Origin of the sequence: Pseudomonas sp. L-22-4S-12, assembly GCF_009799935.1 — a bacterium.
GTDB lineage: Bacteria > Pseudomonadota > Gammaproteobacteria > Pseudomonadales > Pseudomonadaceae > Aquipseudomonas.
In genome coordinates this window covers 1,226,175-1,283,845 of the sequence record NZ_WELL01000001.1, presented here as the reverse complement: position 1 = coordinate 1,283,845, position 57,671 = coordinate 1,226,175, and the positions used below count along the sequence as shown (strand labels likewise).

Below are 57,671 nucleotides of genomic sequence, written 5' to 3'. Positions count from 1 at the left end.
AAGCGGCCCTGGGTGCCGGCCTTGCTGTCGAGCGCCAGGTCGAGGTTGTGCAGCACGCTGCCGGTGGCATCCAGCACGCTGAGCTTGAGCGGCGCGGCCTGGGCGGCCACCGAGTCGCGGGCGTTCTTGAACTCGCGGCCGACTATCTTCACCTCCACCCAGTCGCCGGGGCGGTACAGCGGCCGGTCGGTGAAGGCGTACAGCTTGGTGTCGTAGATCTCGCTGTCGTAATAGAAGTTCTCGGAGACGAACACCCCGCCTTCACCGTCCTCGCCGAGCACGTAGGAACGCTCCGGGCTGGCGTGCTGCAGGCGCAGCAGGCCCTGGGCATCGGTGCTGCCGCTGCTCATCACGCCCAGGCCGTCGCTCCACAGCACCTTGGCCCCGGCCACCGCACTGCCTTCGTGCTTGCGCGCGGTCCACACCAGCAGCTCGCCGCCGGCGATCTTGCTCACGGCCACGGTATTGGAGACGAACACCAGGGTGGTCGCGCGGAACTTGCCGACCAGCGCCTCGACCAGGTACAGCCCCGGCTTGAGCTTGCCCAGGGGGATATAGACGTTGCCCGGATTGACGCTGACGAAGGAACTGGAGGAACCGGCCAGCTCCACGCCCTTGGGCGGCTGGATCGGCTTGGCATCCCACAGCGGGTAGCGGAACTGCGCGATCAGCGGCAGACCCTTGATCGGGGCGAACTGCGGCTGGGCCTCGAACGGCGTGGGCGCCCTGATCGCGTCGCCCATCTTCAGCTCCGGCGCCTCCGCGGTGACCTGCTTGCGCGACTCGTAGGAGAACGCGCGCTGCATCACCCGCCGCGACTTGCGGTACCAGCTGTCCCACAGGTAGCTCAGGGTATTGGACAGGCCCTCGCCCTTGAACTCGCCCTCGGCCACCACCCGGTGCAGGTTCTTCTGCCGCTTGAGGAACTCCAGCGGCTGCTCGATGCGGTACACGCGCATGTCCACCCCGCCGTAGGGCTCCATGGTGTAACGGCGGTAGTCGCGCCCGGGCGCCTCCAGGCGTACCTGGGCCACTTCGTCGGTGGCGAAGCTGGAATCGGCGAGGAGGAAGAACGACTGCCCGGCCACCGGCGAGTAACCGCTGGGCTCCACGCTGTCGTCGGCCTGGGCGAGGCCCAGCGGCAACAGGCTGGCGAGCACGGCCAGCAGGGCCAGACGGGGCAGGCCCAACGCACGCGTCTTCATCGACTGAGAAAGTGCAGCCGATAGACGCCGATAAAATTGGGGTTGGATTCGTCGGGTATCCATCGGGTGTCCTTCCATGTCATGAGTTGTTGCAGGCTCACCGAGCGCATGCCGTTGTCTGTCGGGGTGGTGGTGCCAGTGTGATAGGCGATGTTGCGGCCCATCCAGATCATCAGGTGCTGGTCGTCACCCTGGTCGAAGAAGATCAGGTCGCCGGGGCGCGCCTGGTTGAGGTCGCGGCCGAGGAACTGGCTGTTGTACTGGATCAGCTTGATCGCGTTGACGTAGGGACCGACCTGGCCGCCGCCCTGCTGCCACTGCTGGGCCAGCTGGCGCTGCTCCGCGCTCAGCGCCAGTTCCGGCGGCAGGTAGCGGTTGGACAGGCCGTTGGCATGCAGCCACTTGGCGTCGTGCACCTTGAGCGCCTCGTTGGCGGCGAAGCGCACCAGGCCGGCGCAGTCCTGCTGCTGCCAGCGCGGACTGGGGCCCTGGCGCAACTGCTCCTGGGCGATACGCACGAACCAGGCACGGAACACCTGGGACTGCTGCGGATCGAGCCCCGCCGGCGCAGCCTGCAGCAACGGGCTGCACAGCAGCAGCCCGGCCAAGGCGCCGCGCAGCAGGGTTCTCACAGGGCGCGCCACTGCAGCGGAAGCCATTGCCAGGCGCTATCCGGCTCGCTGCCGGCCGGCAGGGTCAGGGCGTACTTGCCGTGCTGAGCCAGGGCGCGCAGCTTGGGCAGCAGGTTGCTCTGCGCGGCGTTGCGGAACACCGGCTCCAGGTCTTCCGGCAGGCTGTCGAGGGTTTCCCGCTCCAGCAGCGCGGCCAGCGGCTCCGGCGCCAGGTAGGCCGGCACCAGGGCGTCCCTGGGCAGCACGTCGGCCAGCGGCGGGAAGCGCTGGTCCAGGGTCTGCAGGCCCTTGTCGACCAGGCGGTCGTCCAGCGAGAACAGCAGGTGGTTGCCGTGCCGCGCCAGGCTGACGCGGAAGAAGCCTCGGCTGGCCAGCGCCTCGGGCTTGCCGGCCTGGCTGGCACGGTACTGGCCGAAGTTGGAGCCGACCTCGCGCTGCCACTGGCGCAGGGCGCCCTGCTCGCTGCTGGTGACCGGGAAGGCGCCATCCTCGGCATAGGGCTCCCAGGCGCCGATCAGCGTGCCGAACAGGCGGCCGAGCTCGGCGTCGGTCGCGGCGCTGGCCGGCGCCTTGAGCGTGCCGACCAGCAGCGGCGAGTGCAGGCGCGACTCGGCGTACCAGCACAGCCCGGCCGTGCCGCTGAGCTGGCCACTCAACTGGGCAGCCGCCTTGGCCTCGGCACCGACCTTGCCCAGCAGGCGCTCGGCCATGCCCGGCGCCACCGGCAGCGCCACACAAGCGCTGGCGCCCATGGGCATAGCCTGCCACACCGGGCTGAAATCGAAGGCGGCCGGCTGCTCCACCTCGTCCAGGGCCAGGAAGCTCTGCCAGCCCTGCGCGCCCATCTCGAAGCGCAGCCCGGCGAAGGCCGGAATGAAGCGCTGGTAGCCGAGGGAGAGGAAGTCCGCACCGAGGGTGATGCGCTGGCTCAACTGCTCGCGCGGCTCCAGGCCGAAACTGTCGGGGAACGGATGCTGGCCGGCGAGCAGGGCTTCCACGGTCTGCGCGGAAACCTGCGCCAGCAGCGGACCGCTCGGCTCGGCGACAGCTTCGTCAGCAGGCGTCGCCGTTTCCGGGTCCACGGCGGCCACCTCGGCGTCGTCATCCGCACTCACCGCCGCGGCCTGGGCCACAGCCGGCGGCTCGGGAGCGAACAGCATGTCGGCGCTGGACAGCAGCAACAGCTGATCGCCATGGGAAGCGAGCAGCACGGAGCGGTCGCTGTTGTAGCGCAGGCGGTAGAAGGGCACCGCGGCGCCATCGACGCTGAACTCGCCGGCCTGGCTCAGCTGGCTATCGTCCAGCGCCACCTTGGCCAGCGGCTCCAGGGCCTTGGCCAGGCCGCCGCGCTCGATCACCACCAGGAAGTGCCTGAGACGGCCGCCGGCATCGCGCCACAGGGCGACCTCGGCCGGCTGGTCGAGCAACTCGTCGAGCAGGTTGTCGCGCAGCTGCAGCTCGTGCTCGTAGATGATCCGCCGCAGGCTGCCGGTCAGGCCGAGGCGGTCGGCGTTGGCCTCGTAGTAGAACACCAGGTCCTCGGTCAGGCTGTCGCGCAGCAGCGGCACGCTGAGCAGGTCCTTGGGCAGGCGGCTCAGCGAGGCGCTCTCGATCAGCACGTCGGGGCGTGCCAGATCCAGGCCCAGCAGGTTCTCCTCGCCCAGCTCGCGCGCCGGCTGCTGCCCCTGCCACAGCCAGCCGAAGAGCCCGGCTGCCGCCACCGGCACGGCCACGCCCAGGGCGATCAGCAGCGGACGCAGGCGCCGGGCGGGTGGCGGGCTGGCACTGGCGACGGGTGCGGTGTTCTCGCTCATGTATGGAAACCCCGATTCATCCCTGCACAGGGAACATTCAATAGTTGAAGGACTTGATCAGCAGCAGATCGCCGATGGTGCGCAGCGGCACCACGAACGTCTCGCGCTTCTCGTTGACGGTGTTCTCGTTGAACACCAGGCTGATTTGCGAGGTGATTACCTCGTTCTGGTTGCTGCCGGCCTGGAAGTTGTAGCCCTGGCTGTTCAGGTTGCCCCAGTAGTTCACGTAGATCAGGTAGGTGCCGTGCAGCGGCGCGGTCATGCTGAACATCTCGGGGCCGGGGCCGTCGACGCTGTCGACATCCAGGCCGCCGCCATTGCTCATCACCGGATCGGCCCAGAAGGCATGCTGGCCGTCGGGGGTGACCACGTGCAGGTCGAGCTCGGCCTTGGGGTCGTCCCAGCCGAGGACGATGCGCACCCGCGCCGGGGTCTTCTGGGTATTGGCTTCATAGAACTGCACGCGGCGCAGCGGCTGACCATCGGCGCGCAGCTCGACGCTGTTGGAACCGGCGCCGAAGTTGTAGGGCCGGGCGAACCGCCCTTCGGCGTCGGTGTAGAGAGGCAGCGGGTTGCCATTGACCGCCAGCACATGGGGCTGGCGCAGGCCCTGGGTACCGGCGAGCCGGCCTTCGATCATGCTGCGATTGCGCTGCGCGCCGCGATCGATCGGCGGCGTCGGGTAGGCCACGCGCGCCTGCTCCGTACGGTCGAGCAGGCCGGAATAACGCCAGCCCGCCGCCGGCCCTTCGAGGCTGGCGGAAGGTTCTGCCAAAACCGCCGACGCCGGCAGCGTCAGGCATAGCAGCAACAACGGGGGGCGCATGATTAATCCTTTAATGGCGCTGAATCGCCAAGGCTAGCGACTGGCAAGGCGACTGACAATCGGTAGCTGCCGCAACAGTCAGGAGTTTGGTAGCCAGTCACATTCGGACGGCACCCGCAGCCCGCCTCCTGTCACGGCGCACGCTGGCGCCGCAGGGGCCTGGAACGAGCGTGACGCACCTCTCAATTCAATCGAATTCAGTTTCCCTGCCCGGCGCTGCCACAGGGCCGGCAAGCGCATAATCCGCACCGCGATTGCCACCGGCCTCACCCCCCGCGGACGCAAGGTCCGCACCTTCATGTTGCAGGGATGCATATGCTCGCTTCGCTCAAATCGGCTTGCCGCCGCATTTTCGCCGTTTTCGCCTTCGTCATCCTCGGCATCCTGCGCCTGGCGCGCTGGCTGCTGGGCGCCCTGGTGGGCAGCTGGCAGCCGCCGTTGTGGCTGCGCAAGCTGTGGCAGGGCCTGTGCGCCTGCGGCCGCTGGCTGCGCGCGCGACCCAGGCAGACGGCCGCAGCCCTGGCGCTGCTGGCCCTGCTCGGCGGTGCCGGCGCCTATGCCTGGCACTGGTACCAGAACCTGCCGGTGCCGCATACGGTGGCCTACTCGGTGAAGAAGCCGGTGCTGACCAACTACCAGCACGAGCCGATCATTATCGACAGCCTGTGGATCAACTTCGCTGAATCCGCCGCGCCGCTGGAGGCCATCGGCAAGGAGGTCAAACAAGGCATTCGTCTGCAACCGGAAGCCAAAGGCACCTGGCGCTGGGCCAGCGACCGCAGCCTGATGTTCACCCCGGCCAGCGACTGGCTGATCGACCAGGACTACAAGGTGGCCCTGGAGCCGGAAGGCCTGCTCGCCGACGGCGTGCTGCTCGGTCAGTACGAGTTCGACTTCCGTACCCAGCCGTTCAGCGCCAGCCTGGCCAGCCGCGAGCTGTACCAGGACCCGGTGGTGCCGAGCCTGAAGAAGCTGGTGGCCACCTTCAACTTCTCCCACCCGGTGGACGAAGAGTCCTTCCGCCAGGGCGTCGCGATCAACCTGGATCGTGGCCTGGAATACCGCGACAAGGATGTACCGCCGACCCCGGAAATCCGCTTCAGCAAGAACAAGCTCAGCGCCTACGTACACTCCGCACCGCTGGCCACCCCGCTGGAAAGCAGCAGCGTGAGCCTGGTCGTGGACAAGGGCATCCGGGCCCGCGACGGCGGCAACGCCAGCGACCAGCCGCTGCAGACCACCGTCAGCGTGCCGGGGCGCTATCGCCTGAGCTTCAGCGCCGGCAATGTCCAGTTCGTCGACAACGACCGTGGCGAGCTGGAACCGGTACTGATGTTCAGCAGCTCCAGCGCCGTGGCCGACGAGGCCATCGCCAGGCAGGTGCAGGCCTGGCTGCTGCCCGAGCGCGACCCGCAAGGCAACGCATACTGGGACGAGTCAGAGGTCGACGAAAAGACCCTGGCCAAGGCCGAACGCCTGCAACTGACCCACATCCCCAGCATCGAGCCACTGAACAGCCTGCACGCCTTCAAGTTCAAGGCCGCGCCGGGGCGCTTCCTTTATGTGAAGGTGGCGGCCAAGGTCGAGGCGGTCGGTGGTTACCTGGCCAAGGACCCGACCTACAGCCTGCTGCAGATGCCCAAGTACCCGCGCGCCCTGGCCTTCCTTTCCGAAGGCGCCCTGCTCAGCCTGAATGGCGAGAAGCAGCTGGGCATCCTCGGTCGCGGCGTGCCCGGCGCCCAGGTGGAAATCTCGCGCCTGCTGCCCAACCAGTTGCACCATCTGGTCGACCAGAACTATGGCAGCTTCACCCGCCCGGAGATCAGCAACGGTTACTTCGATCGCATGGTCGAACGCATGGCGGTCAAGCTGCCACTGGACGCCGGCGACCCGGCCAAGACCCAGTACAGCCATGTCGACCTGGCGCCCTACCTGAATGCCGACGGCGGCCGTCGCGGCATCTTCGTGATCAAGCTCAGCTCCGAGGATGATCCGAGCCAGGACACCTTCGACTATTACTACGACGACAACCCGACCCGCGACCTGCGCTTCGTGGTGGTCACCGACCTGGGCATCATCGCCAAACGCAGCAGCGATGGCAGCCACGACCTCTTCGTCCAGTCGCTCAGCCAGGGCGGCGCGGTGGCCGGTGCCGAAGTCGAGATCATCGGCCGCAACGGCCTGCCGGTGGCCACCGCCTACACCGACCTCAACGGCCAGGCGCATTTCGCCAAGCTCGACGAGTTGCGCCGCGAGAAGACCCCGCTGATGTACGTGGTCAACCATGGCAACGACCAGTCGTTCCTGCCGGTAGCGCGCAGCCAGCACCGCCTCGACCTGTCGCGCTTCGATATCGGCGGCCAGTACGAGGCCGGCGCGCCGGATCGTCTCGGCGCCTACCTGTTCAGCGACCGCGGCCTGTACCGCCCGGGCGAGACCGCGCACCTGGGCATGATCGTCCGCACCGCCAACTGGAGCGGCCAGCTGCAAGGCCTGCCGGTCGAGCTGGACGTGCGCGACCCGCGCGGGCAGAGCGTGCTGCGTCAGCAGCTGAAACTGTCCAGCAGCGGCTTCGAGAGCCTCGACTTCCACAGCAGCGAAGCGGCGCCGGCCGGCACCTACACCGCCAGCCTCAGCCTGATCGACGAGGAAAATCGGCGCACCGAACTGGGCAGCGTCGACTTCAAGGTGCGTGACTTCGAGCCGGACCGCATGAAGGTCAGCGCCACCCTGGCCAAGACGCCGGTCAAGGGCTGGATCGCCCCCGCGCAGGTCGAGGCCAAGGTCAAGGCCATGCACCTGTTCGGCGCGCCGGCCTCGGCGCGCCGGGTCACCGCCGAGATGACCCTGTCGCCGGCCTATGCCGCCTTCGACGGCTATGCCGACTACCGTTTCCGTCTGAACAACTCGCTCAGCGAAAGCAGCACGGAGGAACTGCCGGAAGCGCAGACCGACGACAACGGCGAAACCCTGCACGACCTCAAGCTGGATCGCTACACCGCCAGCACCTACCGCCTCAGCCTGCTGGCGCGGGTGTTCGAGGCCGAGGGCGGACGCAATGTCGCCGCCCAGAGCAGCCTGATGGTGTCGTCCGCGCCCTGGCTGGTCGGGGTCAAGAGCGTCGACGCGCTGAGCTACGTGAGCAAGGCCGCCCAGCGCGAGATCGAGTGGCTGGCCATCGGCCCGGACCTCAAGCCGCTGGCGGTGGACGGCCTGTCCACCGAGCTGGTCGAGCACCGCTACGTCTCGGTACTGGTCAAGCAGTCCAACGGCACCTACAAGTACCAGTCGCGAATCAAGAACATCCCGCTCGGTAGCCAGCCGCTGGCGATTGCCGCCGCCGGCAGCAAGCAGCGGCTCAACACCAGCGAGCCCGGCGACTACACCCTGACCCTCAAGGCCGCCGACGGCACGCCGCTGAACCAGGTCGACTACAGCGTCGCCGGCCAGGGCAACGCCAGCCGCTCGCTGGAACGCAACGCCGAACTGCAGCTGCGCCTGGACCAGGACAGCTACGCCCAGGGCGGCGAGATCGAGATCAGCATCCGCGCGCCCTACACCGGCGCCGGGTTGATCACCATCGAGCGCGACAAGGTCTACGCCCACCAGTGGTTCAAGGCCGACAGCACCAGCAGCGTGCAGCGCATCCGTCTGCCCGCCGAGCTGGAAGGCAACGCCTACGTCAACGTGCAGTTCGTCCGCGACAGCGCCTCGCCCGAGGTCTACATGAGCCCGCTGTCCTATGGCGCCGCGGCCTTGCGCATCGACCTCGACGCGCGGCGCATCCCGCTGCAACTGCAGGCCGCCGAGCATATCGAGCCGGGGCAGACACTCGACATCAACGTGCGCAGCGACCGCCCAGGCCGCGCGGTGATCTACGCGGTGGACGAAGGCATCCTGCAGGTGGCGCGCTACAAGGCGCCCGACCCGCTGGCGCAGTTCTTCCAGAAACGCGCCCTGGAAGTGGAAACCAGCCAGATCCTCGACCTGCTGCTGCCCGAGTTCAGCCGCCTGCTGCAGGCCGCAGCGGTCGGTGGTGACGGCGAAGACCTGCTCGGCGCCCACCTCAACCCGTTCAAGCGCAAGCGCAAGCCGCCGGTGGCCTACTGGTCCGGCCTGGTCGACCTGCAGCCCGGCGACAACCACTTCAGCTACCCGGTGCCGGACTACTTCAACGGCAAGCTGCACCTGTTCGCCGTAGCCGTGGACGATGCCCGCATCGGCGTGGTCGAGGGCGCTACCGAGGTACGTGGGCCGCTGGTGATCACCCCCAACGTGCCGGCCTTCGTCGCCCCGGGCGATGTGTTCAAGGTCAGCGCCGGGGTATTCAGCAACCTGGAGCAGCCGGCCACGGTCAAGGTCAGCGTGGAGACCAGCGCCGGCCTCAAGGTGCAGGCCATCAGCCAGGCCGAGCTGCAATTGGCGCCGCGCAAGGAAGGCGTGGTGGAGATCGACCTGCTGGCCCTGGAAGCCCTCGGCTCGGCCGATCTCAACTTCGTCGCCACCCTGCCCGACGGCAAGCGCGTGCAAATCGGCGAAACCACCTCGGTGCGCCCACTGGTGGAACGCCGCGTGGCGCTGACCCTGGGCCGCAGCGAGGACTCCAGCGGCGAAGTGCAGATCAGCCGCGACCTCTACCCGCAGCTGCGCAACGTGCGCTTCGGCGCCGCCGGCTCGCCGCTGGTGTGGGCCGACGGCCTGCAGAGCTACTTGGCCGACTACGGCTACAGCTGCACGGAGCAGCTGGTGTCCAAGGCCATGCCGGCGCTGGTCTGGGGCAGCTCGGCGGCTGGCGTCGACGAGGCCGCCCTGCCGGCCTTCGACAACGCGGTGCGCATCCTGCGTTCGCGGCAGAACCTGGAAGGCGGCTTCGGTCTGTGGGCGGCCAACCCGCAGGTGGTGCCGTTCGCCAGCCTGTACGCCAGCGACTTCCTGATCGAGGCCAAGGAACGCAACTACCCGGTACCGGGCGACCTGCTCAACCGCGCCAACGCCTACCTGTCGCAAGTGGCCAATGGCCCCAGCGAAGGCCTCGGCGAGCTGCGTGACCGCGCCTACGCCGCCTACCTGCTGACCCGCCAGGGCGTGGTCACCAGCGGCGCCCTGGCCGATATCCGCGAGCGCTACGAGACCTACCACAGCCAGAACTGGCAACAGGACATCGGCGCTGCGTACCTGGCCGCCAGCTACAAGCTGCTCAAGCAGGACAAGCAGGCCGACAAGCTGTTCGGCGAGCAGCAGTGGCGCACCCTGGAGAAGAACTGGAGCAGCTACGGCCTGTACTACGACCCGCTGGTGCATGACGCCGAGCACCTGCGCCTGCTCAGCAAGCACTTCCCCGGCGAGCTGGACGAAGTACCAGTGAAACTGCTCGACAGCCTCGGCGAGCGTCTCAGCGAACAGCGCTACAACTCGCTCTCCGCCGCCCTGCTGCTGCGCGCCCTGGACAGCTACGGCGAGCGCGCCGAAGTCGGTCTCAACCTCAAGGTCAGCGCCTGGCTGGGCAAGCAGGGCGAGCAGCCGCTGGAACTGAGCGGCAAGCCGCCAGTCAGCGAGGTGCCGATCGCGGCGAAGATGCTCCTGCTGCGCAAGGACAGCGACGCACCGGTGTTCTACATGCTCAGCGAAGCCGGCTACGACCGCGGCGCACCGAACAAGGTGATTGCCGACGGCCTGGAAGTGACCCACGAGTACACCGACCTGGATGGCGAGCCCGTGGATCAGGTCAAGGTCGGCGACGAGTTCTTCGTGCGCCTGCGCCTGCGCGCCAAGGACTTCGACCAGGTACAGCAGGTGGCCGTGGTCGACCTGCTGCCGGGCGGCACCGAGCCGGTGTACAACCAGCCGGCCGCGGTGACAGAAAGTGCCGACGAGGAGTCGTCCGAGGAGGAATACAGCGAGGAAGGCGAATACGCAGAACCGAGCTGGCAGCCGCCGGTCGGTGAAAGCGCACTGAGCGACTGGAACCCGGACTTCGCCGACGTGCGCGACGACCGCGTGGTGCTCTACGGCACCGTGTACCGCGACGCCGCCACCTTCGTCTACCGCGTACGCGCCACCAACGCCGGCACCTTCGGCACGCCGCCGGCCTACGCCGAAGGCATGTACGACACCAGCCAGCAGGCGCGTGGCAAGGCCGGCAAGCTGACCATCGTCAAACCCTGAACCCACGGCCCTCTCCCCAGAGGGCCGTTTTCGTTGAAACGCCATGTCACGACTGAAACGCTGCCTGTTTGGCCTCGGTCTCTTCGCCCTGCTGCTCCTGGCCCTGCGCCTGTGGCCGCACGCGCCGCTGCGCGAGGCGGCGCCGCTGTCGCGCCTGGTGCTGGCGGAGGACGGCGAGCTGCTACGCATGACCCTGGCCAGCGACGGCCAGTACCGCCTGTGGCAGCCGCTGGAGCGCATCGCCCCGGCGATGATCGACGCCCTGCTGCTCAAGGAGGACCGCCACTTCTACCGTCACCCCGGCGTCGATCCGACGGCGCTGCTGCGCGCCACCCTGGCCACCTACGGCGGCGGCATGCGCCAGGGCGGCTCGACCCTGAGCATGCAGCTGGCGCGGCGGTTGTATGGCCTCAACTCGCGGCAGATCCCCGGCAAGTTGCAGCAGATCGCCCTGGCCCTGTGGCTGGAAGCACGCCACAGCAAGCACGACATCCTGGAGGCCTACCTCAACCTGGCGCCCATGGGCGGCAATATCGAGGGAGTCGAGGCCGCCAGCCGCATCTACTTCGCCAAGTCCGCCGAGCAGCTGTCGCTCAGCGAGGCCCTGGCCCTGGCGGTGATTCCCCAGCAGCCGGGGCGCGGCCAGTTCGGCCCGTCGCAGCAGAAGGCCCGCCTGCAACTGATGGCCCAATGGCGCAGCGAGCATGCCGACGACCCGCGCAATGACGGCCTACTGCAACTGCCGCTGCAGGCACGCACCCGCCAGCAGCTGCCATTCCGCGCGCCGCACCTGAGCGAACAGCTGCTGGCCAGCCACACCGGCGCCGAGCTGCACAGTACCCTCGACCTGCGCCTGCAGACCCGCTTGGAAAAGCTCATCGAGCAGTTCGTCAGCGACCACCGCCGCCAGGGCGTGCGCAACGCGACGGCAATCCTGGTGGACAGCCGCGACCAGGCGGTGAAGGCGCTGGTCGGTTCGGCCGACTACTTCGATGCGGGCATCCACGGCCAGGTCAACGGCGTACAGTCGCGCCGCTCGCCGGGCTCGACGCTGAAGCCGCTGCTCTATGCCTTGGCCCTGGACCAGGGCCTGATCCAGCCGATGAGCATCATCAAGGACGCGCCCAGCGCCTTTGGTGACTTCCAGCCGGAGAACTTCGACGGCAAGTTCGCCGGCCCGCTGACCGCCCAGGATGCGCTGATCCGCAGCCGCAACGTGCCGGCCGTGTGGCTGGCCAGCCAACTGGATAAACCATCACTGCACGGCCTGCTGCAGCGCGCCGGCATCCAGCACCTGCGCGAGGAGGAGTTCTACGGCCTGGCCCTGGCCCTCGGCGGCGGCGAGATGACCCCGGCCGAGCTGGCCAAGCTGTACCTGCTGCTGGCCGGCGACGGCCGCCTGCGTCCACTGCGCTGGACCCGCGAAGACCGCAGCGAACCAGGCGCGCAGCTGCTGTCGCCGCAGGCCACTTTCATGGTGCGCGACATGCTCCGGCATAACCCGCGCCCGGACGGCCTGCCAGCCGATGCACGCGGGCGCAACTGGCCGGTGGCCTGGAAGACCGGCACCTCCTGGGGCTTCCACGATGCCTGGAGCGCGGGGCTGGTCGGCCCCTACGTGCTGGTGGTGTGGGTGGGCAACTTCGACGCCACGGCCAACCCGGCCTTCGTCGGCATCAAGACCGCCGCGCCGCTGTTCTTCCGCATCGCCGACGCCCTGCCGCTGGCCCTGCCCGAGGTCCAGGCGACCGTCGACCGGCCACCGCCGGGACTGACCCGGGTCGAGGTCTGCGCCGCCTCCGGCGAGCTGCCCAACCGCTGGTGCCCACAGACGCGCAAGACCTGGTACATCCCCGGCGTATCGCCGATTCGCGTGTCGGATCTGCATCGCCCGGTGCTGGTTGACCGGCTGACCGGCAAGGCCGCCTGCCCGCCGTTCGACCCGGCGACCAGCGAACTGCAGGTCTTCGAATTCTGGCCGTCCGAGCTGCAGCGCCTGTTCACCGCCGCCGGCCTGCCACGGCGCACCCCACCGGACGCCCAGCGCGACTGCCAGGTGCAGGCGGCGGTCAATCTGCAGGAAGTGCCACGCATCACCTCGCCACTGACCCAGGTGACCTACAGCCTGCGCCTGTCGCAACCGCAGGAGAGCATCGCCCTGAGCGCCAACGCCGCCAGCGATGCGCGCCGGCTGTACTGGTTCGCCGACCACACCCTGCTCGGCCAGGGCACGCCGCAAAGCGCCCTGCAATGGCGCCCCGAGCGCTCCGGGCAGTACCAGATCCGCGTCAGCGACGACCAGGGCCGCAGCGCCAGCCGCGCCTTGCGCGTGGAATTCCTGCCGTAGGTTGGGTTGAGCGCAGCGAAGCCCAACATCAGGAAGCTCAGACCAGCACGCAGCCGGAGTCAGCCTAGCCCGTTGGGCTTCGTCGCAGAGCTCCTCAACCCAACCTACATCCAGCCGCCCGCCTGGAGAATCAGCAAGCCGAGGTTGGTGCTGACCACCGCCGCCAGGGTGGTGATGACGATGATCGACGCCGCCAGTTCGTGGTTGCCGCCGCTGGCCTTGGCCATGACGAAGCTGGCCGCCGCCGTGGGGCTGGCGAAATACAGGAAGAGGATGCCCAGTTCGGCATTGCGAAAACCGCAGAAGAACGCGCCGAGGGTCGCCAGCAACGGCAGCCAGAGCATCTTCCACAGGCTGGCACTGAGGGCCAGGCCGCTGCCCTGGCGCAGCGAGGCCAGCGACAGGGTGCCGCCGATGCAGATCAGCGCCAGCGGCAGGGTCATGCTGGCGAAGTAGTCGCCGGAGGTGAGCAGCCAGGCCGGCAATTTGACCTGCCAGTAGGCGAACGGAATCGCCGCCAGCACGCCGAGGATCAGCGGGTTGCGCAGGATGCTCTTGCCGATGCTCCACACGTCGGCCTTGGCATGCGGGCTGTAGATGGCCAGGACGATGGCCGACAGGCTGTTGTACGAGAGGATCACCACCCCGCCGAGGATGCCGCCCAGCGACAGGCCGTAGTCGCCGTACAGGCTGGTGGCCAGCGCCAGGCCGACGATGCCGTTGTTGCCGCGAAAGGCGCCCTGGGTATACACGCCGCGCTCCTCGCGCGGGATGCGCAGGATCGCCCAGCCCCAGACCAGCAGAAAGCCCAGCAGCGTGGCCAGCAGGAAGTAGCCGAGCAGCGCCGGCTGCAGCGCGGTGCTCAGGTCGGCCTGCAGGATGGCGAGGAACAGCATCACCGGCATGGTGCCCTTGAACACCAGGGCCGAAGCGGTATCGATGAAGCCCGCGTCGATCCAGCCCAGGCGCTTGAGGCCCACGCCGAGGAACAGCATGGCAAACACCGGGGCGGTGACGGCGAGGGTCTGCTGGACAACGGCGAGCATGGCGGTCCCGGCTAACTAGGTAGGGGGCTAATGATACCCGCAGCGAACGGCGAAAAGCTTTCGCCAGCCTTTCAGACCCTGGGTTCCTGGCTCCAGGGCTGCAAATCCGTAGGAGCGGCTTCAGCCGTGAAACAGGTGCTCAGGCCGTGAGGTCCTTCGCGGCTAGGCCGCCCCCACTCAAGAGGAGGCTCAGCGGCGTACCGGACGTTTCTGCAGTTTGCGCTGCAAGGTGCGCCGGTGCATGCCCAGGGCGCGGGCGGTGGCGGAGATATTGCCCTCGTGCTCGGCCAGCACGCGCTGGATGTGCTCCCACTGCAGGCGGTCCACCGACATCGGGTTTTCCGGTACCAGGGTGTCCAGGTCGGCATGCTCGGAGAGCAGCGCGGTGAGCACGTCGTCGGCGTCGGCCGGCTTGCACAGGTAGTTGGTGGCGCCGCGCTTGATCGCCTCCACGGCGGTGGCGATGCTCGAATAGCCGGTGAGGATCACCACGCGCATTTCCGCATCCAGTTCCAGCAGCTTGGGCAGCAGCACCAGGCCGGAGTCGCCCTCCATCTTCAGGTCGACCACGGCGTAGTCCGGCAGGTCTTCCTTGGCCAGGGCCAGGCCTTCCTCGGCCGAGTTGGCCACGCTGACGCGCAGGCCGCGACGATCCATGGCCCGCGCCATGACGCGGGTGAAGGTGGCGTCGTCGTCCACCAGCAACAGGTGCGGTTGCTCTTCGCCGTCGATCAGGGGTTCGTCACTCATGTTCATCTCCGGGGGCCAGTCTGGGCAGGCGTAGCTCGGTCAGCGTACCGCCGTCTTCATGGTTGTACAGTTTCACCGACCCGCCGGCTCGCGTCACGCTGGCCTGGCTGAGGAACAGGCCGAGGCCGAAGCCCTTGCCCTTGGTGGTGAAGAAGGGTTTGCCGAGCTGCTCGGCAATCGCCAGCGGCACGCCGGCACCGTGGTCGCGGATGCTCAGGACGATCCACAGGTGGTCCCAGTCCAGGCGGATATCCAGCTTGTCCGGGCAGGCATCGGCGGCGTTGTTCAGCAGGTTGAGCAGGGCCTGGGTCAGGTCGGCCGGTGGCAGCAGGCGCGGCACGGCGGCCAGGCCCAGGCACTGATAGCGGTAGGTGGCTTCCGGGCGCATCAGGTGCCAGCGGTTGAGGGTCGCCTCCAGCCACTGCACGGCGCTCTGCTCGGCCACGGCCTGGCGGCGGTCGGCCTCGGCGGCGCGCACCAGGTGCTGCAGGGTTTCCTTGCACAGCTTGACCTGCTCCTGGAGCAGCGCCAGATCGTCCTGCAGGGCCGGCTTGTCGCGGTACTCCTGGCGCAGCTCCTTGAGCAGCACGCTGATGGTCGCCAGCGGCGTGCCCAGCTCGTGGGCGGCACCGGCGGCCTGGGTGGCCACGGCGAGCAGTTGCTGGTCGCGCATGCCCTCCTCGCGGCGCAGCGCCTGCAGCTCGTCCTGGCGGCGCAGGGCACCGGCCATCTTGACCACGAAGAAGGTGATGAAGGCCGCCGACAGGGCGAAGTTCAGCCACATGCCGAACAGGTGCAGGCTGATCAGCATGGTCTCGTGCTGCAGGTTGTTCAGGTGCAGCGGGTGGTACCAGATCAGCAGCGCGGTATAGCCGCTCAGCGCCAGGCCGCCGAGCACCATGGAGTAGAACCAGGGCAGGGTCGCCGCGGCGATGGTCAGCGGCACTAGGTAGTAGGAGACGAAGGGATTGGTCGAACCGCCGGAGAAATACAGCAGTACGCTGTGGATGACCAGGTCGCAGGCCAGCTGCACCGTGTATTCCAGCTCGGTCACCGGCCACGGCCCGCGCAGGCGCAGGGCGGTGAGCAGGCACAGCACCAGGGAAATGCCGAGGGTGACGCTCAGCGCCAGCCAGGGCAGCGGCAGCAGGTCGGACAGGTAGGCGATGCCCACCGAACCGGCCTGGGCGGCAAGCACCAGCAGGCGGATCAGGGTCAGGCGCCAGAGGTTCTGCCGGCTGGCGGAAAACAGTTGGACAGTCGCGTACATGGCGGCTCCGGTGAATTGCGGCGAGTATAACCACCACCCGCCCCCGCCCGCCCGCCTGCGGCAACTCGCCGCAGGTTCGGAGGCCAGGCCGGGCACCTTACACCGCCGATGCAACCTCGGTTAACCCGAGTGGTCAGAAGGCAACGTCTACCCTAGGACAATCCAGCACAAGGAGTTCCCATGCACGCGCTCAACCGCATCGCCGCCACCCTGGTGTTCGGCGTCATCGCCCTGACCAGCCTGTCGACCCAGGCCGAGGAGGCCCGCTACAACCAGGTCGCCCTGCGCGCCGAAGTCGGCCAGGAAGTGGCCCACGACCGCATGTTCGTGACCCTCTACAGCGAGGCCCAGGACAGGGACCCGGGCAAGCTGGCCGCGGCCATCACCACCACCCTGAACCAGGCCGTCGAGCAGGCGCGCCGGGTCAAGGGCGTCAAGGTCAGCCTGGGCAGCCGGCACAGCTACCCGGTATACGAGGATGAAGGCAAGAAGATCAGCGCCTGGCGCGAACGCGCCGAAGTGCGCCTGGAAAGCGCCGACTTCGCGCCCCTGGCGCAACTCAGCGCCGACCTGCTCGGCGAGCTGAAGATGGCCGAGATGAGCTTCGCCGTGGCCGACGAGACCCGGCAGAAAAGCGAAGATGCGCTGATCAAGGAAGCCGTGGCCGCCTTCAAGGCCCGCGCCCAGCTGGCCACCGCGGCGGTGGGCGGCAAGGGCTACAAGCTGGTCAGCCTCAACCTCAACAGTGGCGGCTTCCAGCCGGTGCAGCCGATGCGCGCCATGGCCATGGACAGCGGCAGCTTCAGCAAGAGCGCCCCGACGCAACAGATCGAGGCCGGCAGCAGCAAGGTGAGCATGGCTGCCGATGGGGTAATCGAGGTACAGATGCCCTGAGCCTGTGCACGAGCCGTTACCTGCGGTGACTACCCCAGGTAGCGGCCAGCCACCGCCAACCCCGCCCGACTTGCAGAATTGCGACAAGCCCTTACAGCTTCCCCACCTCTTCTACACTGATCTCGGCTTAACGTTGCTGCCCGGCATATGCCGTGCATGGTTTCGCGCAAGGCGTCCACAAGATGCCCCCTCACGATGACAACAACCACAAACCTGAGGTCAACATGCGTAAAAACGCCGTCATCCAGACACTTCTCGCCGCTGGGCTGATCGCCAGCGCGCCCTTCGCCAGCGCCGCCAGCAACCTGGTGTTCTGCTCCGAAGGCAGCCCCGCCGGCTTCGACCCCGGCCAGTACACCACCGGCACCGACTTCGATGCCGCCGCGGAAACCCTGTTCAACCGCCTGACCCAGTTCGAGCGTGGCGGCACCGCGGTAGTCCCCGGCCTGGCCGAGAAGTGGGATATCTCCGCCGACGGCCTCAGCTACACCTTCCACCTGCGTCCCGGGGTGAAGTTCCACTCGACCTCCTACTTCACCCCGAGCCGCACCTTCAACGCCGACGACGTGCTGTTTACCTTCCAGCGCATGCTCGACAAGCAGCACCCGTTCCGTAAGGCCTACCCCGCCGAATTCCCCTACTTCACCGACATGGGCATGGACGCCAACATCGCCAAGCTGGAAAAGCTCGACGACATGACGGTCAAGTTCAGCCTGAACAATGTCGACGCGGCCTTTATCCAGAACCTGGCGATGAGCTTCGCCTCGATCCAGTCCGCCGAGTATGCCGAGCAGCTGCTCAAGGCCGGCAAGGCCGCCGACATCAACCAGAAGCCGATCGGCACCGGGCCGTTCGTGTTCAAGCGCTACCAGAAGGACGCGCAGATCCGCTTCACCGGCAACCAGGACTACTGGCTGCCGGAAGACGTGAAGATCGACAACCTGATCTTCGCCATCAACACCGACGCCTCGGTGCGCATGCAGAAGCTCAAGGCCGGCGAATGCCAGATCACCCTGTTCCCGCGCCCGGCCGACCTGGCGTCGCTGAAGCAGGACCCGAACCTGGCCATGCCCGACCAGGCCGGCTTCAACCTCGGCTACATCGCCTACAACGTCACCCACAAGCCGTTCGACCAGCTGGCAGTGCGCCAGGCGCTGGACATGGCGGTGAACAAGCAGGCGATCATCGACGCCGTCTACCAGGGCGCCGGCCAGCTGGCGGTGAACGGCATGCCGCCGACCCAGTGGTCCTACGACGAGACGATCAAGGACCCGGCCTTCGACCCGAAGAAGGCCAAGGCCCTGCTCAAGGCCGCCGGCATCAAGGAAGGCACCGAGATCACCCTGTGGGCCATGCCGGTGCAGCGCCCGTACAACCCCAACGCCAAGCTGATGGCCGAAATGCTCCAGGCCGACTGGGCCAAGGTCGGCATCCAGGCCAAGATCGTCAGCTACGAATGGGGCGAGTACCTCAAGCGCGCCAAGGGCGGCGAGCATGACGCCATGCTGATCGGCTGGAGCGGCGACAACGGCGACCCGGACAACTGGCTGGGCACCCTCTACGGCTGCGATGCGGTGGACGGCAACAACTTCTCCAAGTGGTGCGACGCCTCCTACGACAAGCTGGTCCAGGCGGCCAAGCGCACCACCGACGTGGCCGAGCGCACCGCCCTGTACAAGCAGGCCCAGCACATCCTCAAGGCCCAGGTGCCGATCACCCCGATCGCCCACTCCACCGTGTACCAACCGATGCGCAAGAACGTGCAGGACTTCAAGATCAGCCCGTTCGCGCTCAACTCCTTCTACGGCGTCAGCGTCGGCAAGTAAGCGCTCGGCCGGCGTGCCCCGCACTGGCGGGGCACCCGGCCGAACCGCCATCCTGCGTCCGTCGCGGGAGTCATGCCGCCCCTCGCCAGGGCGCACGCCATACGTTCGCGCCGTCCACCCGGACGCGCACAGCCGATCGATGCGGAGTAGCAACACACCATGCTGTCCTTCATAGCCAGACGCCTGGGGCTGCTGATCCCCACCTTTTTCGGCGTCACCCTGCTGACCTTCGCCCTGATCCGCCTGATCCCCGGCGACCCGGTGGAAGTGATGATGGGCGAACGCCGGGTCGACCCGCAGATGCATGCCGAAGCCATGCACCGCCTCGGCCTGGACAAGCCGCTGCCGGCGCAGTACCTGGACTACATCGGCCAGCTGGCCCACGGCGACCTGGGCCAGTCGCTGCGCACCCGCGAGGGCGTGTGGAGCGAATTCGTCACCCTGTTCCCGGCGACCCTGGAGCTGTCCCTGGCCGCCCTGCTGTTCGCCGGCACGCTGGGCTTGATCGCCGGGGTGATCGCCGCGCTCAAGCGCGGCTCGCTGTTCGACCACGGGGTGATGGGCATCTCCCTGGCCGGCTACTCCATGCCGATCTTCTGGTGGGGCCTGCTGCTGATCATGTTCTTCTCCGTATACCTGGGCTGGACCCCGGTATCCGGGCGCATCGACCTGCTCTACGACATCACCCCGGTTACCGGTTTCATGCTGATCGATACCCTGCTCAGCGAGGAGGACGGCGCCTTCGTCGACGCCCTCCGGCACCTGATCCTGCCGGCCATCGTGCTGGGCACCATCCCCCTGGCGGTGATCGCGCGGATGACCCGCTCGGCCATGCTCGAAGTGCTGCGCGAGGACTACATCCGCACCGCCCGCGCCAAGGGCCTGAGCCCGGCGCGGGTGGTGTTCGTCCATGGCCTGCGCAACGCGCTGATCCCGGTGCTCACCGTGTTCGGCCTGCAGGTCGGCACCCTGCTGGCCGGCGCCGTGCTGACCGAAACCATCTTCTCCTGGCCGGGCATCGGCAAGTGGCTGATCGAGGCCATCGGCGCCCGCGACTACCCGGTGGTGCAGAACGGCATCCTGCTGATCGCCTGCCTGGTGATCCTGGTCAACTTCGTCGTGGATGTGCTCTACGGCCTGGTCAACCCACGTATCCGCCATCAACCGTAGGTTGGGTTGAGGGGCGGAGCCCCGAAGCCCAACGTGCGTACCGTTAGGCTTCGCTGCGCGCAACCCAACCCACCCGGATCGAGAGACACCATGAGTAACTCGACAAGCATTACCCCCGCCGACCAGGCGCTGCTCTACCCCTCGCCGCTGAAGGAATTCTGGCAGGCCTTCGCCCACAACAAGGGCGCCGTCGTCGGCCTGGCGTTCATGCTGCTGATCCTGTTCTGCGCACTGTTCGCCCCCTGGGTCGCGCCGCACGACCCCAGCGAGCAGTTCCGCGACTTCCTCCTCACCCCGCCGGTGTGGCTGGAAGGCGGCCAGACGCAGTTCCTCCTCGGCACCGACGAGCTGGGCCGCGACCTGCTGTCGCGACTGATCCATGGCGCGCGCCTGTCGCTGCTGATCGGCCTGACCTCGGTGCTGCTGTCGCTGCTGCCCGGCGTGCTGCTGGGCCTCACCGCCGGCTTCTTCCCGCGCCTGCTCGGGCCCTCGGTCATGCGCCTGATGGATGTGATGCTGGCCCTGCCCTCGCTGCTGCTGGCGGTGGCCATCGTCGCCATCCTCGGCCCCGGCCTGCTCAACACGGTGATCGCCATCGCCGTGGTCTCGCTGCCGTCCTACGTGCGCCTGACCCGCGCCGCGGTGATGGGCGAGCTGGGCCGCGACTACGTCACCGCCGCGCGCCTGGCCGGCGCCGGCACCCTGCGCCTGATGTTCGTCAGCGTGCTGCCCAACTGCATGGCACCGCTGATCGTGCAGGCCACCCTGAGTTTCTCCGCGGCCATCCTCGATGCCGCCGCCCTGGGCTTTCTCGGCCTCGGCGTGCAGCCGCCGACACCCGAGTGGGGCACCATGCTGGCCTCGGCGCGCGACTACATCGAGCGCGCCTGGTGGGTGGTGTCGCTGCCGGGGCTGACCATCCTGCTCAGCGTGCTGGCGATCAACCTGATGGGCGACGGGCTGCGCGATGCGCTCGATCCGAAACTGAAGAATGCGCAGTAAGGAACCCGCCATGAGCCTTCTCGATATCCACAACCTCAGCGTGCGCTTCGGCGGCGCCAACGCCATCCCGGTGGTCGACGGCCTCGACCTGGCCGTGGACAAGGGCGAAGTGCTGGCCATAGTCGGCGAGTCCGGCTCCGGCAAGTCGGTGACCATGCTGGCGCTGATGGGCCTGATCGACGCCCCCGGCCGGGTCACGGCCGACAGCCTGCGCTTCGACGGCCACGACATGCTCGGGCTCAAGGGCAAGCAGCGCCGCACTGTCGTCGGCAAGGACCTGGCCATGGTGTTCCAGGACCCCATGACCGCCCTCAACCCCAGCTACACCGTGGGCTTCCAGATCGAGGAAGTGCTGCGCCAGCACCTCGGCCTCAAGGGCCAGGCCGCTCGCGCCCGCGCCCTGCAGTTGCTGGAGCGGGTGGAGATTCCGGCCGCCGCCAGCCGCCTGGACGCCTACCCGCACCAGCTCTCCGGCGGCATGAGCCAGCGCGTGGCGATCGCCATGGCGATCGCCGCCGAGCCCAAGCTGCTGATCGCCGACGAGCCGACCACGGCGCTGGACGTGACCATCCAGGCGCAGATCATGAACCTGCTGCTCGACCTGCAGCGCGACCAGGGCATGGGCCTGGTGCTGATCACCCACGACCTGGCCGTGGTCGCCGAGACCGCCGACCGGGTGTGCGTGATGTACGCAGGGCAAGCGGTGGAGATCGGCAGCGTGCCGACCCTGTTCGATGCGCCGACCCACCCCTATACCGAGGCGCTGCTCAAGGCGATTCCTGAGCACAGCCTAGGCGAGCGCCGCCTGGCCACCCTGCCGGGCATCGTGCCCGGGCGCTATGACCGCCCTGCCGGCTGCCTGCTGTCACCACGCTGTCCGTACGCCCAGGAGCATTGCCGCGCGCAACGCCCGGCCCTGGAAGCCCATGCGCGCGGCGCGGTGCGCTGCTTCTACCCCCTCAACCTGAGCCCGGAGGTGGCCCGATGAGCATCGTTCTGGAGGCCCGCGAGCTGACCCGCCACTACGAGATATCCCGCGGCCTGTTCAAACCGCACGCCCTGGTGCGGGCGCTGAACGGCGTGTCCTTCAGCCTCGAAGCCGGCAAGACCCTGGCGGTGGTCGGCGAGTCCGGCTGCGGCAAGTCGACCCTGGCCCGCGCCCTGACCCTGATCGAGCAACCCAGCTCCGGTTCGCTGCAGATCGCCGGCCAGGAAGTCGCCGGCGCCGACAAGGCGCAGCGTCGGCAGCTGCGCCGCGACGTGCAGATGGTCTTTCAGAACCCCTACGCCTCGCTCAACCCGCGGCAGAAGATCGGCGACCAGCTGGCCGAACCGCTGCTGATCAACACCCCGCTGAGCCGCGGCGAACGCCGCGAGCGGGTGCAGGCGATGATGCAACAGGTCGGCCTGCGCCCCGAGCACTACCAGCGCTACCCGCACATGTTCTCCGGCGGCCAGCGTCAGCGCATCGCCCTGGCCCGGGCGATGATGCTCAATCCCAAGGTACTGGTGGCGGACGAGCCGACTTCGGCGCTGGACGTGTCGATCCAGGCCCAGGTGCTCAACCTGTTTATGGACCTGCAGGAGCAGTACGGGACCGGCTATGTGTTCATCTCGCACAACCTGGCGGTGGTGCGCCATGTCGCCGACGACGTGCTGGTGATGTACCTTGGCCGTCCGGTGGAGATGGGCCCGAGCGAGACGATCTATTCACGCCCGCTGCACCCCTACACCCAGGCGCTGCTGTCGGCCACGCCGACCATCCACCCGGACCCGCGCAAGCCGAAGATCAAGATACTCGGCGAACTGCCCAACCCGCTCGATCCGCCGGCCGGCTGCGCCTTCCACCAGCGCTGCCCGTACGCCAGCGAGCGCTGCCGCAACGAGGTGCCGCAGCTGCGCCTGCTGGAGGCGCGGCAAGTGGCCTGCCATCACGCCGAACGCATCAATGCCTGAGCCCGTCGGGTTAATCGATGGCTATGTAGCAGTTCCGTGTTGCACAGGCCATCGAGCTTGCGGGGGAGCGGATTTATCCGCGATAAACAGGCGGCTCGGCGTAGGCCCTGATCGCGAATGAATTCGCTCCCACGAACAGCCAGAGCGGCCACCCGAACGCTTGCCCCAAACAACGGCAACGCGTAACGGGTACATCGCTTAATCGACAGCCTCGACCGGCATGGCCTTGCCATCCTGGATACGGGTAAGAAAGACCGCGTCGGAGCCCTGGTGGTCGGTCGGCGAGAACTCGACCTTGAAGCCGCCGAGGTCCGCGCGGAGGAACTCCAGGGCATTGATCAGGTTCGCCCGCGTCGGCTCGGCGCCGGCCAGGCGCAGGGCCTCGACGAAGATCGCCGCGCCCATGTAGCCCTCCAGCGAGGTGTAGCCGAGGTCGGCGCCGCGCACGTCTTGCCGGTAGCGGCGAACCACTTCGCGCGAAGCGTCATGGGGCGACGGCATGACCTGGGTGATGTACACCCCGTCGCCATCCGCACCGGCCTCGGCGATGAAGTTCTCGGTGCCGATAAACGAAACCGTGAAAAAGCGCGCCTTGCTGCCCAACGCCCGGGCTTGCTTGATGGCCGCCGCCAGCTGCTTGTAGGTGCCGACAAAGAAAATGGCGTCCGGCTCTGCCCGGTGCAAGGCCTCGACGGCCGGGGCAACCTCCAGTGAATTGCGCCGGATCCGCGCCTCCGCCAGGATTTGCATCCGGCGCTTGTGCAAGGCCCCCAGCAACCCGCCTTTGACCGTCTCGCCAAAGGAGTCGTCCTGCATCAGCAGCGCGATGCGCTCGATGCCCAGGTCGCGGGTCATGCGCTCGACCATTGCCTCGGTTTCGTCGAAGTAGGAGGCGCGCACATTGAATACCCAGCGGTGCACCGGCGAACGCAGCGCCTCGGCGCCGGTAAAGGGAAACAGGTAGGGCACCTCGGCTCGCAGGACGATGGGCATGGCGGCCCTGGACGTGGGCGTGCCGACATAGCCGAGCAGGGCGAAGATGCTGCCGGAGTCGACCATCTGCTGGGTGATCGCCGCACTGCGCGCCGGCTCGTAGCCATCGTCCCGGCTGACCAGGACCAGCTGGCGCCCGTTGACCCCGCCGGCGGCATTGACCCGCTCGAAGTAGGCCTGCACGCCAGCCTTCATGCCGCTGCCCAGCCCGGCGGCCGGGCCGCTCAGGGCGTTGACCATGCCCACCCGCACCGCGCCGGCCGTCACCCCGGGCTCGGCCCGAACGGCAACGGCGCCCAGCAGCAGGCCGGCAACCAGCACCAGCCGGCAGAGCGTCCGGCGCCCCATCAGGAAAACTCCAGGATTGCGCATACGGGGTGAAGACTGGGGCCAGGCAAGACTGTGCATTCCTCTGGGGGACGGGCTTAAACCGGGGGGCGCACACGCGCGGCATCCCAGCCGACGAATTTTGTCAGTCTGGCTGAAGACGGCACAAACTGCACGAGGCGCATGCCGCTCGGCAATCTGTTGCAACGCTCTCGCCTGGCGCTCAGCCGCGGAAGAAGCGGTAGAACTGGCGCAACTGCGCCTGGGCCTCGCCGATGCCCACCGGGGTGAAGCGCAGCGCCTGCTGCGCCGGGCACTGCGCCAGGCGCCAGAGATCCAGCGGATGCAGCCAGCCGAGCAACGGATAGCCGCCCATGGTCTGGTGGTCGGCCTGCAGGATGATCGGCTGGCCATCGGGCGGCACCTGGATGGCGCCGCGGCCCACCCCCAGCGACCACTGCCGCGGCGGCGCGCGCAAGGGCTCGCCCTGCAGGCGGGCGCCCATGCGGTCGGACTGCGCGCTGAGCCGCCAGGGCTGGGCGAAAAACGCCTGCCGCTGCTCCTCGGCAAAGGCCGGCGCATCGCCGCCGACTATCACCCGCAGCAGCGGCGCAGCCCGGTAGTCGGGCCGGTAGCGCCAGGGCACGCTGGCGGCGCGGGCGAAGTGCGCGGCGGCGCAGGGCAGCAGATCGCCGGCAACCAGCTTGCCGCCCTGCCCGTCCAGGCCACCCAGGCCTTCGCGCACCTGGGTGCTGACGCTGCCCAGCACCGGCGCGGCGCGAAAGCCGCCGGCCACCGCCAGGTAGGCGCGCTGGCCACTGCGGGCAAAACCCAGGCGCAGGCATTGCCCGGCGCGCAGGGCAAAGCGCGCCCAGCCCGGCAGCGGCTGGCCATCAATGCTGGCCGGCAGCTCGGCGCCGGTCAGCGCCAGCCAGGTATCGACCTCGGCGCGCAGCTCGACATCGCCGAGGGCGACTTCCAGCAGCGGCGTGCCCCAGGGATTGCCCAGCAGGCGGTTGGCCCAGGCCGCGGCCTGCCCGTCCAGCGGCCCGCCGGGCGAGACGCCGAGGTGCTGCCAGCCGCGCCGGCCGCCATCCTGCAGCAGGCTCAGCGGCCCCGATCTGAGCACCCGCAGCCCGCTCACCGGACGAGCTCCCGGCGATAGGCGGCTGCGTCGATCGGCACGAAGCGCACCCGGTCGCCCAGTTGCAAGGGACAGGGCGGCGTGCGCCCAGCATCGAACAGGCGCCAGGGACACAGGCCGAGCAGGTGCCAGCCGCCGGGCGAGGCCTGCGGGTAGATCGCCGTCTGCCGCTCGGCGATGGCCAGGCTGCCGGCCGGCACCTCGGTGCGCGGCGTGTCCCGGCGCGGCAGCTGCAGGCGCTCGTCCAGTTCGCCCAGATAGGCGAAGCCCGGGGCGAAGCCGATGGCGCCGACCCGGTACTCGCCGGCGGCGTGCAGCTCGATCACCTGGGCAACGCTCAGCCGACAGGCCCGCGCCACCTCGGCCAGGTCCGCGCCGGCGTACCAGATCGGGATCTCGTGCCGGCGCCCCGCCTCGGTCGGCAGCGGCTCGGCCAGCCACTGTTCGAGCAGCGGGGTCAGGCGCGCGGCCAGTTGCAGGTGGTCGGTGCGCAACAGGTCGTAGTGCAGCAGCAGGCTGGTCCAGCCCGGCACCAGATCGCTCAGCAGCGGCCCCAGTTCGCCACGAATGCGTTCGGCCAGCAGGGCGAGACGCTGCGCCGACTGCGCGTCCGGCGCCTCGGCCAGCACCAGCAGCAGCGCTTCGGCGCCGGCCGGCTCGAGGCGGATCATGCGGCGTCCAGCTGGGCCCGCAAACGGCGCAACACGGCCAGCGACTCGGCGTTGTCGCCATGCACGCAGAGGCTGTCGGCGTGCAGCTGCAGGGGCCGGCCGTCGATATCGGCGAACGGCAAGCCGCGGGCGATGGCCAGCGCCTGGTCGAGGATGCGCGCGCCATCCTGGTGCACCGCCCCGGCCAGGCGCCGCGGCGCCAGCTGGCCGTCGGCCAGGTAGGCACGGTCGGCGAAGGCCTCGAACAGCAGGGGCACCCCGGCCGCCTGGGCCAGGCGCCGCTCGCGGCTGTTGTCGGCCAGGGCCAGGACCATCAGCGGCAACCCCGCACGGTAGCTGGCGCAGGCCTGCAGCACGGCAGTGAACAGGGTGTCGTCGCGCACCAGGTCGTTGTACAGCGCGCCATGCGGCTTGACGTAGGCGACCTGGGTGCCGGCCGCACGGCAGAAGGCATCCAGCGCGCCGAGCTGGTACAGCACCAGGGCCGTGACTTCTTCCGGGCTGCAGCTCAGATGGCGGCGGCCGAAGCCCTGCAGGTCGGGGTAGGACGGATGGGCGCCGATGCTGACGCCATGCTGCACCGCCAGGGCCACGCTGTGCTGCATGATCAGCGGGTCGCCGGCGTGGAAACCGCAGGCCAGGTTGGCCTGGTCGATCAGCGGCATGGCGTGCAGGTCGTTGCCCATGCGCCAGGCGCCGAAGCTCTCGCCCATGTCGCAGTTGAGGAGGATTCTGTTCATATCGGCAAGCTTAGAGCCGCCGGGCGCCGGCGCCTAGCCCGGCAGCAGGCCACAGGATGGGTTGGGCGCAGCGCTGCGCGCCGCAACCCATCCGGCGACTCAGTACACGTCGCGGCGGTACAGCCCGGCTTCCTGCAGCTGGTCGAGGCGCTCGCCGCCGAGCACCTCGCGCAGCACCCGGTCGACCCCGCCGGCCATGCCCTCCAGGCTGCCGCAGACGTAGATGGCGGCGCCTTCGGCGACCCAGCGCTGGACTTCGCCCGCCGCCTCGCGCAGGCGGTCCTGGACATAGACCTTGGCCGCCTGGTCGCGGGAGAAGGCCAGGTCGAGGCGCGCCAGGTTGCCCTGCGCCAGCCAGCCCTGCAGCTCGTCGCGGCAGTAGAAGTCGTGGGCCGCATTGCGCTCGCCGAACAGCAGCCAGTTGCGCTGCCGACCAGCCGCGATGCGCTCCTTGAGCAGGCTGCGCAGCCCGGCCAGGCCGCTGCCGTTGCCGACCAGCAGCAGCGGGCGGTCTTCCTGCGGCGCATGGAAGCCCGCATGGCGGCGCACCCGTGCCAGTAGCGGCGTACCGAGATCGGCCTCGCCGCACAGCCAGCCGGAACCGAGGCCGAGGCTGCCGTCGCTGCGCCGCTCCTGGCGCACGATCAGCTCCAGCGCGCCGTCGCTCGGCAGCGAGGCGATGGAGTAGTCGCGCGCGCCCAGGGCCGCGTCGTTGTTAGGCAGCACTTCCAGCAGGTCGCCGGCCTGCCAGTGTCCGCCCGCCGCAATCTGCAGGCGCACCAGGAAGGTCGGCGCGCCGCTGCTGCCGGGGTTCAGGCATTCGCGACCGAGCAGGCGCCACTCGCCGAACGGCTGCTCGACCGGAGCCGGCACGGCCGCGCCGGTCAGCTCGCCGAGTCGCTGCTGCCAGCTGGCCAGGGCGGCCTGGTCGCCGTTGTCCACTTCCACCGGGGCGAACAGGCTGCGCGCGCCCTGCTGGTCCAGCCAGGCGTGCAGGCGGCGGGCGAAGCCGCAGAACTGCTGGTACTGGCGATCCCCCAGGGCCAGCACGGCGTAGCTCAGCTCGCCCAGGGCCAGCTGGCTGCCGAGCAGCTTGCGCTCGAAGCCACGGGCATTGTCCGGCGCCTCGCCGTCGCCGAAGGTGCTGACCACGAACAGCGCGCGACTGGCCTGCTGCAGCGCCTGCTCATCCACCCGCGCCAGCGGCTGCACCTGCACCGGCAAGCCGGCGGCCTGCAGCTGCCCGGCGGTGCGCCAGGCCAGTTGTTCGGCCAGGCCGCTCTGGCTGGCGAAGCCGATCAGCCAGCTCTCGGCGCCGCCCTGCGCCGCCACCGCACCACGGGCGGCCCGGGTCGCGCGCTGCTTGCGCCGGCGGTCGAGGTAGAGCAGCCAGCCGGTGATGAAGAACAGCGGCATCAGACCGGTGGCCACGGCCATCAGGATGCGCCCGGGCAGGCCGAAGTACTCGCCGACATGCAGGGCATAGACGCTGGCCAGCAGCTGCGCCTTGAAGCTCTTGTCGCTGTAGCGCTCATGCTGTTTGACCTGGCCGCTGAGCGGATCGAGGCTGAGCTGGTTGAGGGCGCGCGGGTGGGCGGCCTGCTCCAGCAGATAGAACACCGTCGCCGGCGCACCGGCCACGGTTGGCAGGCGCAGGTTCCACGCCACCAGTTGCGGCCCGGCGGCTTGCTGCAGGCCGTGCCACACCGCGTCATAGTCGACCGTCGGTGGCGGCCCGGACGGTGCTTCGCCGCGCCCGCCGCGACGCTCGCCGGGCTTGCCGCCCTGCTGGCCGGCCGGGCTGTCGGAGAGCAGGCGGGTCAGGCCGTCGCGGTACCAGTCGTAGGACCAGTACAGGCCGGTCAGCGCCGCGCAGAGGTAGAACAGCAGGCACCAGGTGCCGAACACCGCGTGCAGGTCCCAGTTGAAGGCACGGCCCTTCCTCGCCCAGTCGAGGGTCAGCCAGGCGCGCCAGTTCAGCGCCTGGCGCGGCCAGCGCAGGTACAGCCCGGACAGGCAGAAGAACACCAGCGCCAGGGTGCTGGCCGCGGTGATCTGCTTGCCGGTGTCGCCCATGGCCAGGAAGCGGTGCAGCTGCAGCATCAGGCCGAAGAACGCCTGGCCGCTCGGCTCGCCGAGCAGCTCGCCGCTGTAGGGATCGAAGAAGCGCATCGGCCCGCGGCGCTCGCCGGGCGGCGGGGTGAAGAACACCCGCGCGGCACGGCCATCGCGCTGGTCGACCCACAGGCCGACGACGTTCTTGCCCTCGGCCGCCTCGATCTTCGCCACCAGCTCGGCCGGCGGCAGGATGCCCGACTCGCGCACCTCGACCCGCAGCACCTCGGGGTTGAGGGCGCCCAGGATCTCGCCCTCGAAGGCGTACAGCGCACCGCTAATCCCCATCACCGCCAGGACCAGGCCGGCCGTGATGCCGAACAACCAGTGCAGTTGGAAAACAATCTTCTTGAACACGACAAACACCTTGCTCAGCAGGCCACGCCCGGATCGGCGCACAGTTTAGATAGGAAGCATTTGCATCTGCTCGGGGTTTACCCAGCCTTTACCTTGGCGCTCGCCGTTACAGGTCGCGCACGCGCAGGAGAACCTCGGGGCTGATATCCGCCAGCTCGCGGCAACCGCACAGGGCCATGCTCGCCTCCAGCTCCTCGCGCAGCAGCTTGAGCAGGTGCGCCACCCCCAGCGCCCCGGCCGTGGCCAGGGCATGCACATAGGGCCGGCCGATCAGCACCGCATCGGCGCCCAGGGCGATGGCCTTGAGCACGTCGCTGCCGCGGCGGATGCCGCCATCGACCAGCAGCAGGGCCTCCGACCCCACGGCCTGGCGCATGGCCGGCAGCATCTTCGGCGCCGGCAACTGGCTGTCCAGCACCCGCCCGCCGTGGTTGGAGACGATCACCCCGGCGGCGCCGGCCTGCAGGGCCAGCTGGGCGTCCTGCGGATGCAGGATGCCCTTGAGCAGCACCGGCAGCGGGCTGTGCCGGCACAGCCAGGCCACCTCGGCCCAGCGCGGCGCCAGCGCCAGCAGGCCATCGAACACCGCACTCTGCCCCGGCTGCAGCTCGGGCAACGACAGCGCCTGGTCCACATTCACCGCGCGGATGCCCTCCGGCAGCTGGAAGCCGGCGCGCTGCTCGCGGTTGCGCACGCCGCTGACCGGCGCATCCACGGTCAGCACCAGCGCCCGGTAGCCGGCGGCCGCCGCGCGCTCGGCCAGCGCCAGGCTGCGCGGGCCATCGCCCTGCCAGTACAGCTGGAACCACAGCGGGCCCTGGGCCACCTCGGCAACCTCCTCCAGGCGGGTCGAGGCGAACGAGCTGAGCACCGCCGCGCCGCCCATCACCCCGGCGGCCATGGCCGTGGCCAGCTCGCCCTCGGCATGGAACAGCCGCTGGTAGGCCACCGGCGCCAACAGGATCGGGTGCTGCAGCTCGTCGCCGAGCAGGCGGCAACGGCTATGGCCACCGCGCAGGTCACGCAGCATGCGCGGCAGCAGGGCCCAGTCCTGCCAGACCTGCAGGTTGGCCTGGCAGGTCAGCTCATCGGCCGCGCCGCCCTCCAGGTAGGCCAGGGCATTCTCGTCCAGCCGCTGCCGGGCATAACGCCGGTAGTCGGCGGCCGAGACCAGGTCAGCGGCAATGGTCGTAAGCGGGGGCAAGGGCGACATGCTCACTCCACCCACTGGCGCAGCAGGTTGTGGTAGGTGCTGGTCAGGCCGAGCACTTCTTCGCTATCGCCCAACTGGCCGCGCAGCTTGAGGATGGTCATGTCCAGGTCGAACAGCATCTTGCGCTGCCAGGCATCGCGCACCAGGCTCTGGGTCCAGAGGAAGGCGGCGATGCGCGCCCCGGCCGTGACCGGCTCGACCCGGTGCAGGCTGGTGGAGGGGTAGACGATGGCATCGCCGGCGGCCAGCTTGACCTCGTGCTCGCCGTAGGTGTCCTCGACGATCAGCTCGCCGCCCTGGTACTCCTCGGGCTCGCTGAGAAACACCGTGGTCGACACGTCGGTGCGCACCTGCAGGCCACTGAAGCGGTCGCGCTGCAGGGCGTTGTCGACATGGTTGCCGTACTGCCCGCCGCCCCGGTAGCAATTGAACATCGGCGGCAGGATGTGTCGCGGCAAGGCCGCCGAGACGAACAGCGGGTGCCGCGCCAGGGCATCGGCGACGCGCTGCGACAGGCCGGCAAAGGCCGGCGAGTCGGCCGGAAACTGCAGGTTGTGCTTGAGCTGGGCGGCCTGGGCGCCAGAGGTGTGCACGCCATCGACCCAGTCGTGGGCGGCCAGCTCGGCGCGCAGCGCGGCGACCTCCTGCTTGCTCAGTACCTGCGGGATATGCAGCAACATCGAAAGGCTCCTCTCCCAACGCAAGAAGCCCGCGCAGTGGCGCAGGCTCCTTGGCGGGCTTCAGCGGGTTAGAAACTGAACTCGGTGGTCACCATCGCCGAGCGTGGCGTGCCCAGCACCGCTCGCGCGCCACTGTTGTTGAGGGTGGCGATGTACTCCTCGTCGAACAGGTTGTAGACGTTCAGGCGCAGGTTGAGGTTCTCGTTCACCCGGTAGGCGGCCATGGCATCGGCCACCCAGTACGACGGGATTTCCGCCATGTTGGTGGTGCTGCGGTCGGCGCCCTCGGCGATCAGGCGGTCCTGGTCGGAGACGTAGCGCGCGCCGCCGCCGAGGGTGAAGTCGCCCAGGGTGTAGGAGGTCCACAGGGTGGCGGTCAGGTCCGGCGACCAGCGCACGCCGGTGTTCTCGGTGATCACGCCGGCATTGCTGCGGCTGACCTGATCCAGCTGCTCGGTGTCCATGCTGGCGATACCGGCGCTGACCTGCCAGAAGTTGGTGATCTGCCCGACCATGCCCAGCTCGACGCCGGTCACGCGGATCTTGCCGTCCTGTTGGTAGCTGTCGCTCAGCGCATCATAGGACACCTGGTTGCTGTTCTCGGTGCGATAGACCGCGGCAGTCAGGTTCAGGCGCGCATCCAGCAGGTCCCACTTGGTGCCCAGCTCGACGTGCTCGGTTTCCTGCGGGTCCAGGTTCGGCTGGCTGTCGCTGTTCTCGGAAGTGGACAGGGCGAAGTTGGCGCTGCCCGGCGGAGTCAGCGAGTTGGCGTAGGACAGGTAGATGCTGCCGTTCTCGGCCGGCTTGTAGACGATGCCGGTGTTCCAGCTGGTCAGGTCGTCGGAGCTGTCCAGGTCATAGGGGGTCAGCAGGTAGTCATTGGTGGCCGGGGTGCTGGCGATCGCCACCAGCGAGGCGCCCTTGGAGTCGGTGCGGTAGTGCTCGAAGCGCACGCCGGCATTGACCGACCACTGCTCGTTGAGGTGCAGGGTATCGAAGACATAGAAGGCCGCGGTGTCGGTGGTGCCATCGCTGTACGCACCGGTCTTGTAAGGCTTGCCCATCGAGTCATGGGCATTGGGGTCGTACAGGTCGGCATTCGGCAGGGTTACCGCCACATGGGTCACCCCATCGATGACCTGCCGAGCGGTCGCGCCGGACTCGGTGCGCTGGCTTTCGCGCATGAACTCGACGCCGGTGGCCAGGGTGTTGCGCAGGCCGAAGGTGAAGAACTCGGTGCTCAGGTTGGTCTGGTTGGCGGTGATCTCGTTTTCCTGGTCGGTCAGCTGGCGCGAGCGGCTCACCGTCCAGTCGGCCGGATCGCTCGAACCGTTGACCGACAGGGTGTTGACCCCGGTGAGGATGCGGTCGGTGGTGGTCTTGCCGAAGCGCGAGGTGTTGCGCAGGGTGGTGACCTCGTTGAAGTCGTGCTCGAACTTGACGCTGAGCATGTCGGCCTCGACATCCTCGTAGTCGTCGTCGCTGCCGTAGAAGTTGTCTTCGTCGACCTTGCCACCACGATTCAGGCGGGCATCGGCATTGTAGAAACCGTCCATACCGATGGTCGGAATGCCGCCATCCGGCACATTCTCCTGGCGCACGTGCTGGCTGTAGACGTACAGGCGGGTATCGCCATCCAGGCCGAAGGCCAGGGCAGGCGCCACGGCGTAGCTGCTGTTTTCCACGTAGTCGCGGCCATCGACGCCGCCGTCGCGGCGCATCAGGTTCAGGCGCAGCGCCGAGCCCTGGTTCAGGGTCTGGTTGATGTCGGCGGTCAGCGCCGCCTTGTCCGCGGTGCCGTAGCCCAGGGTGCCGCTGATGCTGTCTTCCAGGGTCGGCAGCTTGGACACCAGGTTGATGTAGCCGGACGAAGCGCCCCGGCCGATATCGGAGCCGGCCGCGCCCTTGACCACTTCCACCTGCTCGATGTTGAACACGTCGCGGCTGACCGCGCCGAGATCACGGATGCCGTCGACGAAGGTCGAGGTCTGGGTGGAGAAGCCGCGCATCATGAAGGTGTCGCCGGCGGCGGTGTTGCCGTTCTCGCCCAGCTGCATGGTGATCCCGGGGGTGTTGCGCAGCGCCTCCATCAGGCTGCTGGCGCCCTGCTCGCGGAGCATTTCCTTCTTGATCACCTGCACGGTCTTGGGGGTGTCCAGCAGCGCCTCGGTCATCTTGTCGTTGGCGCTACGGGTGGCCTTGTAAGGCACTTCGGCGGCGGAGGTCACACTGGTGGCCGGCAGGCTCAGTTCTTCCTGCACGCTGTCGTTCTGGGCGGCAAACGCCATGGCGGGAACGGCGGCGGCGATCAGCGCGGCGAGCTGGCTGCTCTTGTGATGCTTGCAGCTACGAATGGACATGGTCTCTCCCCAATTTAAAAGATGCCCCGACTCTCTGTAATGGCTCTGTATTGGCCGTGGCGAGAGGGGGATGATCTAAAGCGGGCGAGATGATAATAATTTACATTTGCCGTAGCAATACTTACTGAAAACAATTCTCGTTAATTTTCGGAAAGCCCGGCACCGAGCCCGCCAGGCGCTGAATCGCAGGCACAAAAAACCCCGCCGATGGGCGGGGTTCTTCTGCTGACACACTGCTTACAGGTAGTAGGCCTTCAGCGGCGGGAAGCCGTTGAACTCCACCGCGCTGTAGCTGGTGGTGTAGGCGCCGGTGGACAGCCAGTACAGGCGGTCGCCGATCGACAGGTTGAGCGGCAGGCCGTACTTGTAGTTCTCGTACATGATGTCGGCGCTGTCGCAGGTCGGGCCGGCGATCACCACCTCTTCCATCTCGCCCTTCTTCTCGGTCCAGATCGGGAACTTGATCGACTCGTCCATGGTTTCGATCAGGCCGCTGAACTTGCCCACGTCCACATACACCCAGCGCTCCACGGCGGTACGCGACTTGCGCGCCACCAGCACCACTTCGCTGACCAGGATGCCGGCGTTGGCGATCAGCGAGCGGCCCGGCTCGAGGATGATTTCCGGCAGGTCGTCGCCGAAGTCTTCCTTGAGGAAGCGGATGATTTCCTCGGCGTAGGTTTCCAGGCTGTTGGTGCGGGTGATGTAGTTGGCCGGGAAGCCGCCGCCCATGTTGATCAGCTTGAGCTCGATGCCGTCTTCTTCCTTGAGGCGCTCGAAGATCACCTTGACCTTGGCGATGGCCGCGTCCCACACGGAGATGTCGCGCTGCTGGCTGCCCACGTGGAAGGACAGGCCGTAGGGCACCAGGCCCAGATCGCGGGCGAGGATCAGCAGGTCCATGGCCATGTCGGTCTGGCAGCCGAACTTGCGCGACAGCGGCCAGTCGGCGGTGGTCGAGCCTTCGGTGAGGATGCGCACATAGACCTTCGAGCCCGGCGCGGCCTTGGCGATATTGCGCAGATCCGCCTCGGAGTCGGTGGCGTACAGACGCACACCCTTCTCGTAGAAGTAGCGGATGTCCTTGGATTTCTTGATGGTGTTGCCGTAGCTGATGCGCTCCGGGCCGACGCCGGTGGCCAGCACCTTGTCCAGCTCATAGATGGAGGCGATGTCGAAGTTGGAACCCTTGTCGCGCAGCAGTTCGATGATCTCGACGGCCGGGTTGGCCTTGACCGCGTAGTACACCTTGGCGAACTCGAAACCGGCGCGCAGGTCATCGTAGGCCTGGCCGATGATCTCGGTGTCGATCACCACGAAGGGGGTTTCGTGCTTGTCGGCGAAGGCCTTCATCTTCTGGAAGGTTTCGCGCGGGTAGTAGTCTTCGACCTTGATCGGCATGCAGGGAACTCCAAATGGGTAAGGCAAGCTATGGGTGCTTAACAGGGATGATGGCTCGTCGAAGAGCCGCGAACGTCTAATCCGTTTCCCCACTTTGGTTCGCCTACTTCCCAAGGCATGTCGCCGAGGATTGCGCCCGGGCGGGCCTGCAACCTCTCGTCGTCAGTACTTGAGCCGGATGGATCGTTTCCAGCATGGACGTTCGGGCGCGAACTTTAGGACCATGGGGGCCCGAGATCAATCAAAAATTGCCGCCGTTTTACCCCCGATTGTCGCCAGACTGATTGACTGTTTTCGATCTTCAACAAAACGTCCGAAATGCTGCACAAAGCCGCGCCGCCCCTGTGCGCCAGCCGGGCGCCGCGCAGCCCGCGTTTCCCGTTATAATCGCCGCCTTTTTTGACAGACCGACTATCAGTCGACGGGTTCCCCGAGCATGACCATCCAGGCCGCAGAAGTCGCCAAACGCCGTACGTTCGCCATCATTTCCCACCCCGACGCCGGCAAGACCACCATTACCGAGAAGCTCCTGCTGATGGGCAAGGCGATTGCCGTGGCCGGTACGGTGAAGTCGCGCAAGTCCGACCGCCACGCCACCTCCGACTGGATGGAGATGGAGAAGCAGCGCGGCATCTCCATCACCACCTCGGTGATGCAGTTCCCCTACCGCGAGCACATGATCAACCTGCTCGACACCCCCGGCCACGAGGACTTCTCGGAAGACACCTACCGCACCCTGACCGCGGTGGACAGCGCGCTGATGGTGCTCGACGGCGGCAAGGGCGTGGAGCCACGCACCATCGCCCTGATGGACGTGTGCCGCCTGCGCGATACGCCCATCGTCAGCTTTATCAACAAGCTCGACCGCGACATCCGCGACCCGATCGAACTGCTCGACGAGATCGAGGCGGTGCTGAAGATCAAGGCGGCGCCCATCACCTGGCCGATCGGCTGCTACCGCGACTTCAAGGGCGTCTACCACCTCAAGGACGACTACATCATCGTCTACACCCCGGGCCACGGCCACGAGCGCACCGAGGTCAAGATCATCCAGCACCTCGACTCCGACGAGGCCCGCAGCCACCTGGGCGACGAGTACGAGCGTTTCATCGAACAACTGGAACTGGTGCAGGGCGCCTGCCACGAGTTCGACCAGGAAGAATTCCTCGCCGGCCAGCTGACCCCGGTGTTCTTCGGCACCGCGCTGGGCAACTTCGGCGTCGACCACGTGCTCGACGCGGTGGTCGACTGGGCGCCGCAACCGCTGGCGCGGGTGGCCAACGAACGCACCGTGGAACCGGTGGAGGAGAAGTTCAGCGGCTTCGTGTTCAAGATCCAGGCGAACATGGACCCCAAGCACCGCGACCGCATCGCCTTCATGCGCATCTGCTCGGGCAAGTACGAGAAGGGCATGAAGATGCGCCACGTGCGGATCAAGAAGGATCTGCGCATCGCCGACGCCCTGACCTTCTTCTCCAGTGAGCGCGAGATGCTGGAAGAGGCCTATGCCGGCGACATCATCGGCCTGCACAACCACGGCACCATCCAGATCGGCGACACCTTCAGCGAAGGCGAGGTGCTCGGCTTCACCGGCATCCCGCACTTCGCCCCGGAACTGTTCCGCCGCGTGCGCCTGAAGGACCCGCTCAAATCCAAGCAGCTGCGCCAGGGCCTGCAGGAACTGGCCGAGGAAGGCGCCACCCAGGTGTTCTTCCCCGAGCGCAACAACGACATCATCCTCGGCGCCGTCGGCGTGCTGCAGTTCGACGTGGTCGCCAGCCGCCTCAAGGAGGAATACAAGGTCGAGTGCGCCTACGAGGCGATCAACGTCTGGTCGGCACGCTGGATCGAGTGCGACGACAAGAAGAAGCTCGAGGAATTCAAGGACAAGGCCTACGAGAACCTGGCGGTCGACGGCGGTGGCCACCTCACCTACCTGGCGCCGACCCGGGTCAACCTGAGCCTGATGGAAGAGCGCTGGCCGGACGTGAAATTCCGCGCCACCCGCGAACACCACTAAGCGATCCGCAGGGTGCGCCGCGCGCACCCGGCAAGAGCCGATGGAAAGCCCCGCAATGCGGGGCTTTCGCGTTTCCGGCGGCACAGCGCAATGTGACCAGCGAGTCACGAAACTGCGTCATCCAGAAACCTTCCCTTTCTGGCCCTCCCTCTCACCATGCACCCACTGCGCAAAACCCTGCACAACGAACTGCACGCCCGGCCGTCGATCTATTTCCGCGAGCCGTCGCACGTCTACCACCTGGCCTTCGTCGATGCCGAGCAGGCCTGCGTCGAGCTGGTCAGCCAACTCGAGCGCCTGGCCAGCGAAGTGCTGCCGGCCAACGAGGTCCAGGGCCTGCTGCGCCTGGACGCGGCCACGCTCAAATGGGAGCGCCACAGCGAATTCTTCACCCTCACCCTGGTACTGCCCCGCCCCGCCGGGGGCGAGCCCTGGCCGGCGCTGCCCGAGCCGCTGGCCGGGCTGATCCAGCCGCTGCGGCCCCTGCTGATCAGTGCCGTGCAGGTGCTGGTGGAGGCCGAGCGCGACTGGGCCGGCAGCGTCAGCGGCTACGGTTTCAAGGACCCCGCCGGCTCCAGCCTGGGCGACGGCGACGCCACCGTCTGGTCGGACTTTCGCCTCGACGAGCACGGCGTCAACCGCCTGCTGCTGGTCAACCGCCGCCTCAACGCCTACCGCCTGGGGCGCATGATCCGCCGCCTGCTGGAGATCGAGACCTACCGCATGATGGCCTCGCTGGCCCTGCCGGTGGCGCAGGACGTCAGCCGCCAGCTGAAGGACTACGACCGCGAACTGGCCGCGCTGTCCGACCGCAACGCCGAAGGCAGCGACAGCGCCAAGGTGCTCTCCGCCGCCATCGCCCAGCTGTCGGCGCGCATCGTCCGCTGCACCGCGCGCACCCGCCAGCGCTTCGGCGCCACCGAGGCCTATGCGCAGATCGTCGGCGAGCGCATCGCCGAACTGCGCGAAAGCCATGTCGACGACTGCCAGCGCCTCGGTGTGTTCATCGAGCGGCGCTTCCGCCCGACCGTGCGCTACTGCGCAGCCACCGACCAGCGCCTGGTGCGCCTCGGGCAGAGCGTGGCCAACCTCGGTGACCTGCTGCAGGCGCGGGTGCAGGTCGAGGTGGAAGAACAGAACTCGGCCATCCTGCGCAGCCTGAACGCCCGCGCCGACACCCAGATCAAGATCCAGAAGGCCGTCGAAGGGCTCTCGATCATCGCCATCAGCTACTACCTGCTGAGCCTGTTCAAGCTGTCCTACGAGGGCCTGCACGGCCTCGGCCTGGCCATCCCGGTGAAAACCGCAATGCTCGCCATGGGCCCGCTGGCGCTGCTGATCCTGCTCGGCATCATGCTGCGCATCCGCCGGGCGCGGCAGCACTGACAGGCGGCAGGCGCACCCCGCGCAGGATTCGGCCCAGGGTGTAAGCTGCGACTAGACAGTCACTCGGAGTACTTCATGGCCCTCAGCGTATTCGATCTGTTCAAGATCGGCATCGGCCCCTCCAGCTCGCACACGGTCGGCCCCATGCGCGCCGCCGCGCGTTTCGTCGAAGGGCTCAGGCGCGATAACCAGCTGGCCGCCACGGTCAGCCTCAAGGTCGAGCTGTACGGCTCGCTCGGCGCCACCGGCAAGGGCCACGGCAGCGACAAGGCGGTGCTGCTCGGCCTGGAAGGCGAACAGCCGGACAGCATCGACACCTCGACCATCGAGCCGCGCCTGGCGACCATCCGCGCCAGCGGCGAGCTGAACCTGGGCGGCGAGCGGCGCATCCGCTTCGTCGAGAAGGACCACCTGGCGCTGATCCGCAAGCCGCTGGCCTACCACCCCAACGGCATGATCTTCCGCGCCTTCGACACCGCCGGCCTGCAGATCCGCGCGCGCGAGTACTACTCGGTGGGCGGCGGCTTCGTGGTCGACGAGGAAGCCGCCGGCCTCGACCGCATCGTCGAGGACCAGACCCAGCTGGCCTACCCCTTCCATAGCGCCAAGCAGTTGCTGGCCCTCTGTAGCGAACACAACCTGTCGATCAGCCAGCTGATGCTGGCCAACGAGGCGGCCTGGCGCCCGGAGGCGGAAACCCGCGCCGGGCTGCTGAACATCTGGCAGGTGATGCAGGACTGCGTCGCCGCCGGCTGCCGCAACGAGGGCATCATGCCCGGCGGCCTCAAGGTGCGCCGCCGCGCCGCCGCCCTGCAGCGCCAGCTCAGCGAGCACCCGGAAGCCAGCCTGCGCGACCCGCTGACCGTGCTGGATTGGGTCAACCTCTATGCCCTGGCGGTCAACGAGGAGAACGCCAGCGGCGGCCGGGTGGTCACCGCCCCCACCAATGGCGCGGCCGGCATAGTGCCGGCGGTGCTGCACTACTACCGGCGCTTCGTGCCCTCTGCCAGCGACGATGGCGTGGTGCGTTTCCTGCTCACCGCCGCCGCCATCGGCATCCTCTATAAGGAGAACGCCTCGATCTCCGGCGCCGAGGTCGGCTGCCAGGGCGAAGTCGGCGTGGCCTGCTCGATGGCCGCCGGCGCGCTGTGCGAGGTGCTCGGCGGCACCATCACCCAGGTGGAGAACGCCGCCGAGATCGGCATGGAGCACAACCTCGGCCTGACCTGCGACCCGGTCGGCGGGCTGGTCCAGGTGCCCTGCATCGAGCGCAATGCGATGGGCTCGATCAAGGCGATCAACGCCGCACGCATGGCCCTGCGCGGGGATGGCCAGCACTTCATTTCCCTGGACCGGGTAATCCGTACCATGAGGGATACCGGGGCGGACATGAAGAGCAAATACAAGGAGACGGCACGCGGCGGCTTGGCGGTGAATATCATCGAGTGCTGAAGCGCAGGAGCAAGATCGGCATTGGCTGCAATCGCGCACCCGGCCAATTAACCAGTCGGCTCAACCTTTTGGTTTCGCCCTGCTGGGCGACTCACTTTTTCCAGACGCGGAAAAAGTAAGCAAAAACGCTTGCCCCTGCATACGGCCCCGCCTGCGGCGGGGTTCGTTCGCTCCATCGCCGTTCCAGGGGCCCGCCGCGAAGGGCCATCCCTGGCCCATCGCGGCTCTCGCGGCATCCCTGCCGCTCAACCCCTTACACGACGATTCCGCTCACCCTCCTGAAGGGGCGTTTGGTGGTGCCTGAAAGTTCGCGTTAAGAAATAGAGCAAAGAGCCTTCAAGCAACTCGGTGCCCGATCCCCCGTCAGGAGGCCGAGTGGAGGTGGTGCGCAGGGGGACGAGCCGCAGGGATGCGGCGAGAGGCTTAAAGGGCCAGGGATGGCCCTTGTAAGCCGGCCCCCGGAGCGGCACCGGAAGGAGGGAAGTTTCGCGCAGCGAAACCCGGATGTCGGGGCGCACTTCTCTTTGGTTACTTTCTCTTGTGCGAGCAAGAGAAAGTGACTCGCCCGGGAGGGCGAAACCAGAAGTATCAACAAAACTCGATAATCAGCCCGGCCTAGAACCCCATCCCCCCAGAGTCACTGGCGCAACCGATACCCGGTCTTGAACATCCAGCTAACGATCGCCACGCACAGCAGCAGAAAGCCCACCGTCATGCCCAGGCTGACCGCCACATTGACGTCGGACACCCCGTAGAAGCTCCAGCGAAACCCGCTGATCAGGTACACCACCGGATTGAACAGGGTCACCTGCTGCCACAGCGGCGGCAGCATGCTGATCGAGTAGAAGCTGCCGCCGAGAAAGGTCAGCGGCGTGACGATCAGCGCCGGCACCACCTGCAGCTTCTCCCAGCCGTCGGCCCACACGCCGATGATGAAACCGAACAGACTGAAGGTGATCGCCGTCAGCACCAGGAACAGCGCCATGACCACGGGATGGGCGATCTCGAAATCGACGAACAGCCGCGCCGTAACCAGGATGATCAGGCCGAGGATCACCGACTTGGTGGCCGCCGCGCCGACGAAACCGATGAGGATCTCCAGGTAGGAAATCGGCGCCGAGAGCAGCTCGTAGATGGTCCCCGAATACTTCGGCATGTAGATGCCGAACGAGGCGTTGGAGATGCTCTCGGTCAGCAGCGCCAGCATGATCAGCCCGGGCACGATGAAGGCGCCGTAGCTGACGCCCTGCACCTGGGTCATGCTCGAACCGATGGCCGAACCGAACACCACGAAGTACAGCGAGGTGCTGATCACCGGGGTGGCGATGCTCTGCAGCAGGGTGCGCCAGGTGCGGTGCAATTCGAACAGGTAGATGGCCTTGATGGCATACAGGTTCATGCGCTGGCCCTCACCAGATTGACGAAGATATCTTCCAGCGAACTCTCGCTGGACTGCAGGTCCTTGAAGTCGATGCCGTGCTGGGCCAGGTCCTTGAGCAGCTCGGCGATGCCGGTGTGCTCGCGCTGGGCGTCGAAGGTGAACACCAGGGCATGGCCGGCATCGGCCAGTTCCAGGCCGTAGCTGTCCAGCTCGGCGGGCACGCTGGCCAGCGGGTGCTTGAGCTGCAGGGTCAGCTGCTTCTTGCCGAGCTTGTGCATCAGCACGTGCTTGTCCTCGATCAGGATGATCTCGCCCTTGCGGATCACCCCGATGCGGTCGGCCATTTCCTCGGCCTCCTCGATGTAGTGGGTGGTGAGGATGATGGTCACCCCGCGCTCGCGCAGGCGCCGGACCATGTTCCACATGTCGCGGCGCAGCTCCACATCCACCCCCGCGGTGGGCTCGTCGAGGAACAGGATCGACGGCTCATGGGACAGCGCCTTGGCGATCATCACCCGGCGCTTCATGCCGCCGGACAGTTCGAAGATCTTCGCCTCGCGCTTGTCCCACAACGACAGGTCCTTGAGCAGCTGCTCCAGGTACTGCGGGTCGGGCTTCTTGCCGAACAGGCCGCGACTGAAGCGGACCGTCGCCCACACCGTCTCGAACACGTCGTTGACCAGCTCCTGGGGCACCAGGCCGATCTGCGAGCGGGCCGCGCGGTAGTCGGCCTTGATGTCGTAGCCGGCCACCCGCACCCGGCCCTCGCCCGGATTGACGATGCCGCAGATGATGCTGATCAGGGTGGTCTTGCCGGCGCCGTTGGGGCCGAGCAGGGCGAAGATCTCGCCCTTGTCGATCTGCAGATTGATCTGCTTCAGCGCCGGGTGGCCGGACGCGTAGGTCTTGCTCAGGTTTTCGACCGCGATCACCGATTCCACGGCAGCTCCTTGGCAGGCAGCAAAAGGGCGATTGTAGAGCAGGAGCCGCCACAGCTGCTTGGCAAGCTTGGCGCCGGCGTCAGGTTTTTTCGCCCTCGGCCAGCGCCTTGAGGCTGGCCAGGCCCTGGTCGAAGTCCTTGCCGACCATCTTGTCCATGTTGCACAGCAGGCCCACGGCCTTGCCGACGAAGTTGTTGCTGCCGCTCATGCTCCAGCTCACCCGCGTGCCGCCGGCCTCGGCCTGGAAGTGGAACTCGGCGATGTTGTCGGCCTGGAACGGCTTGATGAACTGCAGCTCCATGCGCACCAGCGCGCCGGGCTGGCTGGCGCTGATGCGGCAGCTGCCCTCGCCCACTTCACGGTTGCCGAGCCAGCGGTAGATCGCCCCCACCCCGCTCGCCGGCCCTTCGTAGCTGACCCGCATGGCCGGGTCGCGCCTGGCCCAGGGCGACCACTGGTGCCAGCGGTGGAAGTCGTTGACCCAGGCGAACACCTGCTCCGGTGTGGCCTGGATCAGCGCCGAGCGCTCGATGCGAAACGCCGCCGGGCGCGAGGCGATGAATACCGCCAGGCCGGCGAGCAGCAGTACCAGGAAGATCAAAAGGCTCATGGTTGTCTTCGCTCCGCGTAGGGTGCGCCGTGGCACCGGCCCTTGTGCAGGCCACCGTGATCTCAGGGCTGCAGGCCGAACAGCGCCTTCCCGCTCTCGGGATCGAACGGCACCGAGAAGTGCTCGTGGGCGATCAGCCAGCGCCCGCCCTGCCGGCGGTAACCCTGGCTGACGCGCAACCAGCAGCCCTGGCTCTTGCCCTCGGCGTCGGTGCCGGCACAGTAGGCGAGGAAGTGGCCGAAGCCCAGCTCGGCGCCGGCCTCCTGTTGCAGTTCGCGCACCTCGAAGGTGGTCGGTCCCGCGCACATCTGCAGGCACATCTGCCAGTGCGCCCGGTAGGCGGCGCGGCCCTTGAATTGCAGCTGGAGGATGGCGTCGAAGGCCAGCACATCCTCGGCGTAGTGCTCGATGATGGCGTCCAGGTTCTTGGCCAGGTTGGCCGCGACCCAGCTGTCGATCAGGGTGCGCAGTTCGGTGTTGCTGCTCATGTTCTTCCCTCCTTTTGCGCTCAGGCGCAGCAGTCGTGGCGGGCAGGCGCCGCGCCCTGGTACTCGTCGTGCAGACGGGTCCACATCAGCCCCTTGCCCTCCAGGTCGGGCATGCCGCCCCAGCCCTCGCCACGGCCGAACGGCGTGAGGTCGAGGTAGTGGTAGGTGTTCATCAGCATGTCCAGGCCGCGGGCGTAGGTGGAGTAGCAGTGGTACACCCGTTCGCCGTCGCGCAGGAACACGCTGGCGCCGGGCAGCTCGCCCTTGACGTCATCCAGCTGTCCCTGGCGCTGCAGCTCGGCCCGGTCGCGGTAGTTGTACTCCACCGGCGCCTCGGCCGCGTCGAGGGTCACGTGGAAGTCGTAGTTGAAGCGGCTGCCGAACGAGGAGTACCAGGGCAGGCGCCAGCCCATGCGCCGCCTGAAGGCCTCCAGCTCCGCCAGCGGCGCCCGCGAGACCAGCACCAGATTGGTGTCGCGGGCATGCAGGTGGGCCTGATGGCCGATGTTGTCGACCAGAAAGGAACAGCCGGGGCAGCCCTCGCCTTTGTCGCGGTGATACATGAAGTGGTAGACGATCAGCTGGCGGCGGCCCTCGAACAGCTCAGCCAAGGGCACCTCGCCATCTGGCCCGTTGAAGCGGTAGTCCGCCGTGACTTCCACCATCGGCAGTTGCCGGCGCGCGGCATTCAGCGCATCGCGCTGGCGGGTCAGGGCCTTTTCCTGCTCCAGCAGGGCCACGCGCGCGGCCAGCCACTGTTCACGGCTGGCGATTTTCGGGTATTCAGGTTTCATCGCTATTCCTCCTGGTGGCCGCAGGGCGACAGCCCAGCCACAGGCCGAGACCACTGGCACTGGCGCCACCCACGACCAGGGCAGCCAGACAGAACGGGCACACGGCGTCAGCCCCCGAGCTGCAGCTGGCGCACCGGCCGTACTTCGACGCTGCCGACCCGCGCCGCGGGGATGCCGCCGGCGATCTGCAGCGCCTCGTTGAGGTCACGCGCCTCGATCAGGTAGAAGCCGGCCAGCTGCTCCTTGGTCTCGGCGAACGGCCCGTCGGTGACGCTCAGCTTGCCGCCGCGCACGCGCACCGTGGTGGCCGTGGCCACCGGTTCCAGCGGCTCGGCGGCGAGCAGCCGGCCGCTCTGCTGCACGCTCTGGAAGTAGTCGAGGCACTCGCCGTCGCGCGGGCTGTCCGGCAGGCTGTGCAGCAGCTTCTCGTCGCTGTAGATCAGACACAGGTATTTCATCGTCGTTCTCCCTGGCAGCAGAACGGGCTGCCTTACCCAGTAGTCGGGCGGTGCGCCGGCGAATCGACAGCGCCGCGAAAAAATTTCAGCCTGCCGGCAACTCGGCCAGGCGCCGTTCGAGAAATTGCCGATCCATGCCCTGCTGGCTCAGCTGCAGGGCGCGCTGGTAGGCCGCGCGCGCCGCCTCCCAGCGCCCCAGTCGGCGGTTCAGATCGGCGCACGCGGCATGCGCCAGGTGGTAGTCGGCCAGTTCGCCGCGCGCCAGCAGTGCCTCGATCAGCTGCAGGCCGGCCGCCGGGCCATCGCGCATGGCCAGGGCCACGGCGCGGTTGAGCTCGATCACCGGCGAGGGGCTGGCGCGCAGCAGCACGTCGTAGAGGCCGACGATCTGCGGCCAGTCGGTAGCGGCCATGCTCGGCGCCTCGGCGTGCACCGCGGCGATGGCCGCCTGCAGGCAGTAGGGGCCGATCTCGCCGGCGGCGAACGCCGCCTGCACCAGGGCCTCGCCCTCGGCAATCAGCGCGCGATCCCACAGCGCGCGGTCCTGCTCCTCCAGCAGCACCGGCAGGCCATCGTCCGCCGTACGCGCGGCACGCCGCGACTCGCCCAGCAGCATCAGCGCCAGCAGGCCGCGCACCTCCGGCTCGGGCAGCAGCTCCAGCAGCAGGCGACCCAGGCGAATGGCCTCGGCGGACAGGTGCTGGCGGGTCAGCTCGTCGCCGGAGCTGGCGAAGTAGCCCTCGTTGAACACCAGGTAGATGACCCGCAGCACCGCCTCCAGGCGCTCGGCCAGCTCGCCGCGCCCCGGCACTTCGTAGGGGATATGTGCGGCGCGGATCTTGCTCTTCGCCCGCACGATGCGCTGGGCGATGGTGGCCGGCGTGGCGAGGAAGGCGCGGGCGATTTCCTCGGTGCTCAGGTCGCAGACTTCGCGCAGGGTCAGCGCCACCTGGGCGTCCGCCGCCAGGGCCGGGTGGCAGCAGGTGAAGATCAGGCGCAGGCGGTCGTCTTCCAGCAACTCGCCCGCCCCCACCCCACCGGCGGCGAGCGGCTCGGGGCCGTCGTCCAGGGACTGGAAACGCGCCTGGCGGCGCAACTGGTCGATGGCCTTGAAGCGCCCGGCCGACACCAGCCAGGCCCGCGGATTGGCCGGTACGCCCTGGCTCGGCCACTGCTCCAGGGCGGCGCGGAAGGCCTCGTGCAGGGCCTCCTCGGCCAGGTCGAAATCGCCCAGCAGGCGAATCAGGGTCGCCAGCACCCGCCGCGATTCCTCGCGGTACAGGCGCTCCAGCGCCAGCTCGAATGGCTTCGCGTGTGCTTCCATCGTCTCGCCTCGTCCGTTCGCACGCTAGAGCCAAGAGCCTAACCACTGCAGCCGCATGATGCAGCCGAGACGACGGGCGGCTGGCGGCACGCCGCCATCAGCGGCGCTTGAGGTTGGAGCGCAGCTTGTAGCGGTCGCCGGGATGGATCAGCCGGGCGTAGCTGATCAGGTGCTCGTCGGACCAGGTGCGACGGATCATCGACAGGCACGGCGCGGCCGGGTCGATATCCAGCCAGGCGGCGGTCTGTGCATCCACCAGCACGGCCTCGACCACGTGCTCGACATCGCTGATCGGGCAGCTGGCCACCAGCACCTCGTTGGGCGTCTGCTGGGCAAAGTCGCTCTGCAGGTAGTGCGGCACCCAGCGCGGGTTGACGAAGCGGTCTTCCAGCTGGATCGGCACGCCGTTCTCGCGGTGCACCAGGATGCTGTGGAACACCTGGGCGCCCAGGCGCAGGCCGAGGCGCAGGGCCACCTCGTCGTCGGCCTCGATGGCTTCGCAGCGCAACACGTCGTTGCTGTAGGCATGGCCGCGGCCGCGCACTTCGGCAGCGATATTGAGCACTTCATGCAGCGAGGATTCGGCCTTGCGGTCGGTGACGAAGGTGCCGAGGCCGGCCTGGCGCACCAGGTAGCCCTGCTGCACCAGGTTGTTGATCGCCTTGTTGGCGGTCATCCGGCTGACCGAGAAATCCCGTGCCAGTTGCTCTTCCGGGGGGATCTGGTGATTGACCGGATAATCGCCGCCATGGATACGCTCCAGCAGAAACTCTTCAATCGCCTTGTAGCGCGGGGTGGTACTGCTCACAACGGCTCCTTGAGGTGATACCCGGTGCGCCGATGATAGCGAGCGCCCATGGGCGGCGCCATCTGCGCAACCCATGAGCGGCAGGGCCGCGTCAGAGCAGCATGGCGGCGATCCAGCCGGCCGCGAGCAACGGCAGGTTGAAGTGCAGGAAGGTCGGCACCACGGTGTCCCAGATATGGTCGTGCTGGCCGTCGGCGTTCAGGCCGGCGGTTGGCCCCAGGGTCGAGTCCGAGGCCGGCGAGCCGGCATCGCCCAGCGCCGCGGCGGTGCCCACCAGGGCGATGATGGCCAGCGGCGAGAAGCCGAAGCTGATGCCCAGCGGCACGTAGATGGCGGCGATGATCGGCACGGTGGAGAAGGACGAGCCGATGCCCATGGTGATCAGCAACCCCACCAGCAGCATGATCAGGGCCGCCAGGCCGCGGTTGTCGCCGATCAGTTCGACCGAGTCGCTGACCAGCGTTGGCATTTCGCCGGTGGCCGTCATCACCGCGGCGAAGCCGGCGGCGGCGATCATGATGAAGCCGACCAGGGCCATCAGGCGCATGCCCTGGGTGAACACATCGTCCTGCTCGGCCCAGCTGATCACCCCGCTGAGCGAGATCACGGCAAAGCCGATCAGGCCGCCGAACACCATCGAGCCACTCCACAGCTGCACGCCCAGGGCCAGCAGCAGGGCCAGGGCGATCAGGCCGAGCTGGCGCGCGCTCAGCGGTGTGCTGCTGGCGCTGAGGTGCTCGCCGGCCACCGCCAGCTCCTCATAGACACGCTTGCGCCGGTAGCTGTACACCGCGATGAGCAGCCCCAGCACCATGCCCAAGGCCGGGATCAGCATGGCGCGCGGGGCCATTTCGCGGCTGACGGTCAGCCCCTGGGCATTGCCGGCCTGGTTGATGTTGCCGATCAGGATGTCGTTGAGAAAGATGGTGCCGAAGCCGATCGGCAGCGACATGTAGGTCACGGTAATGGCGAAGGTGATGGCGCAGGCGGTCAGCCGGCGATCCAGCTGCAGGCGGTTCATCACGTGCAGCAGCGGCGGCACCAGAATCGGGATAAAGGCGATATGCACCGGGATGATGGTCTCGGCGGCGAAGCCGGCGAGGATCAGGCTGGCCAGCATGCCCCATTTGACCAGGGCCAGCTCGCCGGCCTTATGGTGGCTGCGTCCCAGGTGCTCGACCACCCGCGCCGACAGGCGCTGGGCAATGCCGGTGCGCGACAGCGCCACGGCGAAGGCGCCCAGGGTGGCATAGGCCAGGGCCACCCCGGCGCCGCCACCCAGGCCCTGGTTGAAGGCCTCGATGATCGCGCCGATCGGCATGCCCGCCGCCAGCCCGCCAACCACGGCCGCCACCACCAGGGCGAAGACCACGGACACCCGCAGCATCGACAGGGTGACCATGACCAGTACCGCCAATACGATTGAATTCATTGCGACTCCTCTTGTTGTTGTTTTTTGCGCCAAGAAGCCCCCGTGGCCCGTGTCGGAACACGAGCCAGGAGGGTATTGCGAGGAACGGTCAGCCCTGCGAAGGGAGCATGCCGGCCGGCAGCAGCGGGCTCAGCACGCGGCTGGCCAGCAGTTCGTTGGCCGCGGCGATATCCGGGGCAAAGAAGCGGTCTTCCACGTAGTAGGGCACCTGCTCACGCAGGGCCTGACGGGCCTGCTCCAGGGCCGGCGAGCTTTTCAGGCCCTCACGGAAGTCCAGGCCCTGGCAGGCGCCCAGCCACTCGATGGCCAGCACGCCACGGGTATTGGCGGCCATTTCCCACAGGCGCTTGCCGGCGGCCGGGGCCATGGACACGTGGTCTTCCTGGTTGGCCGAGGTCGGCAGGCTGTCGACGCTGTGCGGGTGGGCCAGGGCCTTGTTCTCGCTGGCCAGGGCCGCGGCGGTGACCTGGGCGATCATAAAGCCGGAGTTGACCCCGCCATTGGCCACCAAAAACGGGGGTAATTGCGACATATGCTTGTCCATCATCAGCGAGATGCGCCGCTCGGAGAGCGAGGCGATCTCGGCGATGGCCAGGGCGATGTTGTCGGCGGCCATGGCCACCGGCTCGGCGTGGAAGTTGCCGCCGGAGATCACGTCGCCTTCGGCGGCGAACACCAGCGGGTTGTCCGACACCGCGTTGGCCTCGACGCCGAGCACTTCGGCGGCCTGGCGCAGCTGGGTCAGGCAGGCGCCCATGACCTGCGGCTGGCAGCGCAGCGAGTAGGGGTCCTGCACCTTGTCGCAGGCCTCGTGGGAGCGCCCCACTTCGCTGCTGGCACCGAGCAGGTGACGATAGATGGCGGCGGCATCGATCTGCCCGCGTTGGCCACGGGCGGCATGGATGCGCGGATCGAACGGCGCGCGCGAGCCCAGGGCGGCTTCCACGGTCAGGCCGCCGCAGACGGTGGCGGCGGCGAACAGGTCCTCGGCCTCGAACAGCCCGCGCAGGGCGTAGGCGGTGGACACCTGGGTGCCGTTGAGCAGCGCCAGCCCTTCCTTGGCGGCCAGGGTCATCGGCTCCAGGCCGGCGATCGCCAGCGCCTCGCTGGCCGGCAGCCACTGGCCCTTGTGCCGCGCCTGGCTTTCGCCGAGCAGCACCAGGGACATATGGGCCAACGGCGCCAGGTCGCCGGAGGCACCCACCGAGCCCTTGAGCGGAATATGCGGGTAGACCTCGGCATTGATCAGGGCGATCAGCGCCTCGATCACCTTCAGGCGGATGCCGGAGCAGCCGCGGGCCAGGCTGTTGACCTTGAGCAGCATGATCAGGCGCACCATGGCGTCGTCCAGAGGCTCGCCGATGCCGGCGGCGTGGGACAGCACCAGCGAGCGCTGGAGTTTTTCCAGGTCGTCGTTGGCGATGCGGGTCGAGGCCAGCAGGCCGAAGCCGGTGTTGATGCCGTAGGCGGTGCGGCCCTCGGCGATGATGGCGTTGACGCAGGCCACGCTGGCCTCGATGCCGGCATGGGCGCGCTCATCCAGGCGCAGCTTGAGCGGGGCCTGGTAGGCGGTGCGCAGCTGGGCCAGGCTCAGTTGGCCGGGGGTCAGGGTAAACAGGCTCATGCTTGGGCTCCTTGGGTGGCAGCGATCATCGGCAGGTCGAGGCCCTGTTCGCGGGCGCAGTCGACGGCAATTGCATATCCGGCATCGGCGTGACGCATCACCCCGGTGCCCGGGTCGTTGCGCAGCACGCGGCCGAGACGGGCGCGGGCTTCGGGGCTGCCGTCGGCGACGATCACCACCCCGGAATGCTGCGAGTAGCCCATACCGACGCCACCACCATGGTGCAAAGACACCCAGGTCGCGCCGCCTGCGGTATTCAGCAGGGCGTTGAGCAGCGGCCAGTCGGATACGGCGTCGGAGCCGTCCTGCATGGCCTCGGTCTCGCGGTTGGGGCTGGAGACCGAGCCGGAGTCCAGGTGGTCGCGGCCGATCACGATCGGCGCCTTCAGCTCGCCACTGGCGACCATGTCGTTGAACGCCTGGGCCAGGCGCGCGCGGTCCTTCAGGCCGACCCAGCAGATGCGTGCCGGCAGGCCCTGGAAAGAAATACGTTCCCTGGCCATATCCAGCCAGTTGTGCAGGTGGGCATCGTCGGGGATCAGTTCCTTGACCTTGGCGTCGGTCTTGTAGATGTCTTCCGGGTCGCCGGACAGCGCCACCCAGCGGAACGGGCCGATGCCCTGGCAGAACAGCGGGCGGATATAGGCCGGGACGAAGCCGGGGAAGTCGAAGGCGTTGGCCACGCCCTCCTCCAGGGCCATCTGGCGGATGTTGTTGCCGTAGTCGAAGGTCGGTACGCCCATCTGCTGGAAGGCCAGCATGGCGCGCACATGCACGGCCATGGACTGCTTGGCGGCCTTGACCACCACGGCCTCCTCGGTCTTGCCGCGGGCCACGTACTCGTCCCAGCTCCAGCCGATCGGCAGATAGCCGTGGCGCGGGTCGTGGGCGCTGGTCTGGTCGGTGACCATGTCCGGGCGCACGCCGCGCTTGACCAGCTCCGGCAGAATCTCGGCGGCGTTGCCACACAGGGCGATGGAGATGGCCTTGCCTTCGCCACAGTACTTGTCGATGCGCGCCAGGGCGTCGTCCAGATCGGTGGCCTGCTCGTCGACATAACGGGTCTTCAGGCGGAAATCGATACGCGATTGCTGGCACTCGATGTTCAGCGAGCAGGCGCCGGCCAGGGTGGCGGCCAGGGGCTGGGCGCCACCCATGCCGCCGAGGCCCGCGGTCAGCACCCACTTGCCCTTGAGGCTGCCGCCGTAATGCTGGCGACCGGCCTCGACGAAGGTTTCATAGGTGCCCTGGACGATGCCCTGGCTGCCGATATAGATCCAGCTGCCGGCGGTCATCTGGCCGTACATGGCCAGGCCCTTGGCATCCAGCTCGTTGAAGTGCTCCCAGGTGGCCCAGTGCGGCACCAGGTTGGAGTTGGCCAGCAGCACCCGTGGCGCGTCCTTGTGGGTCTCGAACACGCCGACCGGCTTGCCGGACTGGATCAGCAGGGTCTGGTTGTCTTCCAGGCGGGTCAGCACCTCGACGATCTTGTCGTAGCACTCCCAGTTGCGCGCGGCGCGGCCGATGCCGCCATACACCACCAGCTCCTTGGGGTTCTCGGCGACTTCCGGGTCGAGGTTGTTCATCAGCATGCGCAGCGGCGCTTCGGTCAACCAGCTCTTGGCGGTCAGCTGGGTGCCACGGGCGGCGCGGATTTCGGTATCGCGGAAACGGCTCATTGCGGGCTCCTGTTGTTGTTCGGGGTCAGAGAGTCAGTAGATGGATCAGGCGCGCCGCCACCTTGGCGGTACGGCTGTCGATGTCGTGTTCGGGGTTGAGTTCGGCCAGGTCGGCCAGGCGCAGCTTGCCGCTGTCGCGGATGCCCTCCAGCAGCGGTTCGAGCAGCGCCAGGCTTACCCCGCGGGCGGCCGGGGCGCTGACGCCGGGGGCTTCGCAGGCCGGCAGCACGTCGATGTCGATGGTCAGGTAGACGGCGTCGCAGCCGGCGACAAAGGCGTCCAGCTCGGCGCCGATGGCGGCCAGGCTGGCCTCGCGGATCTCGCGGTCCTCGCGCACCAGCACCTGCAGCTCGGCGGCGCGCCGGAACAGGGCGCGGGTGTTGCTGGCGCGGCTTATCCCTAAGCAGGCATAGGCAAACGGCCAGCCACGGGCGGCACAGTCCTCGGCGATCTGGGCGAAGGGCGTGCCGGAGGAATGCACGTGCGCCGGGTCACGCAGGTCGAAATGGGCGTCGAAGTTGATGATGCCGATGCGCGGCGCCGGCTGCCCCGAGAGGTGCTCGGCGATGCCCTGCCAGCTGCCGAAGGCCACCTCATGGCCGCCGCCCAGCACGATCGGCAGGTGGCCGGCATCCAGCAGGGCGCAGACCTGTTCGCCGAGGCAGGCCTGGGCGCCTTCCAGGTCGCCATCGGCGCACAGCACATCGCCGGCGTCATAGGCCGGCTCCTGGCGATGCCAGGCCAGGTTGGCCAGGGCCTTGCGCATGGCCAGCGGCGCGCTGGCGGCGCCGACGCGGCCGTGGTTGCGGCGCACCCCTTCGTCGCAGGCGAAACCGAGTAGGGCCACGCCCGGCTGGCTGTCGCCGGCCAGCGCCTGGATACGCTGGTGCCAGCGCGGGCTGTCCGGCTCGGGGTCGATGCGCCCGTTCCAGGCGGCCATGTCGTGACGATCAGCAGGCATGGGTGAGGTCTCCCTTGAAGATGCGTTGGCGCAGGCGCCCCGGTTGCACGGCGTAGGCCAGTTCGGCGGGCTGCTGGATATCCCACAGGCACAGGTCGGCGGGCGACCCAACCTCGATCCGCCCCAGGTCGGGGCGGCCGAGGGCGCGAGCGCCATGGGCGGTCATGCCGCTCAGGGCTTCGCGCGGGGTCAAACGGAACAGAGTGCAGGCCAGGTTGAGCACCAGGGTCGGAAAGCAGATCGGTGAAGTGCCGGGGTTGGCGTCGCTGGCCACGGCCATGGGCACTTTGTGCCGGCGCAGCAGTTCGATGGGCGGCAGCTGGGTTTCGCGCAGGCAGTGGAAGGCGCCGGGCAGCAGCACCGCCACGGTGCCGGCGGCGGCCATGGCCTGCACCCCGGCCTCGTCGAGGAACTCGATATGGTCGGCGGACAGACCCTGATAACGCGCGGCCAGGGCGCTGGCACCCTGATTGGACAGCTGCTCGGCGTGCGCCTTGAGCGCCAGGCCGTGGCGCTGCGCCGCCTGGAACACCCGCTCGCACTGGGCCGGGCTGAAGGCGATGTGCTCGCAGAACACATCCACCGCATCGGCCAGGCCCTCGGCGGCGGCCGCCGGGATCATCTCGTTGCACACCAGCGCGATATAGCCGTCGCTGTCGCCGGCGAACTCCGGCGGCAGGGCATGGGCACCGAGCAGGGTGGTGAGCACCCGCACCGGGCGCAGCTGGCCCAGGCGGCGGGCCACGCGCAGCATCTTCAGCTCGTCGGCGACACTCAGGCCATAGCCGGACTTGATCTCCAGGGTGGTCACGCCATCGGCCAGCAGCGCGTCCAGGCGCGGCAGGCTGGCCTCGACCAGCTGTTCTTCGCTGGCGGCGCGGGTGGCGCGCACGGTGCTGAGGATGCCGCCACCGGCCCTGGCGATCTCGGCGTAGCTGACGCCTTCCAGGCGCTGCTCGAACTCGCCGGCGCGGTTGCCGGCGTACACCAGGTGGCTGTGGCAGTCGACTAGGCCGGGAGTCATCACCCCGCCACGGCCGCACTCGATGGCAGCCTCGGCCTGATGCTCGTCGAACTCGCCCTGCGACCACAGGCCGACCACCCGACCGTCCTCGACCAGCACCGTCATCGGCGCGGGCCGCACGCACAGGCCGTCGAACAGGGTGACATCACGCCAGAGCCGACGCAGCTGGGGAGACAGGGACATGGAAGCGCTCTCTCGTTTCAATGTATATACATTAAAAACGAAAAATCCGCCCGTCAAGCCTCTTTCGCTCGCCGCGAACTCAAGAGCACCGCACGGCAACCCGGAAAAACAGGCACAGCCCAGGGATTGCGGGGCGAGCGCGCTCGTCGCATTATGTATATACATTTGATTGGGAGACGAACGGCATGCCGATTCAGCGACTCGACCGCCACCAGGCGCGGCAGATGCCCTGGAAGAATGGCGGCGGCATCACCTGCGAGCTGGCCATCTGCCCCGCCGGCGCCAGCCTGGAGGATTTCGCCTGGCGCATCAGCTGCGCCCAGGTCGCCAGCGGCGGGCCCTTCTCCCGCTTCGCCGGGGTCGACCGCAGCCTGGCCGTGCTCGCCGGCGCCGGCCTGCAGCTGTGCCTGGACGGCTGGCCCAGGCAGCTGCGCCCCGCCGATCCGCCCCTGGCGTTTGCCGGCGAAGACCGGGTCAGCGCCGAACTGCTGGCCGGCCCGGTCGCCGACTTCAACCTGATGACCCGGCGCAGCCTGTGGCGCCACCAGTTGCAGCAACTGCGGCTGGACGGCGCGCAGACCCTGAACCACGCCGCCGATATCCTGCTGCTCTACTGCCAGACCGGCCCAGTCACCGTGCAGCTGTCGGGCGCGGCGGCGCACGGCCTGGACGAAGGCCAGGGCCTGTTGCTGGAAGGCGAACACACCGAACTGAAGCTGAGCGGCGCAGCCGGTGCCCTTCTCTATATAGGCCACCTGTACCGCCAGCCCTGAAACGACAAACCCCGCCAGAGGGCGGGGTCGGTCATCCAGCTATCAGCCTTATTCGGGCTGGGTTACCAGGGTGTTGTTGCGGTTGCTGCTCCACTGCGGCAGCAGGGTACCGATCAGCATGCCCGCCAGGCTGAACAGCAGGCCGGCCAGTTGCGGCGGCCAGAAGGCCTCGTCGGTCAGGCTGTATTCCAGGTAGATCCACGAGCTCAGGCCGAAGAAGATGGCGAACAGCGCGCCCTGGGTGGTGGCACGCTTCCAGAACAGGCCGGCGAACAGCGGCACCACGGCGGCCACCAGGGTCACCTTGTAGGCGTTGCCGACCATCTCATAGATGCTCGCGTCCGAGTACAGGGCGAAAGTCAGGGTGGCGATGGCGCAAACCACGATGGTGGCGCGCATGGCCAGGAGGAACTGCTGGTCGCTCATCACCGGCACGAAGCGCTTGAGCACGTTCTCGGTGAAGGTCACCGACGGCGCCAGCAGGGTGCCGGAAGCGGTGGACATGATCGCCGACAGCAGCGCGCCGAAGAACATGATCTGGGCGAACAGCGGAGTCTTCTCCAGGATCAGGTGCGGCAGGATCATCTGCGCGTCTTCGGCCAGCCAGCGCTGGACCATCGCCGGGTCGATCATCGAGGCGGCGTAGGCCAGGAAGATCGGCAGCATGCAGAAGCACAGGTAGAAGCCGGCACCGAACATCGAGGCGCGCGCGGCGATGTTCTCGGTCTTGGCCGACATCACCCGGGCGTACACGTCCTGCTGCGGGATCGAGCCGAGCATCATGGTCAGCGCCGCGCCGATGAAGGCGACGATGTCCTTGGCCTCGAAACCGTGGATGAAGGTGAACTTGCCTTCGCTGGCCGCATGGGCGATCACCTTGTCGGCGCCGCCGGCCATGTCACCGATCAGCCAGGTCAGGTAGACCAGGCCGACGACGATGATGATCATCTGGAAGAAGTCGGTCAGGGCCACCGACCACATGCCGCCGAACAGGGTGTACAGCAGCACGATGAAGGTGCCGAGGAACATGCCCTGGGTGGTCGTGATGGCGCCGTCGGAGATGACGTTGAACACCACGCCGAGGGCGGTCAGCTGGGCGGCGATCCAGCCCAGGTAGGAGACCACGATGACCAGGCTGATGATCAGCTCGACATTCGGCCCGAAACGCTTGCGGAAGTAGTCGCCGATGGTCAGCAGGTTCATCCGGTACAGCGGGCGGGCGATGATCAGGCCGACCAGCATCAGGCAGCCGAAGGAGCCGAACGGGTCTTCGATGATCCCGGCGAAGCCTTCCTCGATGAAGGTGGCGGGGATGCCCAGCACGGCCTCGGAGCCGAACCAGGTGGCGAAGACCATGGCGGCGACGATGGGGAAGCCCATGCTGCGACCGCCGGCGGCGAAATCGCGGGAGTTGTGTACCCGAGTGGCGGCATAGAAGCCGATACCCACGGTGACCAGCAGATAGAGCGCAACGAACCAGATCAGCATGTTTTCCCGTTCCAGAGACTTCAGCCCGCCGCATGCGTGCCCGCACCAGGGCGGCGCGGGATGGAACGACGGACTACAGGTTTTTGTTATTACCCCTCATGACGGGAGGCTGCACGCGCCCATCACGGTCGCGCAGTCTGGCAAATACGTAAAATATGTCAAACAAAAACGACGAATAGTCTGCACATAGGCCAGCCGTTCATCCGATCAAGCCGTGTAACAGACTGTAATTGCTGCAGTTGCCGGCAAGGCGCCGCAGCGGGGAGTTGCATATTTTTGACAGTCCCGCACAGGCGGCCAGGCGAGCACGGCCGCCCCAACTGACGGCCGCCGCCCGCGCCGGTATCGCCTGCTCCCGGCCAACCCCGCCCCGCGCCTTCACTGACCTGCGGCAAGGCCCCGGCGCCGGCGATATGTTCTGATGTCGTAACAGCTGGTTACGCCCGACGCATGTGAACTGCTTGAGCCGGGCGCCCGCCTCCCTGATACTGCACCGCGCTTTGCGCCGATCACCCGCATTCATCTGGGCATCCGGCAGCCGCACACCCCTTTCCGCACCAGCCATCCCAGGATGACGTCCCAGGTTCAAGGAGCCACCGCCGATGATGAAAAGGAGCGACTGGATCTGGACCTTGATCGGTTTGGCCGCAGTCGTGTTTTCCTGCTACCTGCTGTACCAGGAAATCCGGACCATCTCCCTCGACGAGCTCTCCGACAGCCTGCGGGCGATTCGCCCGCACAACTGGCTGCTGGCCGCCGGCGCGACCCTGGGCGCCTATTTCGCCCTGGCCTGGTACGACCGTATCGCCATCGCCCACCTGGGCAAGAAAATCTCCTGGTGGTTCATCACCCTGTGTTCCTTCACCACCTACGCCCTGGCCCACAACATCGGCGCCTCGGTGTTTTCCGGCGCGGTGGTGCGCTACCGCGCCTACAGCAGCAAGGGCCTCGGCGCCCATGACATCGGCCTGCTGATCTTCTTCTGCTCCTTCACCTTCGCCCTCGGCACCCTGCTGTCCGGCGGCGTCGTACTGGTCTGCCAGCCCGAACTGATCAAGCGCATCGCCGATGTCAGCCCCTGGCTGTCGGTGCTGATCGGCTCCGCGATGCTGGGTCTGGTGGCGCTCTATGTGCTCGGCTCCTGGCGTCATTTCCAGCCGTGGAAATGGGGCAAGCTGCACGTCGAATACCCACGCCTGGGCGTGGTCGCCAGGCAGTTGCTGGCCGGCCCGCTGGAGCTGGCCTGCGCCGCGGCGATCATCTATTTCGCCCTGCCGGCCGAGAGCAACCCGGGCTACCTGGTGGTGCTCGGCGTGTTCCTCGCCTCCTTCTCCCTGGCCCTGCTGTCCCACGCCCCGGGCGGCCTCGGCGTGCTGGAAGTGACCTTCCTCGCCGCCATGCCGGAACTGCCCAAGGCCGACGTGCTGGCGGCGCTCATCGTGTTCCGCGGCTTCTACCTGCTGCTGCCCTTCGCCCTGTCGCTGCTGGTGGTGATGAGCTTCGAATGGGGCCAGTGGACCAGCCGGCGCAAGCGCCACAAGTAACCCACGCGCGCCTGCGCAGCCCGTGCCAGAGCGGCTCGCACAGCGCATCAAGCGCGTCGATGGTTACTATCAGAAGGCTCAACTTCTGTATTCAGGCTCCGTGAGTAGTATGGGCTCCGTACTCACTTACGCCCCCACAAGGAGCCCAAAATGAAAAAGCACATCCTCGCCAGCCTGATCCTGGCCACCCTGACCACCAGCGCCTTCGCCCTGCCCGGCAAAGCCCAGCCGCCGCTGACCGAACTCAAGCCGGCCAGCAGCAGCGAAACCCTCGGCGAGAACGGCAGCGAGCGCAGCAAGACCCTGCGCGTGGCCGAAGACGGTGCCGAACGCAACAAGGCCTTCCGGGTCGCCGAAGGTGGCTCGGATCGCCTGATCCAGACGGACGAAGTTGCCG

43 protein-coding genes and 1 pseudogene (1 of these 44 only partly in view) are annotated in these 57,671 nt (G+C 67.8%); 14 read left to right on the top strand and 30 right to left on the bottom strand.

Annotated elements, in window-relative coordinates; genetic code table 11:
- The 4 genes in view from F3I16_RS05795 to F3I16_RS05780 are tightly spaced (at most 37 nt apart) and all read right to left on the bottom strand, a layout consistent with a single transcriptional unit that may run on beyond the window.
- Positions 1-1,184, bottom strand: the beginning of a protein-coding gene (locus F3I16_RS05795; protein ID WP_372239601.1) for an alpha-2-macroglobulin. The gene continues 3,361 nt to the left of window position 1, outside the view; only the first 1,184 of its 4,545 coding nucleotides appear in the window; the start codon lies at positions 1,182-1,184; its stop codon lies beyond the left edge, outside the window.
- Positions 1,185-1,201: 17 nt separating this feature from the next.
- Positions 1,202-1,864 (bottom strand): DUF1175 domain-containing protein, encoded by a 663-nt coding sequence (locus F3I16_RS05790; RefSeq protein ID WP_160492751.1) that lies wholly within the window; start codon positions 1,862-1,864, stop codon positions 1,202-1,204.
- Entirely contained in the window at positions 1,834-3,651 is a 1,818-nt protein-coding gene (locus tag F3I16_RS05785; protein WP_160492750.1) for a DUF2138 domain-containing protein, read from the bottom strand. Before F3I16_RS05785 ends, F3I16_RS05790 begins: the two co-directional genes overlap by 31 nt.
- Positions 3,652-3,688: 37 nt before the next feature.
- Positions 3,689-4,477 (bottom strand): YfaP family protein, encoded by a 789-nt coding sequence (locus tag F3I16_RS05780; protein WP_160492749.1) that lies wholly within the window; start codon positions 4,475-4,477, stop codon positions 3,689-3,691.
- Positions 4,478-4,792: 315 nt separating this feature from the next.
- Here F3I16_RS05780 and F3I16_RS05775 point away from each other — a divergent pair, with 315 nt between their 5' ends.
- Together F3I16_RS05775 and pbpC are read left to right on the top strand one after the other, a co-directional pair.
- Positions 4,793-10,642, top strand: coding sequence for an alpha-2-macroglobulin (locus F3I16_RS05775; RefSeq protein ID WP_160492748.1), 5,850 nt, complete (start codon positions 4,793-4,795; stop codon positions 10,640-10,642).
- A 43-nt stretch (positions 10,643-10,685) separates the two neighbouring features.
- Complete coding sequence (gene pbpC, locus F3I16_RS05770; protein WP_160492747.1) at positions 10,686-12,989, top strand: penicillin-binding protein 1C; 2,304 nt, start codon at positions 10,686-10,688, stop codon at positions 12,987-12,989.
- Positions 12,990-13,093: 104 nt separating this feature from the next.
- On the opposite strand, the gene F3I16_RS05765 is transcribed toward pbpC, so the two are convergent.
- From F3I16_RS05765 to F3I16_RS05755, 3 genes are all read right to left on the bottom strand, one after another.
- A complete protein-coding gene (locus tag F3I16_RS05765; RefSeq protein WP_160492746.1) occupies positions 13,094-14,035 on the bottom strand; it encodes an AEC family transporter in 942 nt (313 codons plus the stop codon).
- 189 nt (positions 14,036-14,224) lie between these two features.
- Entirely contained in the window at positions 14,225-14,785 is a 561-nt protein-coding gene (locus F3I16_RS05760) for a response regulator transcription factor (protein ID WP_160492745.1), read from the bottom strand.
- Positions 14,778-16,055 carry an ATP-binding protein gene (locus tag F3I16_RS05755; RefSeq protein ID WP_160492744.1) on the bottom strand — a complete coding sequence of 426 codons (1,278 nt, stop codon included), beginning with the start codon at positions 16,053-16,055 and terminating at the stop codon, positions 14,778-14,780. Before F3I16_RS05755 ends, F3I16_RS05760 begins: the two co-directional genes overlap by 8 nt.
- Positions 16,056-16,235: 180 nt before the next feature.
- Between F3I16_RS05755 and F3I16_RS05750 the strand changes: the two genes are divergently transcribed.
- The 6 genes from F3I16_RS05750 (at position 16,236) to F3I16_RS05725 (ending at position 22,903) form a co-directional block, all read left to right on the top strand.
- Entirely contained in the window at positions 16,236-16,949 is a 714-nt protein-coding gene (locus tag F3I16_RS05750) for an SIMPL domain-containing protein (protein ID WP_160492743.1), read from the top strand.
- 224 nt (positions 16,950-17,173) lie between these two features.
- Positions 17,174-18,775 carry an ABC transporter substrate-binding protein gene (locus F3I16_RS05745; protein WP_160492742.1) on the top strand — a complete coding sequence of 534 codons (1,602 nt, stop codon included), beginning with the start codon at positions 17,174-17,176 and terminating at the stop codon, positions 18,773-18,775.
- A gap of 159 nt (positions 18,776-18,934) precedes the next feature.
- The gene (locus tag F3I16_RS05740) at positions 18,935-19,945 is read left to right on the top strand and encodes an ABC transporter permease subunit (RefSeq protein WP_160492741.1); all 1,011 of its coding nucleotides are present in this window, start codon (positions 18,935-18,937) and stop codon (positions 19,943-19,945) included.
- A 90-nt stretch (positions 19,946-20,035) separates the two neighbouring features.
- Positions 20,036-20,947 (top strand): ABC transporter permease subunit, encoded by a 912-nt coding sequence (locus F3I16_RS05735; RefSeq protein WP_160492740.1) that lies wholly within the window; start codon positions 20,036-20,038, stop codon positions 20,945-20,947.
- A gap of 10 nt (positions 20,948-20,957) precedes the next feature.
- On the top strand, positions 20,958-21,935 hold the full coding sequence (locus tag F3I16_RS05730; RefSeq protein WP_160492739.1) for an ABC transporter ATP-binding protein: 978 nt from the start codon (positions 20,958-20,960) through the stop codon (positions 21,933-21,935).
- On the top strand, positions 21,932-22,903 hold the full coding sequence (locus tag F3I16_RS05725; RefSeq protein WP_160492738.1) for a peptide ABC transporter ATP-binding protein: 972 nt from the start codon (positions 21,932-21,934) through the stop codon (positions 22,901-22,903). Before F3I16_RS05730 ends, F3I16_RS05725 begins: the two co-directional genes overlap by 4 nt.
- A gap of 198 nt (positions 22,904-23,101) precedes the next feature.
- Here the strand turns inward: F3I16_RS05725 and F3I16_RS05720 are convergent, their stop codons facing one another.
- From F3I16_RS05720 to F3I16_RS05680, 9 genes are all read right to left on the bottom strand, one after another.
- Complete coding sequence (locus tag F3I16_RS05720) at positions 23,102-24,244, bottom strand: ABC transporter substrate-binding protein (RefSeq protein WP_160492737.1); 1,143 nt, start codon at positions 24,242-24,244, stop codon at positions 23,102-23,104.
- A gap of 202 nt (positions 24,245-24,446) precedes the next feature.
- The gene (locus F3I16_RS05715; RefSeq protein ID WP_160492736.1) at positions 24,447-25,367 is read right to left on the bottom strand and encodes a biotin-dependent carboxyltransferase family protein; all 921 of its coding nucleotides are present in this window, start codon (positions 25,365-25,367) and stop codon (positions 24,447-24,449) included.
- The gene (pxpB, locus tag F3I16_RS05710) at positions 25,364-26,038 is read right to left on the bottom strand and encodes a 5-oxoprolinase subunit PxpB (RefSeq protein ID WP_160492735.1); all 675 of its coding nucleotides are present in this window, start codon (positions 26,036-26,038) and stop codon (positions 25,364-25,366) included. The genes F3I16_RS05715 and pxpB overlap by 4 nt, the downstream gene beginning before the upstream one ends.
- Complete coding sequence (locus F3I16_RS05705) at positions 26,035-26,778, bottom strand: 5-oxoprolinase subunit PxpA (RefSeq protein WP_160492734.1); 744 nt, start codon at positions 26,776-26,778, stop codon at positions 26,035-26,037. Before F3I16_RS05705 ends, pxpB begins: the two co-directional genes overlap by 4 nt.
- Positions 26,779-26,877: 99 nt before the next feature.
- Positions 26,878-29,250, bottom strand: coding sequence for a sulfite reductase flavoprotein subunit alpha (locus F3I16_RS05700; RefSeq protein WP_160492733.1), 2,373 nt, complete (start codon positions 29,248-29,250; stop codon positions 26,878-26,880).
- Between the two features lie 106 nt (positions 29,251-29,356).
- On the bottom strand, positions 29,357-30,463 hold the full coding sequence (locus F3I16_RS05695; RefSeq protein ID WP_160492732.1) for an alpha-hydroxy acid oxidase: 1,107 nt from the start codon (positions 30,461-30,463) through the stop codon (positions 29,357-29,359).
- Between the two features lie 2 nt (positions 30,464-30,465).
- Complete coding sequence (locus tag F3I16_RS05690; RefSeq protein WP_160492731.1) at positions 30,466-31,143, bottom strand: Fe2+-dependent dioxygenase; 678 nt, start codon at positions 31,141-31,143, stop codon at positions 30,466-30,468.
- 68 nt (positions 31,144-31,211) lie between these two features.
- Complete coding sequence (locus F3I16_RS05685; RefSeq protein WP_160492730.1) at positions 31,212-33,503, bottom strand: catecholate siderophore receptor Fiu; 2,292 nt, start codon at positions 33,501-33,503, stop codon at positions 31,212-31,214.
- A gap of 237 nt (positions 33,504-33,740) precedes the next feature.
- Positions 33,741-34,904: a type III PLP-dependent enzyme gene (locus F3I16_RS05680; protein ID WP_160492729.1), complete on the bottom strand. Its 1,164-nt coding sequence runs from the start codon at positions 34,902-34,904 to the stop codon at positions 33,741-33,743.
- Positions 34,905-35,340: 436 nt separating this feature from the next.
- On the opposite strand from F3I16_RS05680, the gene F3I16_RS05675 reads away from it, so the two are divergent.
- From F3I16_RS05675 to F3I16_RS05665, 3 genes are all read left to right on the top strand, one after another.
- On the top strand, positions 35,341-36,924 hold the full coding sequence (locus F3I16_RS05675; protein ID WP_160492728.1) for a peptide chain release factor 3: 1,584 nt from the start codon (positions 35,341-35,343) through the stop codon (positions 36,922-36,924).
- Positions 36,925-37,080: 156 nt separating this feature from the next.
- Positions 37,081-38,310: a DUF3422 domain-containing protein gene (locus F3I16_RS05670; RefSeq protein WP_160492727.1), complete on the top strand. Its 1,230-nt coding sequence runs from the start codon at positions 37,081-37,083 to the stop codon at positions 38,308-38,310.
- A 75-nt stretch (positions 38,311-38,385) separates the two neighbouring features.
- On the top strand, positions 38,386-39,762 hold the full coding sequence (locus tag F3I16_RS05665; RefSeq protein WP_160492726.1) for an L-serine ammonia-lyase: 1,377 nt from the start codon (positions 38,386-38,388) through the stop codon (positions 39,760-39,762).
- Between the two features lie 637 nt (positions 39,763-40,399).
- Here the strand turns inward: F3I16_RS05665 and F3I16_RS05660 are convergent.
- From F3I16_RS05660 to hutI, 13 genes are all read right to left on the bottom strand, one after another.
- Complete coding sequence (locus F3I16_RS05660) at positions 40,400-41,161, bottom strand: ABC transporter permease (protein WP_160078528.1); 762 nt, start codon at positions 41,159-41,161, stop codon at positions 40,400-40,402.
- A complete protein-coding gene (locus F3I16_RS05655) occupies positions 41,158-42,084 on the bottom strand; it encodes an ABC transporter ATP-binding protein (protein WP_160492725.1) in 927 nt (308 codons plus the stop codon). The genes F3I16_RS05660 and F3I16_RS05655 overlap by 4 nt, the downstream gene beginning before the upstream one ends.
- A 79-nt stretch (positions 42,085-42,163) precedes the next feature.
- Positions 42,164-42,694, bottom strand: a complete 531-nt coding sequence (locus F3I16_RS05650) for an SRPBCC family protein (RefSeq protein ID WP_160492724.1) — start codon at positions 42,692-42,694, stop codon at positions 42,164-42,166.
- A gap of 62 nt (positions 42,695-42,756) precedes the next feature.
- On the bottom strand, positions 42,757-43,182 hold the full coding sequence (locus F3I16_RS05645; RefSeq protein ID WP_160492723.1) for a nuclear transport factor 2 family protein: 426 nt from the start codon (positions 43,180-43,182) through the stop codon (positions 42,757-42,759).
- Between the two features lie 20 nt (positions 43,183-43,202).
- Entirely contained in the window at positions 43,203-43,976 is a 774-nt protein-coding gene (locus tag F3I16_RS05640) for a DUF899 domain-containing protein (RefSeq protein ID WP_160492722.1), read from the bottom strand.
- Positions 43,977-44,083: 107 nt separating this feature from the next.
- The gene (locus F3I16_RS05635) at positions 44,084-44,434 is read right to left on the bottom strand and encodes a YciI family protein (protein WP_160492721.1); all 351 of its coding nucleotides are present in this window, start codon (positions 44,432-44,434) and stop codon (positions 44,084-44,086) included.
- Positions 44,435-44,519: 85 nt separating this feature from the next.
- Positions 44,520-45,758, bottom strand: a complete 1,239-nt coding sequence (locus F3I16_RS05630) for an RNA polymerase sigma factor (RefSeq protein WP_160492720.1) — start codon at positions 45,756-45,758, stop codon at positions 44,520-44,522.
- Positions 45,759-45,855: 97 nt separating this feature from the next.
- Positions 45,856-46,566 (bottom strand): histidine utilization repressor, encoded by a 711-nt coding sequence (gene hutC, locus F3I16_RS05625; RefSeq protein WP_178116641.1) that lies wholly within the window; start codon positions 46,564-46,566, stop codon positions 45,856-45,858.
- A gap of 91 nt (positions 46,567-46,657) precedes the next feature.
- Positions 46,658-47,998, bottom strand: a complete 1,341-nt coding sequence (locus F3I16_RS05620) for a Na+/H+ antiporter family protein (RefSeq protein ID WP_160492718.1) — start codon at positions 47,996-47,998, stop codon at positions 46,658-46,660.
- 88 nt (positions 47,999-48,086) lie between these two features.
- Positions 48,087-49,622, bottom strand: coding sequence for a histidine ammonia-lyase (gene hutH / locus F3I16_RS05615; RefSeq protein ID WP_160492717.1), 1,536 nt, complete (start codon positions 49,620-49,622; stop codon positions 48,087-48,089).
- Positions 49,619-51,301: a urocanate hydratase gene (hutU, locus tag F3I16_RS05610; protein WP_160492716.1), complete on the bottom strand. Its 1,683-nt coding sequence runs from the start codon at positions 51,299-51,301 to the stop codon at positions 49,619-49,621. The genes hutH and hutU overlap by 4 nt, the downstream gene beginning before the upstream one ends.
- Before the next feature lie 25 nt (positions 51,302-51,326).
- Positions 51,327-52,262 (bottom strand): formimidoylglutamase, encoded by a 936-nt coding sequence (hutG, locus tag F3I16_RS05605; RefSeq protein ID WP_160492715.1) that lies wholly within the window; start codon positions 52,260-52,262, stop codon positions 51,327-51,329.
- On the bottom strand, positions 52,252-53,469 hold the full coding sequence (gene hutI, locus F3I16_RS05600; RefSeq protein ID WP_160492714.1) for an imidazolonepropionase: 1,218 nt from the start codon (positions 53,467-53,469) through the stop codon (positions 52,252-52,254). Before hutI ends, hutG begins: the two co-directional genes overlap by 11 nt.
- Before the next feature lie 185 nt (positions 53,470-53,654).
- Between hutI and F3I16_RS05595 the strand changes: the two genes are divergently transcribed.
- Complete coding sequence (locus F3I16_RS05595; RefSeq protein ID WP_160492713.1) at positions 53,655-54,242, top strand: HutD family protein; 588 nt, start codon at positions 53,655-53,657, stop codon at positions 54,240-54,242.
- 48 nt (positions 54,243-54,290) lie between these two features.
- On the opposite strand, the gene F3I16_RS05590 is transcribed toward F3I16_RS05595, so the two are convergent.
- Positions 54,291-55,730, bottom strand: a complete 1,440-nt coding sequence (locus F3I16_RS05590) for a sodium:solute symporter family protein (RefSeq protein WP_160492712.1) — start codon at positions 55,728-55,730, stop codon at positions 54,291-54,293.
- 602 nt (positions 55,731-56,332) lie between these two features.
- Between F3I16_RS05590 and F3I16_RS05585 the strand changes: the two genes are divergently transcribed.
- Both F3I16_RS05585 and F3I16_RS05580 read left to right on the top strand, forming a co-directional pair.
- Positions 56,333-57,274, top strand: a complete 942-nt coding sequence (locus F3I16_RS05585) for a YbhN family protein (RefSeq protein WP_160492711.1) — start codon at positions 56,333-56,335, stop codon at positions 57,272-57,274.
- A gap of 150 nt (positions 57,275-57,424) precedes the next feature.
- A pseudogene (locus F3I16_RS05580) lies at positions 57,425-57,671 on the top strand (hypothetical protein); the annotation flags it as partial.

Coding starts and splice junctions, on each gene's coding strand:
- F3I16_RS05790 (WP_160492751.1), bottom strand. CDS start 1,864: ATGGCTTCCGCTGCAGTGGCGCGCCCTGTGAGAACCCTGCTGCGCGGC.
- F3I16_RS05785 (WP_160492750.1), bottom strand. CDS start 3,651: ATGAGCGAGAACACCGCACCCGTCGCCAGTGCCAGCCCGCCACCCGCC.
- F3I16_RS05780 (WP_160492749.1), bottom strand. CDS start 4,477: ATGCGCCCCCCGTTGTTGCTGCTATGCCTGACGCTGCCGGCGTCGGCG.
- F3I16_RS05775 (WP_160492748.1), top strand. CDS start 4,793: ATGCTCGCTTCGCTCAAATCGGCTTGCCGCCGCATTTTCGCCGTTTTC.
- pbpC (WP_160492747.1), top strand. CDS start 10,686: ATGTCACGACTGAAACGCTGCCTGTTTGGCCTCGGTCTCTTCGCCCTG.
- F3I16_RS05765 (WP_160492746.1), bottom strand. CDS start 14,035: ATGCTCGCCGTTGTCCAGCAGACCCTCGCCGTCACCGCCCCGGTGTTT.
- F3I16_RS05760 (WP_160492745.1), bottom strand. CDS start 14,785: ATGAGTGACGAACCCCTGATCGACGGCGAAGAGCAACCGCACCTGTTG.
- F3I16_RS05755 (WP_160492744.1), bottom strand. CDS start 16,055: ATGTACGCGACTGTCCAACTGTTTTCCGCCAGCCGGCAGAACCTCTGG.
- F3I16_RS05750 (WP_160492743.1), top strand. CDS start 16,236: ATGCACGCGCTCAACCGCATCGCCGCCACCCTGGTGTTCGGCGTCATC.
- F3I16_RS05745 (WP_160492742.1), top strand. CDS start 17,174: ATGCGTAAAAACGCCGTCATCCAGACACTTCTCGCCGCTGGGCTGATC.
- F3I16_RS05740 (WP_160492741.1), top strand. CDS start 18,935: ATGCTGTCCTTCATAGCCAGACGCCTGGGGCTGCTGATCCCCACCTTT.
- F3I16_RS05735 (WP_160492740.1), top strand. CDS start 20,036: ATGAGTAACTCGACAAGCATTACCCCCGCCGACCAGGCGCTGCTCTAC.
- F3I16_RS05730 (WP_160492739.1), top strand. CDS start 20,958: ATGAGCCTTCTCGATATCCACAACCTCAGCGTGCGCTTCGGCGGCGCC.
- F3I16_RS05725 (WP_160492738.1), top strand. CDS start 21,932: ATGAGCATCGTTCTGGAGGCCCGCGAGCTGACCCGCCACTACGAGATA.
- F3I16_RS05720 (WP_160492737.1), bottom strand. CDS start 24,244: ATGGGGCGCCGGACGCTCTGCCGGCTGGTGCTGGTTGCCGGCCTGCTG.
- pxpB (WP_160492735.1), bottom strand. CDS start 26,038: ATGATCCGCCTCGAGCCGGCCGGCGCCGAAGCGCTGCTGCTGGTGCTG.
- F3I16_RS05705 (WP_160492734.1), bottom strand. CDS start 26,778: ATGAACAGAATCCTCCTCAACTGCGACATGGGCGAGAGCTTCGGCGCC.
- F3I16_RS05695 (WP_160492732.1), bottom strand. CDS start 30,463: ATGTCGCCCTTGCCCCCGCTTACGACCATTGCCGCTGACCTGGTCTCG.
- F3I16_RS05690 (WP_160492731.1), bottom strand. CDS start 31,143: ATGTTGCTGCATATCCCGCAGGTACTGAGCAAGCAGGAGGTCGCCGCG.
- F3I16_RS05685 (WP_160492730.1), bottom strand. CDS start 33,503: ATGTCCATTCGTAGCTGCAAGCATCACAAGAGCAGCCAGCTCGCCGCG.
- F3I16_RS05680 (WP_160492729.1), bottom strand. CDS start 34,904: ATGCCGATCAAGGTCGAAGACTACTACCCGCGCGAAACCTTCCAGAAG.
- F3I16_RS05675 (WP_160492728.1), top strand. CDS start 35,341: ATGACCATCCAGGCCGCAGAAGTCGCCAAACGCCGTACGTTCGCCATC.
- F3I16_RS05670 (WP_160492727.1), top strand. CDS start 37,081: ATGCACCCACTGCGCAAAACCCTGCACAACGAACTGCACGCCCGGCCG.
- F3I16_RS05665 (WP_160492726.1), top strand. CDS start 38,386: ATGGCCCTCAGCGTATTCGATCTGTTCAAGATCGGCATCGGCCCCTCC.
- F3I16_RS05660 (WP_160078528.1), bottom strand. CDS start 41,161: ATGAACCTGTATGCCATCAAGGCCATCTACCTGTTCGAATTGCACCGC.
- F3I16_RS05650 (WP_160492724.1), bottom strand. CDS start 42,694: ATGAGCCTTTTGATCTTCCTGGTACTGCTGCTCGCCGGCCTGGCGGTA.
- F3I16_RS05645 (WP_160492723.1), bottom strand. CDS start 43,182: ATGAGCAGCAACACCGAACTGCGCACCCTGATCGACAGCTGGGTCGCG.
- F3I16_RS05640 (WP_160492722.1), bottom strand. CDS start 43,976: ATGAAACCTGAATACCCGAAAATCGCCAGCCGTGAACAGTGGCTGGCC.
- F3I16_RS05635 (WP_160492721.1), bottom strand. CDS start 44,434: ATGAAATACCTGTGTCTGATCTACAGCGACGAGAAGCTGCTGCACAGC.
- F3I16_RS05630 (WP_160492720.1), bottom strand. CDS start 45,758: ATGGAAGCACACGCGAAGCCATTCGAGCTGGCGCTGGAGCGCCTGTAC.
- F3I16_RS05620 (WP_160492718.1), bottom strand. CDS start 47,998: ATGAATTCAATCGTATTGGCGGTACTGGTCATGGTCACCCTGTCGATG.
- hutH (WP_160492717.1), bottom strand. CDS start 49,622: ATGAGCCTGTTTACCCTGACCCCCGGCCAACTGAGCCTGGCCCAGCTG.
- hutU (WP_160492716.1), bottom strand. CDS start 51,301: ATGAGCCGTTTCCGCGATACCGAAATCCGCGCCGCCCGTGGCACCCAG.
- hutG (WP_160492715.1), bottom strand. CDS start 52,262: ATGCCTGCTGATCGTCACGACATGGCCGCCTGGAACGGGCGCATCGAC.
- hutI (WP_160492714.1), bottom strand. CDS start 53,469: ATGTCCCTGTCTCCCCAGCTGCGTCGGCTCTGGCGTGATGTCACCCTG.
- F3I16_RS05595 (WP_160492713.1), top strand. CDS start 53,655: ATGCCGATTCAGCGACTCGACCGCCACCAGGCGCGGCAGATGCCCTGG.
- F3I16_RS05590 (WP_160492712.1), bottom strand. CDS start 55,730: ATGCTGATCTGGTTCGTTGCGCTCTATCTGCTGGTCACCGTGGGTATC.
- F3I16_RS05585 (WP_160492711.1), top strand. CDS start 56,333: ATGATGAAAAGGAGCGACTGGATCTGGACCTTGATCGGTTTGGCCGCA.